The sequence below is a fragment of the Acetobacter sicerae genome (assembly GCF_011516765.1).
Taxonomy (GTDB): Bacteria; Pseudomonadota; Alphaproteobacteria; order Acetobacterales; family Acetobacteraceae; genus Acetobacter; species Acetobacter sicerae.
On record NZ_JAAABN010000020.1, the window covers coordinates 1 to 43,896 of the forward strand.

Genomic DNA, 43,896 nt, shown 5'->3' on the forward strand with positions numbered 1-43,896 from the left:
AATCCACATCAATCAACACATCACATAAACCACCGCGGGGTGGAGCAGCCCGGTAGCTCGTCAGGCTCATAACCTGAAGGTCATAGGTTCAAATCCTATCCCCGCAACCAACGATACTTGCGATACGAACGCATCGAGAACGCCACTGTCCGGATGGACCGTGGCGTTTTTCTTGTGCGCCGCGAACTGCAGGATCGCCGCTAGGTCGCCGCGCAGGATGATCGTCAGTTCGCCGTCGGTCGGCTGGAGCGTGATCTGCGAGACCAGTGTGCGCAGGCGCTCGGCAGCCTCGGTCTTCGTCTCTTCGGCCTGAAGGCTCTCATAAAGAGACGTGATCCGCTGCTGGTAGATCTCCGCCATGTTCGGATGGAGAAGGGGAGGCGGCTCCTCGGTATTGGCGACTTTCTGTTCCAGTTCCTCCTTGCGGGCTTCGAGCGTCGTCATTTTTTTCATGACCCGCTTGGATGCCTCAATGTCATCTGAGGCAAGGATAAGATTCAGAAGCTTATCCAGTTCTCTGTCGATGCGGGGAATTTCATTCCGCATTGCTGCGAGATCGGCACCCAGTTCCATGCGCAGTCGGTTCACCTCGCGGGTGAACTCGTTGCAGAACTCCTTGAACAGGTCCGGTTCCATCAGATGCGTGCGCAGCCCGCTCAGCACTGATGCTTCGAGGGCGTCGCGACGGATGTTGAGCCGATTGTCGCAGGTGCCCTTGTTGCGTGCTGTCGAGCAGCCGAGCAGATCTTTTGAGATCATGCTGTAACCACCACCACAGCAGCCGCAGCGGATCAGCCCGGCAAAGAGATGGCGGGGACGCCGTTGCGCGCTGAGGGCCTCGTTTCCCCGTGCCGGCTGGCTGAACGTCGTTTCGGCCTGGCGGGCCTTTACGGCATCCCACAGATCCTGTTCGACGATCCGTAATTCCGGCACCTCCTGGATCACCCATTCGGATTCAGGATTGAGGCGTGAGACGCGCTTGCCGCTATCCGGATCCTTCAGATAACGCAGCCGGTTCCAGACCAGGCGCCCGACATACATCTCGTTGTTGAGGATACCGGTGCCGCGTTCCCGATTGCCGTGAATGGTGGACGGTCCCCAATCACGTCCCTGCGGACCCGGAACGCCGTCCCGGTTCAATTCCATGGCGATCGTGCGGGACGACTTTCCCCGTGTGTAATCGGTGAAGATCCGTCTGACTGTGCGGGCCTCCTCCTCGTTGATGGTCCGGTCGCCCCGGATGCGCTCGCCTTTCGCATCGAACTGGCGCACGACATCATAGCCATAGGAATTGCCGCCGCCGGACTTGCCGTCCTCAATACGCCCGCGCAGCCCCCGCCGAACCTTCTCGGCCAGATCCTTGAGGAACAGGGCATTCATGGTGCCCTTGAGGCCGATATGCAGGTGGGTAACGTCGCCCTCGGAGAGGGTGATGATCCGCACGCCAGCGAACGTCATCCGTTTGAACAGGCCGGCGATATCTTCCTGGTCGCGCGACAGCCGGTCCATGGCTTCGGCCACGATGATCGTGAAGCGGCCGCGCGTAGCGTCCTGGATCAGTTCCTGAATACCTGGGCGGAGCAGGGAAGCACCGGAGATGGCACGGTCGGTGTAGCTGTCGATGATCGTCCAGCCCTGTTTCTCCGCATGAAGCCGGCAGAGGCGCAACTGATCCTCGATCGACGCATCGCGCTGGTTGTCGGATGAGTAGCGGGCGTAGAGCGCGACTTTCACAATCCCATCTCCTTAATCCTGGAGATCGCGTCGCCTCGCGGCCTCCACTTCAGCGTTGACGAAATCCCGTGCGGCCTGACGGGCCAGAAGCCGGACCAGACTGACCAGCCGAGGATCGGCTCCATTGCGTAATGGTGTCACGTTGGCCTCCGGGGCGTCGAGAACGAGCCGCACCTTGCCCGCTATCGTATCGCGTTGGCGTGCCATCTTCCCGTCCTTTCTGCATGGACCTGTGAGTGGTTCTGACAGCACTGTGGAGGTCGGACGGGATAGGCGTGAACAGAAAAATACGTGGAAACAGGGAGATGCGCCGTGCAGAGAGGGCTTGGGGATACGCGCGAACATTCGCGGCTATCATGGTCGGCACTATCACAAATCAGTGATTGAACGACTATAATGGTCGTATTTTATCGTGACGCGTGTCGACTCGCAGATCGACTGGAGCAGATGTAGCTTCCGTAAAGTCGTGTCCGTGCCATTCCGTGGATGCGGTTTGACCTCTCGTGGGGCCGGGAGAGAGGAAGAGGGACGTGGGGTTTTTCGTGACGGATTCAGGGGTGGGAGAGAGGCTTCCGCCCGTCCGTTACGGAGTGTCCTGCCATGGCGAGCGCCATCCAGAAAATCGCCCTCAATGCGTCCCGTGATATTCCTTTCAACAAGCTGGTGCTGTCGCAGTCCAATGTGCGGCGTGTGAAGTCCGGTCTGTCGATCGAGGAACTGGCCCGCGACATCGAACGCCGCGGCCTGCTGCAGAGCCTGAACGTCCGTCCCGTCCTGAATGGTGAGGGGGCGGAAACCGGTGCCTACGAGGTGCCTGCTGGAGGGCGCCGGTTCCGCGCCCTCGAACTGTTGGTGAAGCAGAAGAAACTGGCGAAAACCGCCCCGGTGCCTTGTGTCGTGCGTGAGGCAGGATCGGCCATTCTCGCCGAGGATGATTCCCTGGCCGAAAACGTCCAGCGCGTGGCCCTGCATCCGCTGGACCAGTTTCGGGCTTTCCGTGACATGCTGGAGAAGGGCATGTCCGAGGAAGAAATCGCGGCCGCGTTCTTCGTCGTGCCCACCGTGGTCAAACAGCGTCTGCGCCTGATGACCGTGTCCGACAAACTGCGCGAGATCTACGAGCAGGATGGCATGAAGCTCGACCAGCTCATGGCCTTTTCGATCAGCGATGACCACACCCGTCAGGAACAGGTCTGGGAGATTATTGCCCAGAGCCACAATCGCGAACCCTATCTGATCCGCCGCATGCTGACGGAGAAAACCGTGCGGGCGTCAGATCGCCGGGTGCGCTTTGTCGGGCTGGACGTCTATCTTGCCGCCGGCGGTCCCGTCATGCGTGACCTGTTCGAGGCAGACGACGGCGGCTGGCTGCAGGATCCGACCCTGCTCGATCAGTTGGTGATGGAAAAGCTGCAGGAGGCGGCCGAACAGGTCCGTGCCGAAGGCTGGAAATGGGTCGAGACGGCGCTATCCTTCCCCTGGGGGCACACACGGCACTTAGCGGAGATCGACGGTGTGCCAGTGGTGCTCTTGGAAGAAGAAGCCGCCCGCCTGACCGCGCTGCACAGCGAGCAGGAAACGATCGAGGCGGAATACGCGCAGGCCGATGAATTCCCCGAAGACGTTGATATCCGCCTGGGCGAGATCGAGCAGGCCATTGAGGCGCTGGAAGAACGCCCTGTGTCCTTCGATCCGGTGGACATGCAGCGAGCCGGCGTCTTTGTCAGTCTCGATACCGACGGCACGTTGCTGGTCGAACGGGGCTTCGTTCTGCCCGAGGATATGCCGGTGGAGCCCGAGGATGGTCACGATGAGTCCGAGGGATATGATGACACGGTCGTTCATCACGGCACGGGTGACGATGTCGAAGGAATTGGGATGGAAGATACCTTCGATACCGAGCCCGAAGAAGAAGACGGACTCAAGCCGCTTTCCGACCGCCTGCTGACCGAACTGACGGCCTGGCGCACGCTGGCCCTGCGCGATGCGTTTGCCGGCAATCCGCATATCGCGCTGACGGAACTGCTCCACACGCTGATGCGCGACCTGTACTGGCAGGTCTCGGGCGCGGACTGCCTGGAAGCCTATGTTCGGGAAATCTCCCTGCCGGTGCATTCCCCCGACATGCCGGGCAGCCTGCCGGCTCATGCGCTGCGCCAGCGCAACGAAGGTTGGAAGCACGATCTGCCGGAGGATGAGGACGCGTTGTGGCGCTGGATCGACGGACTGGATGACACCAGCCGTCTGGCCCTGCTGGCGCATTGCCTGTCTTTCGGGATCAACGCGTTGCATGAATCGTCCCATGGCCCGTCTCTGGCACGCAGCGTCAGGGAACGGCTGGCGCGAGCCGACCGCCTCGCCACTGCGCTTACGCTTGATCTGGTCGAAGCGGGCTGGCAGCCGACGGTGGAGAACTATCTGGGCCGCGTCACCAAGGCCCGTATTCTCGAAGCCGTGCGCGAGGCGCGGGGAAGTGAGGCAGCCGAGCGTATTGCACATCTGAAAAAGAACGACATGGCGCAGGCGGCCGAAAGGCTGCTTGAGGGCGCCGGCTGGCTGCCCGAGGCTCTGCGGACGGCGAACGTGCCGGAGCGAACTGAAAGGGAAGAAGGGGCGGCGCGTATGACCGATAGTCATGATGCGGTCGCAGCCGAGTGAGATCTGTCGATGAATATCATGGGCGGCTTCCGGTCTCCGGGAGCCGCCTTTTGTATTGGAGCGATATCGCGCCGGAGTGGAAGCCGGCAGTCGTTAGTGATGGGTCACCGGTTGCAGGTGACGGTCCGTTTCAAGGCTGAGGGCTACTGGCCATAAAGGCGTTTTGGTATAGAAATCCGGTCTGCTGAAGCCGGAGCCTGTTCGGTGCTCGTTGAGCAGTCCTGCCCAGCACAGCGGTCGCAGGACATGGACGTAAAGACTGGCGGTCAGCTTGAAATCCCGGCGACGGATATCATCTTCCTCGCCCCCGTAGAGAACCGAACACAGCCGCTCTTCGGTGACGGCAACCTGAGCTTCGATATTAATGACGTTGAGAAAGATGTCCCAGTTGCCGAGCAGTGGCTCTTCGCTTCGGGTGTATGGACTGTGGTCGATGACAAAGAGAAGATGAGTCGTCAACAGCATCCAGAGCCGGGCTGGCTCCGATTTGAGCTTTCTCGCCAGGTCGGTCAGCCGCAGGGTTCCCTTGAAATGCCTTGCGAGCTTCGCACTGAGCAGAACCTCATGCAGGATCACCAGCGGCGGGAAATCATGTTCATTGAGGACTTTATTGACGGCATAGAGGTCTTCAACCGTATAGCCGGGCCAGTCAAATGCCTCGGCGGCTCATGCGACAAAATAGCGTTTCAGCGCCTTGCTGGGCGTGAGGCCGATCGGGCCGTGTTCCTCGATATAGCCGATCGTCAGCAGCGCGGCCTTCAGTATGAGGGCATGCGACAGGGGGAGGTCGCCGTCGTTGGGTGAATGGAATGGCCGCATCGGGTAAACAATGAACCAGACTGGTGCGAGTTGCCAATCTGGATTTGTGACGTGGAGCTCATCTCAGCTCAGTCTCCGTCGTCGTAATGTCGGCTTACGCCTACATGTCGGTCGTAAAGAGAGTCGCTCAAGGTTTTGGTAAGCGGACATCCTGTGTCGGCGACGCAAGCCAGCCCGCCAGTTGCCGGACCATGGATCTCGCGACACGGCCCGCCCCCAGGAGGGTTGCGGATGCGGGACCGCACCAGGAGCCATACCCCAGCAGCCACAGGCGTGGCTCCCTGACAGCCTGCTGCCCGTTCACGTGGATCAGCCCGTCCGGCTCGATCACGTCGAGTGGTGCAAATGCAGAGAGCGCGGGACGGAAGCCTGTACACCAGATGATCGCGTCAATGGCTTCTTCCTGTCCGCCGGGCCAGACGACGCCCGTAGCCGTCATGCGCACGAACGGGCGCACCGCTTTGAGGACTCCCCGTTCCCGGGCGGCCCGTACGGGTGGCACCATGACGATATCGCCAAAGCCTCCTGTCGGCATGGCGCCGGCGTTGCCCAAAACACGTGCGGTCGCCCGTTCGAACAGAACCCGTCCGTCCACATCGTCGGGCAGGAATACCGGGTCATGCAGCGTCACCCACGTTGCGTTCGCGAGCAGTGACACTTCCGCCAGGATCTGCGCCCCGGAATTACCGCCACCGACCACGAGCACGCGCCGACCGGCAAAAGGTGCGGCGCTCTGATAGTGGCCGGAATGGATCTGCGTCCCGCCAAAGAATTCATGCCCCGCGACATCAGGAATGAACGGGGCCGACCATGTGCCGGTCGCACCGATGACGGCGCGGCTCAGAAAATCGCCCGCGTTTGTGCGGATATTCAGGAATTTCCCACCGGCCCGTTCCACGCGCCCGACCGTTACAGGACGGCGGATCGGCGGGGTGTAGCGCGCCTCGTACCGGCGCAGGTAGTCCAGCACCTCGTCACGGGTCGGATAGCTGCCATCCGGTGTGTCTGGCATCGGCCAGCCGGGCAGCGAACTGTAGGACGCCGGCGAGAACAGATGCAGGGAGTCCCAGCCATGCACCCACGCCCCTCCCGCCTGTGCGCCGTTGTCCAGAATGACATAGGTCAGCCCGGTCCGGCGCAGGAAATAAGAGGCGGCGAGTGCTGCCTGACCACCGCCCACGATCACGACATCGAACTGTTCCGCCATTTCCCGGCTCACAGCTTTTCAGGCAGGCGGTGTTCTGATCTGCGCTCGCTGTAGCGATCGACAAGGTAGTCGGCCCGGTCCCGCAGCAGCCAGGTGAACTTCATCAGTTCCTCCATGATATCCACCATCCGGTCATAAAGGGGAGACGGTTTCATCCGATCATCGTCACCGAACTGGGTATAGGCCATCGGCACGCTGGACTGATTGGGGATGGTGAACATCCGCATCCATCGGCCCAGCACCCGCAGGGCGTTGACGGAATTGAAGCTCTGCGAGCCGCCCGAAACCTGCATGACAGCCAGCGTGCGGCCCTGTGTGGGTCGGATCGAACCTTCCGTGAGGGGAAGCCAGTCGATCTGGTTCTTGAACACGGCGGTGATGGTGCCGTGGCGTTCGGGGCTGCACCAGACCTGGCCTTCCGACCAGATCGACAGTTCCCGTAACTCCTGCACCTTCGGGTGGGTGGTGGGCACGGAATCCGCAACCGGCAGGCCAGTCGGGTCGAACACCCGTGTCTCGGCCCCCAGTATCTTCAGGATGCGTTCGGCCTCCAGCACCAGCAGGCGGCTGAAGGACCGAGGACGCAGCGAGCCATACAGCAGCAGGATGCGTGGTGGGTGGTCAACCCGTGGTTGCGGTTCCAATCGTGTGAGATCGACCTGTTCGAGATACTCCGGGTGCAGGGCAGGCATTTCCGGCTTGGACATCGTTCCGTCAGATCCTTCGGTCTTGTCAGGGATGGCTGATCAGGGGCAGCCACAAGGCCAGTGCGGCAAGTGTCGCTAGCAGGACGGGTGGCGTGATCACCAGACCCACCGTCATGTATTGCCCCCAAGTGACCCGATGGTTTTTGGATGCCAGCACATGCAGCCACAGCAGTGTTGCGAGACTACCGATCGGCGTAAATTTCGGCCCGAGGTCACAGCCAATGACGTTGGCGTAAACCATCAGGTCGCGGGTCAGGGGCGTGATGTCATGGGCCTGCTGGATCGCCAGCGCGCCGACCAGAACGCTGGGCATGTTGTTCATAACCGACGACAGGACCGCCGCCAGAAAGCCGGTGCCAAGCGTGGCGATGAACGGACCCTGATGGCCAAGCCAGACCAGTGCGGTCGCAAGGTAGTCGGTCAGCCCGGCATTGCGCAGGCCATACACCACCAGATACATCCCCAGCGAGAAGATCACGATCTGCCACGGCGCGCCCCGGAGCACCCGGCGGATGGGAATGACCCTTCCATATCCAGCAACGGCCAGCAGGGTACTGGCAGCCAGGCAGGCCACGATACAAACCGGGATATGGAACGGGGCGGTCAGGAAATAAGCCGCCAGAACCAGGGCCAGCAGCGGAAAAGCCGCGCGGAACACAAGGTGGTCACGAATAGCCGTGACAGGTGCTGGCAGTTCAGAGACGGGATAGGTCTGGGGCACCTGCCGCCGGTAATAGAGCCACAGCACGGCAAGTGTCGCGCCAAGTGCTGCCAGATCGACCGGGACCATGATCGCGGCGTAGCGGTCGAAGGGAATGCCAAAGAAATTGGCGCTGACGATGTTCACCAGATTGGAAATCACCAGCGGCAGGCTGGTGGTATCCGCGACAAAGCCGGTCGCGATGATGAAGGCCAGCGCCGCGCCATGGTTCAGACGGAGTTGTGTGAGGATGGCAATGACGATGGGCGTGAGCAGCAGGGCCGCGCCGTCATTGGCGAAAACCGCGGCTATGGCCGCTCCCAGCAGCACGATCAGGGGAAACAACGTCCGGCCTCGCCCTTTGCCCCAGCGCACCACATGCAGGGCCGCCCAATGGAAGAACCCGGCCCCATCCAGAAGCAGCGAGATGATGATCAGCGCGACAAAGGTGAAGGTGGCGTCCCAGACGATGTGCCAGACGACAGGAATATCGTGCCAGTGGATGACATCGGTCGCCAGTGCCACGGCGGCACCGGCCATCGCACTCCAGCCGATGCCGAGACCCCGTGGCTGCCAGATGACGAAGACCAGCGTTGCAATGAAAATGGCAAGGGCCAGCATCAGACGATCCGTTTCCCGGCCTCATCCACGATCTTCTCGCCGTCCTCCTTGGCGAAAGCACCCTTCTGTGGCGTGGGTAGAATGTCCAGAACCACCTCGGAGGGACGGCAGAGTTTCACGCCAAGCGGTGTGACAACGATGGGCCGGTTGATCAGGATCGGGTGTGCGATCATGGCGTCGATCAGCGTATCATCGCTCAGGGCCGGGTTGTCGAGGCCGAGTTCGTGAAAGGGCGTGCCCTTTTCCCGCAGGATCGCGCGCACCGGAACCCCCATACGGGCGATCAGATCGACCAGTTCCGCGCGGCTGGGTGGCGTTTTCAGATATTCGATGATCCTGGGCTCCTCGCCGCTGTTGCGGATCAGTGCCAGCACGTTGCGCGACGTGCCGCAGGCCGGGTGGTGGTAGATCGTGATGGTCATGGACAGGATTCCGGGCTCGGGCAGCAGGAGGACAGGTTCGCGATCAGGGGCGCGCAGAGTTCGGGGCTGCCCGCACAGCAGTCCCTGACGAGGAAAAGCATCAGGTCGCGCAGGCGCGGAAGACAAGCACGATAGACGATCAGCCGGCTGTGGCGCTGCAAGGTCAGCAGGCCAGCCCGCGTCAGGGTAGCGAGATGGGCCGATATGGTGTTCTGCGGGACATCGAGGTGCCGCGCGACGTCCCCGGCGGGCAGCCCGTCCGGTTCGTGGCGCACCAGCAGGCGGAAGATCTCCAGCCGCGTGGACTGGGACAGGGCGTTGAGGGCCGAGAGTGCGGATTCTGTATCCATAAATCGACGATCACGGATATATGGGATGAAGTCAAGACCACCCAGGACATGCCTCGTTCAGAGCTTGGAACGCGGCGTCACACGCCGAACAGGCGGCCGATCCCGCCCGTGACGATCATTGCCACAATACCCCAGAACGTCACACGCAGTGCTGGGCGCAGAGGCGCTGCGCCGCCGGCAATCGCGCCAACGACCCCCAGAACAGCGAGAACCACGACGGACGTCAGGGACACGCCCCAGGACACCCACGCCACGGGCGTCAGAACCGCCGCCAGCACAGGCAGTAGTGCTCCGGATGAAAAGGCGGTTGCCGAGGCGAATGCCGCCTGTATGGGTCGTGCCGCCGTGGCTTCGGACAGACCCAGTTCATCCCTTGCATGGGCACCGAGCGCATCATGCTTCATGAGGGCAACGGCGACCTTGCGCGAGAGGTCTTTATCCAGCCCTCTCTTCTGATAAATCCCGGCCAGTTCGGTGACTTCGCCCTCCCAGTCCGTGACCAGTTCCTGTTTCTCGCGGGCGATGTCGGCGTGTTCGGAATCGGCCTGGGAACTGACCGAGACATACTCGCCCGCCGCCATGGACAGGGCGCCCGCGACAAGCGCGGACAGTCCCGCGACGAGAATGCTGCCGCGTGTCGCATGAGAACTGGCAACGCCGACGATGAGGCTGCCGGTCGACAGCGTTCCGTCATTGGCGCCGAGAACAGCCGCACGCAGCCATCCCAGTTTCTCGACGGCATGACGTTCGGCCAAAGGATGGAGACGCGACATAAGATGACCTGCTGCTTCTGGTGAATACAAATAAAGGTTAAGATGCATCATTTGCCGCGACAACAGATATTTCATTCTGATATTGCGAGTTATTTTCAATATTGTTTATGTTTTAGGAAAATCTGTTCTGTTCAGAATCCTGTCAGGTAAGCATGATACGGAAGTGGATTCAGGGTTCTTTTTTGCCGAGACGTATATGCCTTATTCAACGCCGGACATCACAGATAGCCTGCTGCGTTACGACAGGCCGACGATCATCCTTCACTGGATGACGGCCTTTCTGGTGCTGCTTCAGTTTGCTCTTGGCGAAACCTGGAACTGGCCAACAAAACCCGTCCATCATCTGATGGTGGTCGCGCATCTGACAGCCGGCATCCTGCTGACCGCAATTATGGTGTTCCGCATTGTCTGGCGTCTGACGAAAGGCCGGCATCTGTCGGACCTTCTCGTGCCTGTGGACCGGGTATTCGCCCTTGGAGCAGAGTACACGCTCTATGTGCTGCTTCTGGCGGAAATCTTGCTGGGCTATCTCTGGCGATGGGGTGCCGGGCAGACGATGAGTTTTTTCGGCCTCCTGATTCCATCCCCGTTCGCGCGGTTCCCGGCGGAAACCGTGACGTGGTTTCAGACGCTACATTACTGGAACGCCTGGTTGATTATGGGTCTTGCGACAGGCCATGGCGCGGCGGCGCTTTTTCATCAGTTCGTCCTGAAGGACAAAGTTCTCGGGCGCATGTTGCCGCAGTGTTTCTTGCTCCGTCAGTGAGGCGGTCAGTATCCTGTCTGATTGTATGACTGGGCACACCGTGATGCTGGGTCGCCAACAAGCCAGAAGTGATGATTTTTTTGTTGTCATCAGCAGCTCCACATGAATGCCGGTTCATGGGAATTGTCTCCTGTCGAACGGGAAAATAAGAAAGTATCGACCCAATGACGATCGTGCCGCGTGGCGTGGGACCAGAAAGACCGGGGTCGGCTCTTGAGGTGCTCCTCATCTTTCTCAGGCTGGGCGTCACCTGCTTCGGCGGGCCGATCGCGCATATCGGGTATTTCCGGGACGAATTCGTCGTCCGACGCCGGTGGCTCAATGAGCGCGCCTATGCCGATCTCGTCGGGCTGTGTCAGTTCCTGCCCGGTCCCGCGAGCAGCCAGGTGGGATTTTCCATTGGCCTGATGCGGGCCGGTTATGCAGGCGGTTTTGCGGCGTGGGCGGGGTTCACCCTGCCTTCGGCACTTATACTGGTCCTCTTCGCCTATGGCGCGAACGCGCTTGCCGGCCCGACTGGTGCAGGCCTTCTGCATGGACTGAAACTCGTCGCCGTCGCCATCGTCGCACAGGCCGTATGGGGCATGGCGCGCACGCTGTGTCCGGACCGGACGCGAGCTTCGATCGCGGTCACGGCCGCGCTCATCGTTCTGTTCGCCATCTCACCGCTTGCCCAGATCGCGGCCATCGTTCTCGGGGGCCTCGCCGGCTTGTGGCTTTGCCGCTCTGTGCAGACGTCAGATGGCGAGCATATTACAGTGCCCGTATCGCATCGTGCAGGGATCGTCGCACTGGCTCTCTTTCTGGCGTTGCTCTTCGGTCTGCCCGTTCTCGCCCGCCATGGCGCACCAGAGGGCGTTTCCCTGTTCGACGCCTTCTACCGGTCAGGCGCGCTCGTGTTCGGTGGCGGTCATGTCGTGCTGCCCTTGCTGCACGAGGCTTTCGTGACATCGGGCTGGGTCAGCGACGACACCTTTCTCGCCGGTTATGGCGCGGCACAGGCGGTTCCGGGGCCGCTTTTCACGTTCGCGGCCTATCTCGGCGCGGTCGTCGGGCAATCTCCCCACGGTGTTGCCGGTGCCGCTTTCGGTCTTTTCGGCATCTTTCTGCCGGGCATCCTGGTCCTGATCGGAGCTTTGCCCTTCTGGGACACCTTCCGCAGCCAGCGGGCCGTTCAGGCGACGATGCGCGGCGTCAACGCAGCGGTCGTGGGCCTGCTGGGGGCGGCGCTCTATACACCGGTCTGGACGAGCGCGGTCAGGTCGGCGGCGGATTTCGGGATCGTGCTGGTCGGTTTCGTCCTGCTGACCGTCTGGCGGGCGCCACCCCTGGTGGTAGTCGGTATCAGCGCGCTGGGAGGGGTCGTCATTGGGCAGGCAGCATAATGAAATGTTCAGTCAGCGACGTGCATCGACGCGTGATCGCCATACCGTTTTTCAACGCACACTTCAATAATGGCGCGTCGTTATAAGGGCCATGTTTCGGCCGTTTCCTGTGTAAGTCAGCCAGAAAACGGACAGGCAGTTTACCCCCCGTTGCCGTCGTGATTTCGGCGAGGCTGCGGCCTCGCCGTGTTGCGGAACGAGGGGCAGGGTGTCTCCGTGGTCGGATGGGATCCCGCGTGGGAAGTGGTGATCAGAGGAAGAGGGGGGCTTCGCCTTCTGTGCCGAATAACCGGCATCAGAGGAGAGTTTTCCATGACCACGACTACCATCCTGCCTCCTGCGTCCCGTGGTGCAGCGTCCGGCGGCTTCCGCGTTGATCCTTCGCGCGGGGAGCGTAGCGCCCGCGTATCATCCGAATGGTTTTCCCGTCCCGATGACGAGCGTTACCTGTCCCTGTCCGATCTGCACGCGGCCACACTTGCCCGTGCCGAGCGCGCCACGGCTCGCACGGTGGAAAGCCGCGGCATTCGCGTCGAGGCCTCGCGCGACAATGCCGAGCGCCTGACCCTGACCTTGCCGGGGCAGAATGAGCCGATCGCGCCCACGCACTGGTCGTTCGGCCAGATGTGCAGCCTGGTCGGCGCGCCATCGTCCTATCTGCGCAATCTTCCGGCTCCGCTGGCGGCGATCAACCTGCAGCACGGACTGCTGTCGCACCGCGCCGAACTGGTCAAAACGCTGGAAACCGAGGACAGCCGCGTCGAGCTACGGGCCGTGACCGGTCCCGATTACGGCCGCATCTGGGACCATGAACTGGTCGGCGCGGTGCGGAAAATTGCTGGTGACGGCACAGGTGATACCAACTGGAAGGTGCCCGGTGTGATCGACTGGGCCACCATGACCCATAACCCCTATGTGGACATTACGAAGGAAACCACGACGCTCTACGCATCGGATCGCGATGTGTTCCTGTTTCTCGTCGACGATACACACCCGATTGAGGCGGGACGCCTGCCCAATGGTGAGCCCGATCTCTATTTCCGGGGTTTCTATGCATGGAATTCAGAAGTCGGCAGCAAGAGCCTCGGCATTGCGTCCTTTTACCTGCGCGGAGTGTGTCAAAACCGCATGCTCTGGGGCGTGGAAAATTTCGAACAGATCACGATCCGGCATAGCAAGTTTGCAGCATCCCGTTTCGTGCATCAGGCGACACCAGCGCTACGGAATTTCGCCACGGCCAGCCCGGCCTCGTTCGTCTCCGGCATTCAGGCTTCGCGCAAGGCGCTGGTGGCCAGAACCGATGAGGACCGCGAAAGTTTCCTGCGTCGTCGCGGGTTCTCGAAGCCAGAGACGGCGAAGATCATCGAAACCGTGCTGCATGAGGAAGGGCGCAAGCCCGAGAGCGTGTTCGATTTCGTGCAGGGGATTACCGCACTGGCCCGCACCAGGGCCAATCAGGATACGCGGCTGGATCTGGAAGAGAAGGCCCGCAGGCTGATGGAACGGGCTTCCTGAAAGCCGACTGCACGCTTTTCCGCCAATACGTTTTTACGAGCCCGGCCACCGCGCCGGGCTTTTTCGTTTCGGGAGTTTTCCGATGGCTGATTTCTTCACGCATTTTTCCTGCGTTCTCGATGTGGGCACAGTGGACAATGCCGCAAAGGCGCTCGACCTCTACAATGAATTCATCGACGAACTGGCGGCGGAAGACCCGCCCTCTGACGGTTTTGTCCTGTCGATCGTGCCTGAATATGGTGGCACGAAACTCTGGATGCACGATGAGACAACCGGCGATCCGCATCAGGTGGTGGATTTCGTGCTACGCTGTGCGCGGGCATTCCGGCTGCGGGGGCGATGGGGGTTCCAGTGGGCCAATAGCTGTTCACGTCCCCGGATCGGCGCCTTCAGCGGAGGCGCGCATCTGCTTGACCTTGGCAGGCGCAAGACGATTTCATGGATGACCACCGATCGCTGGCTGGCGATCGCCCTGGACGGAGGCAATCCCGACACAGGAGGGCAGGGCGATGACCTTGCATGACGCGGGCGATCTGGCCCGCCGTCTGGCGGAGAACGCAGAGGCGGTGTGCCGTCGGTATCTGTCCGCTGGTCGTCGTCACGGCAATTACTGGCTGGTCGGTGACGTACGCAACACGCCCGGCCGGTCGCTGTTTGTCCGGCTGCACAACACCGCCAACGGCAGGGCGGGAAAATGGACGGACGCGCAGTCCGCTGAACATGGCGACCTGCTGGACGTGATCCGCGAAAGCCTCGGCCTGGTGGATTTCCGCGACGTGGCCGACGAGGCGCGCGCCTTTCTCAGCCTGCCGCGTCCCGATCCGGTACCGTCGTCACAGGACCGTCCGGCCCGTGAGCGTGGCTCTGCCAGTTCTTCTGAAGCCGCACATCGGCTCTGGGCCATGTCCGGGCCGATCGTGGGTACATCCGTAGAAGCGTATCTCCGTAGACGCGATATTACGCTTTTGCACGGAGCCGGCGCCCTGCGCTTCCATCCGCGCTGCTTTTACCGCCCGGACGAGGACAGTCCGACCGAGACCTGGCCCGCCATGATCGCCGCCGTCACCGATCTCGACGGCACTCTGACCGGTGTGCATCGCACCTGGCTGGCGGCGGAAGGGCGCGGCAAGGCGCCGGTCGATCATCCGCGTCGCGCCCTGGGCGGGCTGCTCGGCCATGCCGTGCGCTTTGGGGTGGCATCCGATGTGCTCGCCGCCGGGGAAGGCATCGAGACGGTGCTGTCGCTGCGGCAGGTTCTGCCCGATCTGCCATTGGCCGCATGCCTGTCCTCGGCGCATCTCGCCGCCCTGATCTTTCCGCCGCTGCTGCGCCGGCTCTACGTGCTGCGCGACGATGATCCGGCCGGGGATCAGGCGCTGGCGACGCTGCACGCCCGCGCGGATGACGCCGGGATCGAGGTGATCGGGCTGTCGCCACGGCTGGGCGATTTCAACGATGATCTCCGGGCGCTCGGACGCGGCGCACTGCGGGCGATCCTGCATCCGCAACTTGCGCCACCGGACGTGGCACGGTTTCTGGAGACTGCCGGCACATGAGCGGGCCGGAAAGAGGGGCGGGCGGTTTCCGTCTTCTATCGGCGGTCCTGTCGTGCCTCCCGTTCGGCAGGTTCGCGCCCCGGCCTTTCAAGTGGGGAGCGGGCGTCAGCCGGGCCGGGCCTTCAATGGCGTGAGCCAGCTATTTTCCGTCGCGCCCCTTTGGGGGCGCTTTACATCGCGAAGCAAAATAGCCGGCCCCCTGCCATCCTTCGCTGTGCTGCGGCCGCGCGCGAGCGCGCGGTTCCGGCCCGTCCCTGGTCTGCCGCTATCCGCCCCCGGAAAGGCCGCGAAGGGCGCGGCCGGAGACCTGGGAGGACCGCATCATGACCCGCACCGATGATTTTGAACCGCCGCACGCCGCTTCATCCACCGCCCATGTGCTGGCTGAACTTCAGATGTATGGCTACCGTCCCTTCGAGGACGAGCCTGATCCAAGGCCGCTGCCCGAAGCTCCGCGCATCGGGGGTGCTGTGGCCGACATCTTCGACGCCGTCGCCGCGACGCTGACTGACACACGGCTGGAACCGGACCTCGAAGCGCTGCTCTGGTCCACCGTGAACATCTTCCACCGCATGGTCGGCCAGGTCGAGCGTGAGCTTGACCGCAACGAGCAGGCGCAGAAACGCAGCCAGCAGGATCAGGATGGCAGCGAGATCCGCTCGGTGGAACTGGAGCGACTGATCGCCGAAGGGCTGACACTGATCGAACGCCGCAACGCCTACGAGATCTTCCGCGACGAGGCGCAGGAGCAGTTCGAGCGGCTGACCCTGAGCGCGTGGCGGCCGAAGACCGGCTCGCTGGTATCGCGGCGGACCATGACGGCCTCTATGATCGACAGCCGTGACTTTCTCAACGCCCGACGCCGCGCCGAGAGCGAATTGCTGGTCCCGCCCGGCCCCAAGGTCGTCGTGACCGGGGGGCTGGACTTCGACGACCATATCCTGATCTGGGACCGGCTGGACAAGGTCCGTGCCAAGCATCCCGACATGGTGCTGCTGCATGGTGGTTCGCCCAGGGGCGCGGAGTTCGTCGCGTCTCGCTGGGCTGATCACCGCGAGATCGTGCAGATCGCTTTCAAGCCGGACTGGACGAAGCATGCCAAGGCCGCGCCCTTCCGCCGCAACGACGCCATGCTCGATACCTTGCCGATTGGCGTCATCGTCTTTCCCGGAACCGGTATCCAGGAGAATTTGGCCGACAAGGCGAAGCGCCTCGGTATCCCGGTCCTGCGGTTCGGAGGCGGCGCGTGAGCGCCGTCTTCAGTCCGGATTACCCGTGACGGCGATCCGCGCGGAACGGGCATAGAAGGCCAGCTCGGTATCGCCGGGCGCCAGAAGGTCGAGCAGGCCCTTCATGTCCTGCATGTCCGAATAGGACTGAAACGGCCCTGGTTGCTGTTCAATGGCCAGCACTGCAATGGCGAGCGCCTTTTTGACCAGATGCAGTTCGCGTCCCGTGATGTCCGCCATGACGTTGTCTCCCTGAGCAGCCCCACGATGCACGTCCGCTTGGCGGACGTCAGTACGATTCTCGTTCCGTCGATACATCGTTTTCTCTATGATGCGGATTGCGCCGTGGTGGTGGTGGCAGGCGTGACCGTCAGATCATGTCATCTTTACGGGAGCCGCCACCATGGTGATCTTCGCACCGTTCCTGATCGTCGCCGGCATCGGATTTTTCTGCTGGCTCATGTTCACGCTCGCGGTCTTCGCCTTGCCGTTTGCTGGCGGGTTGTATGCCGGGCTCTGGGCGTTTCATACCGGTGCCGGAGTGATTGGCGCCCTGATCGTCGGCGTCGTGGCGGGGATAGCGACTTTCGTCGCCGGTCAGATCGCACTCGCCTGCGCGCCGTGGATCTGGCTGAGAGGGCTGATCGTCCTGCTCTATACCGTGCCCGCCATCATTGCCGGTTATAGCGCCACGCACGGTCTCGCCGAGATGATGATGCCGTCCGTCGTCTGGCAGCTCTTCTTTTCGGTCATCGGCGCCATTGCGGTCGGCATCACCGCGTTCGTCCGCTTTACCGGCATGGCCCCGCCCGAACCGGCCAACGGGAGCGTCGCGCGGGTCTGACCGCCTGCGCGGCAGCCGGCGGGCAGGCATGGATCAGGTACCTGCCTGTCTTTCCACGTCATCGAGAGGCGGGGAGCGATGGGCAGCGAAGCGCGGATGCGACGCGCTGTTCCAGATACGGTCCGCCTGTTGAAGCAAACGAACTGGCGCTCTGATTTCCCGCAGGCCGATCGCAACGGGGAAGCCGGGCATGTCCGGTGAGGCGCAGTCCCGGAACGGGCCGGTTCGGTGGGCTGGTATGGAGGGAGGATGACGCCGTCATTCTGGTTGCCGCCGGATCTCGTGCGCTGTGCCGGTCGCCATAGTCTCCGTGATGTGTGCTCTGTCGGGCCGCGCACGCATGCTGCCTCTCAAGATGGCTGATCTAGCCGAAGGCCGGCTACGCCTCGATCGGCTATGGCGCAACAACGGGCCATAATTTTCTTCCCCTGCCGGCTGCGCCGTCATTCCTCGCGCACCAAGAAAATTCTGTCCCGCCGTCCTCCGCTGCGCTTCGGCCCCAAGGGATGCGCCGCCGCTCGCCTCCGTCTGTCCGATCGCCATCGAGGCCGCAATGGTGCGGGCTCGATAACAGAGATCACGGAGAGTATCATGGCCACCATCGGCACCTTCAAGAAAGTCGGCAACGGGTATAACGGCGAGATCGTCACCCTCTCGCTCCAGACCCCCAACGTCCGTATCGCTCCCGAGACCACGCGCGCGAACGACAACGCCCCCAGCCACCGCGTCTTCGTAGGCAGGGTGGAGATCGGGGCGGCCTGGTCCCGGCGCTCCAACGAGGGGCGCGACTATCTGAGCCTCAAGCTCGACGATCCGAGCTTCAACGCCCCGATCTTCGCCAATCTCTTCGATGACGAGGACGGCGAGGGTTACAGCCTGATCTGGTCCCGCCCCAATGGTCGCCGCAACGGCGACTGAAGTGCCCGCGATCCCCGCCCGGCCGGTCCGGGCGGGGCCTTCGCATGACCGGTTGGAAACCAGCGGGCGTGCGCAGCAGTCGCGCTCCTCTCGATCTGCCGGGGTGCGGGCAAGAAAGGGGAACAGGGCTTCCCTCAGTCTTCCCATTATACCATGCCCGGCGTGAACCGCCTCAAGGACGCGCGGTCCCCCCAATTTTGCCCGGCGCACCCTACGGGCACACCGGACAAAATCGGCTCCCCCGGGCGCCGCTGGCGCGGTCGCCTGCGGCGATCCCTGACCCGGCTCCCGCGTGCATGAGGCGGAGTCCTGTCTTCGAGAAACGAAAGGAGCAGGACGATGACCACGCTACACGACCATATCCAGATGCTGCGCGCCGAACTGACCAGCTTTTACCTGAGCCACGGGGAGCGCCGACGGATCGAACGAGAACTGAAGCTGGCATGCGCGCAATTCGCGGCGGACCGATACGACGAGACCCCCCCCGCATAGAGCGGGGGGCTTTTCGTATGGTCGCCCGTGCCATCGGATATCCAGGCGCCGATTCCACTTTGCCATCCTCCTGAAAGAACGTTGTTGAATCTCTCTAACACGACTATTATAGTCGTATTACTGGTGTGCATGCCCCGCGTGTCGGATGTGATCATGGATGATCACTGGCCGACAGGTAAGGGCGGCACGGGCACTCCTGAACTGGACACAGGAGATGCTCGCTGAAAAAGCCCTCGTAGCACTGACCGCGCTCAAGCGCCTTGAATCCGAACGCGGTCTCGGCGTTCATGAGGGCACGACCGACCAGGTTCGCCGCGCGCTGGAAGCGGCGGGCATCCTGTTCATCGAGTCCGGACAAGGGCGTGGCGTCATGTTTCTTAACGAGACTTCCGGCATCGAAACGCGGCAGGCTAGGGTGCGTCGCGTTCGTTCTCCGACCTGATCGACTCCATCATGCAGAAGCCCCCGCTCGACCCGTCTGTCGCCGACAGCGCTCCGGAAGCGTCCTGTCTCACCGGCTACGACGAACAGCATCTGATTACCTATCTCCGCCTGCTGGATGCCGAGGCCGACGGCGCCGACTGGCGCGAGGTCGCCCGCATCGTGCTCCACCGCGACCCGGTGGTTGACCCCGAGGGCGTCCACCGCTGCTGGCACAGTCATCTGGCGCGGGCGCACTGGATGACCGAGCATGGCTACCAGCATCTGCTGCGCGGCGGCGCGCCCCACTGACACCCTGAATCGTTGCGTGACCTGCAAGACCTGTTGCAGGTGCGGGGCGTAGCGGGCAACGGGACGGTCTGGCATACTCTCGCGAGCAAGTACTTGCCCTGTTCCCACCCGTTACGCATCGGAGACGACGCCATGAGCCGCGCCAACTGGCGGTCGGCGGGCGCGTACGAGGGCCTGCGGTCGCTCGACGCTCCTGCCTTTGCCTTGCAGTTTGTCAGTCGCAATCGGGACTTTATCCGTGATCGTGCCGCCCTTCAGCGCGCCGCGCTCCGGGCCGCGCTGTCCACGTCAGACGCCGAAGCCTTCGCCCGGCGCTGGGGGTTGCGATTTCGAGAGTGTCCGCACGGCCCTCAATCCGCGTACCGCCCGCTGGACTGTTGCGGTATCGCCGGCCGTGATTGCGGTTGTCCGCCTGCCGACAGCACTGGCTGACGCGGCGTATCATCCGGTCTCCCTCGCTCGGGCAGAACTGCCGCCTGATATGGCGGGAGAAGTGCTGGTCGAGCAGGGGGAGATGATCCTGCGGCTGTACGTCTTGCCGCCTGACGGGGCTCAGCTCGGCGTGCTCCTGCCGCTCGACGCGCTGTTCGAGGTGCGTGTCCAGGCCGCCCTGCGGCTCTGGCGCGTGCTGATGGATCGGCGTCCCGGTCGTGATCCGGCCTGCCTGTCATCCGATCGCATCCGCAGGCTGATCCTGGCGCTCCGGACGCTCGATGGCCTGGACGACGGGGTGTCGCAGCGCGAGATCGCCGGCGTCCTGTTCGGTCGGGAGGTTTCCGCAGGGGACTGGCTCTCCCATGATCTGCATTTCCGCATGAAACGGCTGGTGCGTTTTGCGCGGGGACTGACTGACGGAGGATATCGGCGCCTGCTACTGCACCCGTTTCGGGGACGATAGTGGATGATGAATGTCTTGTAGGGCCGGAAGAACAGAACAAGGAGGCTGATAGTATCCATGGCCTCACTGCTGGCCGCTCCGGTGCTTTGTGTCGAGGAAAACCGAAAATGGTCCGCTATTGGAGACGCGTGACGGTTCGTTGAAAAGAAGAAGTGAGGCTTCAGATACATAAGGAGAAAATAGTCCATTCCTGAACATTATACGTCAAAAGATAACGTTGACACGAGCCATCGCATGTTTGCATCGGGAATGTTTCTGCAGGGGCAGTTATTTTGTAATCGAATACCGCAACCCAGATATGGAAAACCTGCCCGGAAAAATTGGCCTGACGGCGAATTTTTCCGGACATTTATTCGAAGTTTATCAGGTGGTCAGGAGCTTTTCACTGGTCAACCGCATGACGATGCCATGCCGGAGCGCATGCAAGCCCTCGATTTCAACTTCAATGTCGCGAGCCTTGAGTTTGGATACGATCTTCTCAATCATAGCCACCGAGGTCACGTCCCAGAAATGGGCGTTGTTCAGCCTGATGACGACCCGGCGCGCATTGGTCCTGAAGTCGATCTGATCGTGAAGAAGGTCAGACGAAGCAAAGAAAACCTGTCCCTCAACCTCGTAGATATCCGTACCCTCTTCTCTGATCTTTTTGACGTGCATCAAATGCGTCATAGACCAGGCAAAGAACACACCACTGAGCAGAACACCGACGAGCACACCTAGAGCCAGATCCGAGGATGCGACAGTCACGGCAACGGTTACGACCATGACGAGGCTTGAGAGCTTTGGAAAACGCGCAAGATCACGCAGGGATGACCACGAGAATGTGCTGATTGAGACCATGCACATAATGGCGACAAGGGCAGCCATTGGAATGCGGGCGACATAAGTATGCAGCATGACCATCAGAAACAGCAGGAAAGCGCCGGCAGTAAAGGTCGACAGACGTCCTTGGCCGCCGTACCGAAGATTGCCGACTGTCTGCCCTACCATACCGCACCCGGCGATGCCGCCGAACAGTCCTACAAACACATTCGAGACACCAAGACCTACGCATTCCATTCTGGGATCACCGTGCGTGTCGGTCTCATCATCCACGACACCTGCTGTCATTAGAGATTCAAGGAGGCCCACAGATGCCATCGCAAGGGCATAGGGAAACACAATTTTCAGTGTGGCCAGATTGAATGGTACGTGGGGGATCGTAAAAGCAGGAAGGCCTGTCGGCAGCGTGCCCAGATCAGAGACAGTGTGCACCGGCATTGGATACCACATCGTGATGCCTGTCAGAACTACGATACAGATCAGGGGCGACGGTATCAGGGTTGATATCCGTGGCATGAGATAGATGATGGCAAGCCCAAGGGCAATCAGTGCATACGTGTGCCACGTCACATGAAGCATTTGTGGTAACTGTGCCGAAAAGATCAGGATCGCGAGAGCATTCACAAAGCCGGTGCGGACCTCAGCCGATACGAAGCGCATAATGACCTGAAAGCCAAGCGCACCGAAAATGATCTGTAGTCCGCCAGCCAGTAATGTCGCGACGAGAAGGTATTGAAGCCCGTAGCTATGCACGAGGGCCGCGGCTACGAGGGCCACGGAACCCGCCGCCCCTGAGATCATTCCCGGGCGGCCACCGGTGATGGAAATGGCGACGCTAATGACAAATGACGCGAAAAGGGAGACGGCGGGAGAGACGCCGGCAACGTAGGAGAAAGCAATGACCTCGGGAATGAGGGCGAAGGTGCCGACCATTCCGGCCAGCACTTCGCGCAGCGGGTTATAAGCCCACTGCGACCGATAAGTCGCAAAGTTCATGGCGTTTTTTCGAAACCTCTCTAGGTAGTAAGCACGCTCAATAAGGTTTCGTCGTATTGTGGCCCGACGCGGCAATGGTGCTTGCAGGGTAGTCAGGTCGTGAGGTCGATGCAACCCGAGAAGACAGACCAGCCAACACAACGTTGACTGCTGCAATGGCGTGATCGTCTTGTGAGGACCGACATCCCAACGTCCCAGAACGTATGGACTGTAGACCGCTGCCCCACTGTTGAACCCGGCTTTCTTTCTCTGTTGGCTGAACCGGACGGCGACACGATGCAGTAAGCGGTCCAGGCCCCATGTCCTTGGCTACTGGGTCATGGGGCCCGGCATGGGCTAAGTTCGCAATTTGCTGAGAGCAGACCATATGGCATGGGTTATGGTTCAGAAACTGGCAGACTGGCTCGTGTCATCGCAGCATGATGTCCGCTTACCGAAACCTTCAGCAGAACTTTGTATGATTGGGACGAGGGCGAAAGCCGAAATCCAGTTGGTTCGGTCGCCCGGTTCGAGGCGGCCGCGTCGCCATCTCCCGCCAGTCAAGGACCGATCTCGCCCCCCGATGAGATCGGTCCTAGTCCCGGAAGACCTCGCTCCGCCACGCTGATCCCTGCTGGCCGCATCTGTCCCGCGGCCCCAGCCAGCGACCACGGAGCCACCTCATGTCCGCCAATTACAGCGATCTGCCGCCGCGCTATCTGCGCACGCCCGACGCCTCGCGCTTCGTCGGACTATCTATTCGCACACTGGAGAAACACCGGATCTACGGCACCGGACCGCGCTACTCGAAGCTCGGTGGCCGCGTGGTCTATCGGGTGGATGAGTTGCAGGCCTGGGTCGAGAGTGGTGCCCGCGCCCATACCTCGGACACCACTGCCGGCGTCGTGCCGGCGGCCGCGCGGCAAAGTCCGCTGATTCCGCCGACATCACGCGGGAGCCGTCGCTGATGCCTCCGCCCGGCAGGGCGCGCTCCGAGCGCGAGCAACTGGAACTCTTCCACGCTATCGCGGGAGATTTCGCTCCTCGTGACGCACAGGATCTGATGGCGTTTCCGTTCTTCAGCCTCGCCAAATCCCCCCGCATGGTCCCGATCGATTACCGGACCCCGGACGTCACCATCCGGGTCGAGGCGTCTGCCGAACATGGCATGGCCACGATCTGGGATGCTGACGTGCTGATCTGGGCCGCCAGCCATCTCGTTGCCGCGCGTGACGCCGGTCGGCGCACGTCGCGGCTGATGGTGGCCAGCCCGCGCGAGATCCTGACCTTCATCGGTCGGGGCGACAGCGCGCGGGACTATGAGCGGCTGGAAGCGGCCTTCGACCGGCTGCAATCCACCACGATCAAGACGTCGCTGCGGCAGACCGGCAAGGGGCAACTGCACCGCTTTTCCTGGATCAACGAATGGAAACGGCATACCGCGCGGGAAGGGCGCACCCGCGTGATCGAACTGATCCTGCCCGACTGGTTCTACCAGGCGGTTCTCGATGACGCGCTCGTGCTGACCATCGACCCGGCCTATTTTGGCCTCACCGGCGGTCTGGAGCGCTGGCTCTATCGCATCGTGCGCAAGCATGGCGGTCGCCAGCGTGCGGGCTGGGCCTTCGGCCTGCGCCATCTCTACGAAAAATCCGCCAGTCTTTCCCCCTATCGGCGCTTTGCCTTCGAACTGCGCGACATGGCGAAGCGGCAGCCCTTTGCCGGCTATCGGCTGTCGGTGCGTCCCGACCGCAACGGCAATGACACGCTGGCCTTTGCACCTGTCAAATTATCCACAGGCGTCTGTGGACAAGCTGTGAGTTCATCCGTGCTATCAGTTGTGGATTTATCCGTGCCATCACTGCCACGGCATCCGTGCTATCGTTTGCGGAAAACGCCGAATCATGACATTGAATCAATTGGTTACGACGCCCTTAACTTAGATTCTAACTTAAAAGAGTCTAACTTTAAGGATGTTGGCCCCCCTGCCGATCCGTGGAAAACCCCCGGAGAGGGGCCATGATCGTGGCTTTCCTCAACCAGAAGGGCGGCGTCGGCAAGACGACTCTGGCGCTGCATCTCGCCGGCCAATGGGCTCGGGAAGGCCAGCGCGTGACGGTCATCGACGCCGATCCGCAGGGTTCGGCGCTGGACTGGTCGGCGCAGCGCGCGCGGGAAGGACTGCCCCGGCTGTTCGGCGTGATCGGGCTGGCACGCGACACACTCCACCACGAGGCGCCCCAACTAGCTCAGGGGGTGGATCACGTCGTCATCGACGGTCCGCCTCGGGTGGCGGCATTATTGCGCTCCGCTCTGCTGGCTGCCGACCTGGTGCTGATTCCCGCGCAGCCTTCGCCGTTCGACGGATGGGCTTCGGCCGAGATGCTGCGGCTGCTGGAGGACGCGCGCTTCTTCCGTCCCGGCCTGCTGGCCCGCTTCGTGCTCAACCGCTGCGCCGCGCGCACGGTCATCGCCCGCGAAACCCGGCTGGCGCTGATGGGGCATGAGCCTGCCGCTCTAGCGGCGCGGATCGGCCAGCGGGTTGCTTTCGCCGACGCCGCGCGCACCGGCCGCCTGGTCTGCGACCTGCGCCCGCACGGGATTGCCGCCCGCGAAATCGCCGCCCTGACGGCCGAGATCGGGGGGCTGGTGCCATGACCCTCCTGACCGGCGACAGCGCGCTCCTGATGCCCTGGCACGGCCCCTACGACATGATCCTGGTCGACCCGCCCTATGGCGATACGTCGCTCGCCTGGGACCGGCGCGTGGCGGACTGGCCCGGCAAGGCACTCGCCGCCCTGAAACCGAGCGGCTCGCTCTGGGTCTTCGGCTCCCTGCGGAGCTTTCTCGCATCCAACGCGGCATTTCGGAATGCGGGCTGGAAATATGCTCAGGAACTGGTCTGGGAGAAGCAGAACGGTTCCAGCTTCCATGCCGATCGCTTCCGCCGCGTGCATGAACTGATCGTCCAGTTCTATCGCGACGATACGCCCTGGCGCGCCGTCTACAATGTTGTTCCCACCACGTCCGATGCGCGGGCGCGCACGGTAAGGCGGAGACACCGGCCGCCCCACATGGGCCGGATCGATGCCGGCCATTACGTGAGCGAGGATGGCGGCCCGCGCCTGATGCGCTCCGTGATTCCGGTCCGCAATGCGCATGGGCGCGCCATCCATCCCACCGAGAAGCCGGTGGCACTGCTGGAGATCCTGATCCGCACGAGCTGCCCACCAGGTGGCCTGGTGGGCGACTGGTTCGCCGGCTCGGGCGCGGCCGGTGTCGCCTGCCGGCTCGCCGGTCGGCGCTATGTCGGCTGCGAGATCGATCCAGTCATGGCGCAAAAGGCGCGCGACCGCATCGCCTCCGTGCTGCCGCTCGGCGAAGGAATTTCGCCATGACGGAACGTCGCACGCCGCCCGGCTTCGCGGCGCGTCCCGCCGATCCCGAACGCTGGGTCAGGGCGCCGGACAAGCCTTCGACCATCAACCGCTTTACCGCCCGGCTGACCATCGACGTCACGCCGGCGCTGCGCGCGCGGCTCAAGGTCGCGGCGTTCCAGCGCGGCATCACGGTCGCCGACATGCTGCGCGCGCTGCTGGCCCGCGAGTTCCCCGATACTGCTGGAGATGTGCCATGACCGACACCCTCGCTCATGTCGAACTGACCTGGATCGAGAAGCGCATCGAGCACTGGATCCGCTTCGGCTCTGTCGCCCATGAGCAGATTCTCGATCGTCGTCGGCGGATACTGAGCTTTCCGCCGGACACCGTATTCGCCTTCCTGCGCTGGGCAGCGAACGATTACGGCACGGTGGTGTCCTGCATCGACATCGTGCGCGTCACCCGTCCCGGCGAGCCGTATCAGACGGTGCCGTTCGTGCGCCCCGGCGGGGAGAGCCTGTTGCGCCAGAGCGGTTGGCCGAAGGTCCGTCTGGTGCTCGAAGCTGTCGATCGTATCGAAGCTATCGGCATCGACCCCGTCGACGTGGCGCCCGAGCATTGGCGGCATCTGCACAATCGGATGCTCTCCGGGCAGGCGGCACGCTCCTACACGCGCGACCGCCATCAGGCCTGGCTGCGCCGGAGGGCGGTGTCATGACGCGCCTTGGTTGGTTCTTCACCACGTATTTCGCAATACTCGGTGTTGGCACGTCAGTGGCGATTCATCCGGCGCCCCGGCTGATCTGGAATGCCACCGCCAGTACACCGGTCGGATTGTATCGCCTGCAATCGGTAAGCACCCTGCATGTCGACGACCTGATCGCGATCCGACCACCGGCCGACATTGCCACGATGCTGGCGCACGGCGGCTATCTGCCCCTCGGTGTGCCGCTGCTCAAGCCGGTTGCCGCACTGCCGGGGCAATTGGTCTGCCGGATCGGTACTGCTGTTTCGGTCGACGGCAAGGCGCTTGGCGAGGCACTCGCCTACGATCATCGCGGTCGTCCGCTGCCGATCTGGCAAGGCTGTCGGCACGTCCTGCCCGGCCAGATTTTCGTCATGAACGCAGCAGTCCCGACCAGTCTTGACGGTCGCTATTTCGGCATCCTGCCGGTCGCTGCGGTGCTCGGCCGCGCGCAGCCGCTGTGGCTCGTGCCGTCACCGATGTCTCCCACCCCCAAGCAGAAACGAGGCTGACATGGCCCAGATCGGAACTTTTACACGCACGGCTGACGGCTTCGCCGGTCGGCTGCGCACGCTCGCCCTCGACGTCGAACTAACGATCGTGCCGGCGACATCGTCGGACGCCGAGCATGCGCCCGATTATCGCGTCCATCTCGGTGACGCCGATGCCGGACCAGAGGTCGGCGCGGCCTGGAAACGCACCGGCGAGAAGGCGGGCACCTATCTCTCGCTGGTTCTCGACGACCCCATGCTGGCGCAGCCGATCCGCGCCAATCTGTTCCAGTCCGATCGTCAGGGGCGTGCCTTCCATCTGGTCTGGAGCCGCCCGGTGAAGCGTGATGACCGGCGGTAAGGCGGCGCTCCGTCTGCTCGGTGTCGTGCTTCCGGCCGTCGTTTCATTGACGGTGCCGACGCATAATGCGGTTGCCGATCCCTACGCCGACATGATCGCGGAAGCCGCCACGCGCGCGCAGATTCCGGCCTCATGGATTGCTGCCGTGCTGCACGCGGAGAGCAGGGGCGATGCGCATGCCGTGTCGTCGGCGGGTGCGATGGGGCTCATGCAGGTGATGCCCGGAACATGGGCCAGCCTGCGTACGTCGCTCGGCCTCGGCGACGATCCGTTCGACCCGCGTGACAACATTCTGGCTGGTGCGACCTATCTGCGCTGGATGCGGGATCGCTATGGCGAAGCCGGATTTCTGGCTGCTTATAATGCCGGTCCCGCGCGCTATGACGAGCATCTCGCAACCGGCCGACCACTGCCTGCCGAGACGCGGGATTACGTTGCATCGGTCAGCGCGCGGCTGGCTCTTCCGCCTGCCGATGACATCGTGATCGGTGCTTCGGAGACACCGTCCTGGCAGAGATCTTCACTCTTTCCGGCGTCATTCCTGCGCACAGGAAATGCCCCTCGGCATGGCGAGAGCGCGCATGATCCGGTGCATGCCGATGACGCTCGCCCGACAGACTGGACGGCACTCGCACCGCAGTCGGTCGGGCTGTTCATCGCCTCAGGGCATGGGGAAGCACGTCGATGACCCCCGTTCCGGTCCATCGGGCGTTGGCGGGCCATGGGTGCCTTTGGGAGGGGGCGCTGGGGGGAGGCTGGCAACGGAGGGAAGGACGGCAAGGTAAAAGCAGCGCCCGTTCGGGGCTGCATGTGGTTGGTTTGATTGGGGAATTTGTCCTCTCACCACGCACCGCCTGCGGCGGCCCGTGCCATTTTCCTAATCTTTTCAACGATCCGGGCGCCGTCAGGCGTAAATCGATGCGGAGAGCCGGCCATGGCGACGCGCGATGACAGTCTGACTGTCCGGCCCGGACGCATCCAGCATGGCAATCAGGGCGCACGACCGAAATCCTTCGTCGGTGAGGTCATGCGGGCCGCGAAGAAGGCCGGTCATACCGGCACCCGGTTCGGTGCGAAGGGCAGGGGAGGCGGCGGTGGTTCCCGTTTCGGACGCGGCCGACGCGCGGCGCTGTCCATGCGGCTGCGCAGCAATGCCCGTCGGGTCGTGGTCAAGGCGCGCGTTGTTCGTCAGCAGGGCACGCGCTTTCGTTCCGCACCGCTCTCCCGGCACATCGCCTACCTCAGGCGCGAGGGCGTCACCCGTGACGGTGCCAGGGCCCATCTGTTCGATGCCGGGTCCGACGAAGCGGACAGCAAGGCCTTCGCGGAACGTTGTGAAGACGACCGGCACCATTTCCGCTTCATCGTCTCGCCCGAGGACGCAGCGCGGATGGAGGATCTGCGGGGCTTCGCGCGCGAACTGATGCAGGACATGGAGCGCGACCTGGGCACAAAGCTGGACTGGGTCGGGGTGGATCACTGGAACACGGACAATCCGCATGTCCATATCCTGGTGCGTGGGGCGGCCGATGACGGCAAGGATCTGGTGATCAGTCGTGCCTATATCAGCCAGGGCGTGCGCGACCGCGCCGCCGAACGGGTGACGCTGGAACTGGGTCCGCGCAGCGAGCTGGAAATCCGCACCGCCCTGGAGAGCGAGATTGCCGCCGACCGCTGGACCAGCCTCGATCGCGCGTTGCAGGATCTCAGCGACGAGGGCGGAGGTATCGTCGATCTGCGGCCGGGAGCGGGTGCCGAAGACCCGGAACTGCGGCGCCTGCTGGTCGGCCGGGCGACCAAGCTGGAGGGGCTTGGCCTCGCCGAACGGGTCGGGGTGGCACGCTGGACCCTCAAGCCGGGGCTGGAGGCGACCCTGCGCGATCTTTCCATCCGGGGCGACATCATCAAAACCATGCACCGCGCTATGTCCGGCCGCGGGGCGGAACCCGATGTCGCGGGTTTCGCGATCCATGGCGAGACGCTGGCCGATCCCGTTCTTGGTCGGCTGGTCGAGCGCGGACTGGATGATGAACTCAAGGGCTCCGGTTACGTGGTGATCGCCGGCACCGATGGGCGGACGCATCATGTCCGCTTCCCTGATCTGGACCTGACCGGCGATGCCAGGATCGGCGCGATTGTCGAGACCCGGAGTTGGGAAGACACGAAGGGCATGCAGCGTCTGTCGTTGGCGACGCGTTCGGACTTCACGCTGGCCGAGCAGGTGACGGCACCCGGTGCAACCTGGCTCGATCGCCAGTTACTCGCCAAAGAGCCGGCACTAGCCAATGGGGGCTTCGGCGCGGAGGTCCGCGCGGCGATGGCGCAACGAATTGATCATCTCGCCTCCGAGGGGCTGGTCCGGCGGCAGGGCGAGCGTGTGGTGTTTGCACCCGACCTGATCGGTACCCTGCGCCAGCGCGATCTCGATCAGGCGGTCGCCAGATTGGCAGCGCAGACCGGGTTGGAACACCGGCCCGCGAAGGAAGGCGAGATCGTCTCGGGGGTCTATCGCCAGCGGGTGGCCCTGTCCTCGGGGCGGTTCGCCATGGTCGATGACGGGCTGGGCTTCCAGCTCGTGCCGTGGCGTCCGGCGCTGGAGCAGAAGCTCGGGCGGCAGATCTCCGGCACTATGTCGCCGGGCGGCGGTGTCGACTGGAATTTCGGGCGTAAGCGCGGGCTCGGGATTTGATGTCGGCTGGCTCGCCTGCGGGTTTTCGGCTGACAAAGCGGGTGCTTCATAAGTATGATAAAATATGCTCGCTTGGGAGGAGCCGCCTTATGTCCACAATCGAACGTATGACCATCACCGTGCCGTCCGAGATGGCGGCGACTCTGCGCCAGTCCGTCGATGGCGGCGAATATGCCTCGACCAGCGAGGTGGTGCGGGAGGCATTGCGCGAATGGATGCGCCGGCGCGATACCGACCGCCGCGATCTCGACACCTTGCGCGAGGCGATCAGGATGGGCGACGAGAGCGGGTCGAGCATCCCGGCCGAGACCGTCTTCGCCGAATTGCGTGACGTGATCGCTCGCCGTCGCGCGCAGGGATGAAACGGCTCGGCTTCGCTCCGGCAGCGCGTGCCGACCTTCTGGAGATTGCGCTCTATATCGCCGAAGACAATCCCGATCGGGCCATGAGTTTCGTTGCCGAGCTAGAAGCGAAGGCCGCCGTTGCGGCTGAGCATCCGGGGAGCTTTCCGGCGCGCGATGAGATCAGTCCCGGATTGAGGGTCATTGTTCACGGCCGCTACCTGCTGTTCTACCGTGAACTGGCCGACGAGGTACGCATCGTCCGTGTGCTTCATGGCGCACGGGATCTGCCGCAGGTGTTCGACTCATAAAATCAGGGGTTTCCCATAGGATCGCGCGCAGCCGTCGCCAGTGACAATGAACTTCGCCGCCATCACGACGATCAGAACGTGGAGGCGATCATCAGGCGGAGGCATTTTTACCGTACCGGGTTCTTCTCCACATGCGACGACAAGGCGATCGGAGTTTCTCAGCATGACAGGGCGAAATAAGGTGCCATCGACCTGTTATCCGGCCACTCGCCAAGATGAGCGCACGCTTGTCGAGTTGCTGGAACAGGGCGAGCGAAGCGGCGTCAGCAGGCGCACGATTCTCGATATTCTTGCCGCCGTGCAGGCGGACAGGCAGGCCGTCCGTTTATTGTCCGCGCCTATCCGGCGGCCCGAGACGTCATAATTAGATCTTGAACGCTGGCGAAGCGAGCCGTTTGGTCGGTTCCTGTCATGAACCAGACCAAGATCCTCTGGGGCTCGGTGTGTGCGGTAAGCACCGTGATCCTCGCCTTCTCCTGGGCCGCGACGCAGTGGACTGCATGGCGGCTCGGCTTCCAGACGCAGCTTGGTGCTCCGTGGTTCACGCTGCTCGGCTGGCCGGTCTATTATCCGCCGGAGTTCTTCTGGTGGTGGTTCGCCTACGACGCATACGCTCCGGACATCTTCACCATCGGCGGTTACATTGCGGGCTCAGGTGGGATTGTTGCTGTGATCGTCGCGATCACGATGTCCGTGTGGCGTGCCCGCGAGAAGAAACGCGCCACCACTTATGGTTCAGCGCATTGGGCCGACCCGCGCGAGATCCGGCGCGCCGGATTGCTCGCGCCCGATGGCGTGGTGCTAGGCCGTTCGGCTGATACCTATCTCCGCCATGACGGGCCGGAGCATGTGCTGTGCTTTGCGCCCACCCGCTCGGGCAAGGGGGTGGGACTGGTGGTGCCGACGCTGCTGACCTGGCCGGGCTCCGTCATCGTCCATGACATCAAGGGCGAGAACTGGACGCTGACCGCCGGCTGGCGCTCCCGCTTTGGTCGGGTGCTGCTGTTCGATCCGACCAACCCTGCCAGCGCCGCCTACAATCCGCTGCTGGAGGTCCGGCGCGGCGAGCGGGAAGTCCGCGACGTGCAGAACATCGCCGACGTGCTGGTCGATCCCGAGGGCGCCCTTGAGAAGCGGAACCACTGGGAAAAGACCAGCCACGCCCTGCTGGTCGGCACCATTCTGCATGTCCTCTATGCCGAGGAAGACAAGACCCTGGCCGGGGTGGCCAATTTCCTCTCCGACCCGAAACGGGCGATCGAGACCACACTGCGCGCCATGATGACCACGCCCCATCTCGGGGCGAAGGGCGTGCATCCGGTAGTCGCCAGTTCGGCGAGAGAACTGCTCAACAAGAGCGACAATGAGCGCTCGGGCGTGCTGTCCACCGCCATGTCGTTCCTTGGCCTCTATCGCGATCCGGTCGTGGCGCATGTGACGCGCCGCTGCGACTGGCGGATCCGCGACCTTGTCGCCGGCACCCATCCGGCAACGTTGTATCTGGTGGTGCCGCCCTCGGATATCAGCCGCACCAAGCCGCTGGTGCGGCTGGTGCTGAATCAGATCGGCCGCCGGTTGACCGAGGAACTGGAGGCGAAGCGGCGCCATCGCCTGCTATTGATGCTCGACGAGTTTCCGGCGCTGGGGCGGCTGGATTTCTTCGAGAGCGCGCTGGCCTTCATGGCGGGCTACGGCATCAAGAGCTTCCTGATCGGCCAGAGCCTGAACCAGATCGAGAAAGCCTATGGCCAGAATAATTCGATCCTCGACAACTGCCATGTCCGGGTCAGCTTCGCGACCAACGATGAACGAACCGCCAAACGGGTTTCGGACGCGCTCGGCACCGCGACCGAGATCCGCGACGCAAAAAACTATGCCGGGCATCGTCTGTCGCCGTGGCTCGGGCATCTGATGGTGACGCGCCATGAGACGGCACGGCCCTTGCTCACGCCCGGCGAGATCATGCAGCTTCCCCCTGACGAGGAACTGGTGCTGGTGTCTGGTTGCCCGCCGATCCGGGGACGCAAGGCGCGCTATTTCGAGGATGCCGAACTGGCCGCGCGCATTCTCCCGCCACCCCGATTCGAGCCGCCGCCGTCTCCAGAGGGAACGCCGCCCCTCGGACCGCAGCCGTCGGGCGACTGGGCCGACGTGGTGCAGCCGGCGACACAGGATAACGGAGACGACGACCCGGCCAATGCGGGCATCCGTCGTGAGCCGGAACTGCCGGAACAGGAAGAGGTGGTGCAGGCGCCGAGGAAGCCGGTCCATGAATTCGACCCACCCGAGGATGAGCCCGAAGATGACGCGACGCGGGGGCAAATCCTGCGACACGCGGAGCGGGCTCTCGCGCGGCAGGTGTCGCTCGATCCCGGCGACAGGATGGGGCTATGACCAGGATGCGGATCAAACACACGATCCGGCTACCCGCCGATCTCAGTGTCAGGCTAGCCGATTACGCCGCCCGGAAGAAGGTATCGCAGGCGCTGATCGTGGAGACGGCGCTGGCGTCCTTCCTGTCACCAGACGGGCCCGAACGGCTGGAAGCGGCGCTCGCCCGGCGGCTCGACCGGATGACGCGGCAGTTGGAGCGCATGGAGCGACGGGTGACGATCGCCAACGAGTCTCTGGCCGTGTTCGTCCGGTTCTGGCTGACCAGTACGCCGCCGTTGCCGGATGCGGCCCTTGCCGCAGCGCAGAGCAAGGGGCGGGAGCGGTATGACGGGTTCATTGAGGCAGTCGGGCGCAGGCTCGCCAGAGGGAAGACGCTGGACGACGAGGTGAGGCTGGACGTGGGGCTAGGTGAGCAGGGGCAGGATGCCCCTGACCCGAAAGACAATCTTGTAACGTGATGTCTGGGTTGGGGGGGGAAGCGGAAAGTCTGTTGTCTGGTGGTGAGATAAGAAAAGTAGTCATTCAGATCAGTCGGTTGCGTTCATCGAACCGTCAGTGGCTGTTGGGTTTAAATCAAATGGCCTCCGTAGACGCAGCGTGGTTCACTGTGAAAGGTCCTTCCTAGCGCCATCCTTGGGATTTTTCGTAATCGGTAATCGCCTCCCGGATGCCTGCCAAAAGATCCGCAATACACCCTTGTAAATTCACCATTCTGGTTTCAAGAACGTCAGGCAAAGTCGGCGGATTGAGAAAATCATCACCGCGTTCCGTGTTGATCCCGAGATTTTCGCCACCACCAAACAACACAAACCCATTATTTCTGATGTTGATCGATCCTGCATCCAGCGCAGCTTTGTGAGCAATGATATCGCGCGTGGATCGGCCCTTCTGATCACCAATGACGAAGGAGAAATGGGGCATATATCTTTTCAAAATAGGGGCCAGGACCGCTGATACGGTAGTCGGATGGGACTTCAGGATATTTTTCGCAAACCGATTGAACGAATCCTGAGATTCATTGAAATACGTCGACAAGCCATAGGATAGATAATCGAGCGCCCTTCGGTATGACAGGACGAACGATCTATACTCGAAATCGATTTTCGCAGTATTTCCTATGCACATTGTCGATCCAAGGGGAATCTGACTTGAAATATTTCTGTCCGCGAGTTCTTTGCGTAAGCGAGTATCCATATCCCGGATCAAGTCTAGTCTATAATAGCACTCTGCCATGGCCCGTTCACAATATTCGACGCCATTCGAAAAGCGTCCATATTTCTTAATTTCGTCGCTCTTGGACAAGCGCCATTGCTCGATAAAATATGGCTTTGTATTGAGCCAATTTCTAAAATCGACAAATGGCGATCGTAGTCCGGGGGCCATCTCGTAACCGGAGATTGCATTGATCGCATGCATCGTGTCGACGATCTTGTCCCCGAGGTAAGGTCGCAATTGGTTAAGGTCAAACCTTTGATCAGCGGTAGTTGATTCATTCGTTGACATGTTGGTCCTTTCAATTGCGATACGCGCCTGTTGTAGGACAACAAGCTTGATTAGCCGCTGACGAGATATCGACCAACCCTGATCGATCTGAACGGACTATGGAAGACAGGAGGCATTCAAGGCTAGCGTCGCTGACATTTGCTTTCTGGATGATCATCAACAGAATCTGAAGGTCGCGACTGTCTCCAACCCAACCGATTGAGATAAGCATGCGAATGTCAGTTCTCGGGAAACCGTGTCAAGGGCCTGAATTTCCGAGATAAGGCGTAAGAGCCCTTTTGGAAATTCACGGATGAGCGTTTCGGCGTAGCATGAGGCTTCCCATGGCGATGTGGATCATGGCCTCTGCGACGTCGATCCGCTGTTCGTAGTCCTTCACAAGGCGACGCCAGCGGATCATCCAACCGAAGGTCCGTTCCACAACCCACCGACGCGGCAGGATTTCAAACCCTTTTGCTGTCTCTGACCGCCGGATGATCTCGACTGTGAAGTCGAGAAAAGTGGCCTTATCCATCAACTGGAGGCGGTCATAGGCTCCATCGGCAAACAGGTGCTTCACCCAAGGCCAGCGTTTACGAATGGCATCAAGGATCATCTGTCCTCCTGCACTGTCCGAAATATCGGCTGTTGTCAGCTGAACCAGGAGAAGGCGGCCATCCGTATCAACTGCGATGTGACGTTTCCGACCGACGATCTTCTTGCCTGCGTCATAACCACGTGTCTTTGCGTGGGGTGCCTTGATACTCTGGCTATCAATGACACCACCCGATGGACTGGTTTCGCGTCCTGCCGCTTCACGATCAAGCATCAGACAGACATCATGAATGGTCTGGAACAGGAAACGGCGCATGTTCTGAAAAGCATAGATTGGCCCGATTGGCCAGTTTATGATGTTTTGAAAGCATAAATGGGCCGGCTGCTCGTGATCACTTCAGCATAAGTTGGCTGCAGAAGGCAGCTTGTCACAGCTGCATGGTTGGGTCGCCGCCTCCCGGCGCTACATATAGGCGGGTGCTTTAGGGCTACTTTTCGGCTGGCGGTTTTGTCGACTGCTCGGGAAGCCTCGTGTGGGGTTGATCGAAAAATTCACGTTGCATTTCAAGAAACCGGTACTTCGGTTCTTCCACCCGCTTGCGATAAGCCGGCGAAAGACACCACACCAGCACCACGGCGAGGACACATACGAGCAAGGCAATGACGATGAAGGCAAACATGCAGCGGTCCCTCGATCAGGTAACGATGGTGACATTCGCCATCAGGGCTTGTTCACTGGCGCCGCGGCTTTCAGCGAACCCTGTTCGGCTGCCTGCCCGTATAGCGAGCGCACATAAGCGGCCAGCGCTTGGCGGTCCGGTTCGCTGAGCGTTGGAAAAGCAAGCATGGCCGTTCCGGGAACACCCACGCGGAGTACGCGGTCAATCTCGCTCACGTCGGGCTGGAGATGCCGGAAGTTGTAGGGCCGCGGTTTGAACGCAAGCGATGCCGGACCGTCGCCACCGCCGCCGACGCCGTGACATGCCGTGCAGTTTTGCGCATACAGTTCTACACCCCGCGAGACGCCGCCGGGCTCGGACGTTGCCGGTTCTGCGGCCGCATGTAGTGTCGACACGAAGGCCCCAAGGTCAGCGACCTGCTGTGCGGTCAGGTCTCGCCAGGCCGGCATCGAGCTACCAACGACTCCATCATGCAAAATGCCGGCAAAAGCGCCTTCGCTGTAACGGAACACGGTGAGGTTGGTAGGGTGTGGCAGCAACGATGCGCTAGCCACCGACGCGCCATTGCCCAGCGCACCGTGGCAGCCTGCACAATTCTGTGCGAACAGCGTTGCCCCCCGATTGGCGACCCCTGTTGGAGAAAGCGTCCGTGGCAGTTCCCTGCCAGGACTCGCCAAATGCGCGCGTGCGCCATTCGCGTCCAGCGATGCATCGCTGTCAGGCTGCATGCCCGGCATGGCTTCATTGGGCGCATCGTGCGCGGCGCTCCCCGCCTGCATGCGTGCGCGGCCCAAGGTTTTCATATAGGCCAGCAGATCCTTGGCCACGTCGGTTGGCTGGTTGGGGCTGCCTTTGAACATCCAGGCAAAGCCGGGCATCACCGAGCCCGGAACGATGAGCCGTGGATTGTAGAGGTGGGTCAACTGCCAGTCGTCGCTGCGGACTCCGGATTCACGCGCGAGGTCGGGCCCGATTCGTCGGGTGCCCCACAGCTGCGGCGACTCGAACTTGGTTTCCCATGGTGTGGTCGGCGGTCCCCAGCGACGCACGTCCTCGGGCGTGCTGCGCACCTGCTCGCTATGGCAGTACGCGCAGCCCTGGGTGCCATAGGTAATACGGCCTCTGGTCTCGGCCGGCGTGAAGGGAGCCAGCGTCAACGGCGCATGATCATGGATCGATTTCTCCAGCCGTAAACCAGGCAGGATCCCGAGCGCCACGACAGACAATACGAAGAAGCCGATGCCTGCCACAAAAAGAATCATCTGGGCGGCGCCAAACCAGCGTTTGCGCGGCAGCAGGCTCATGCTGGCACCCGCGCCGCGGCGGTAACACGTGGGCCGCTCAGCATGGCAGCAATCAGGAAACCGAAGCCGGCCAGAATAGGGACGGCCGAAACAACGCGCCACCACCAATACGGCATCGATGCACGCACCGAATCCATCCACGGCACGTGCTCGCCCCACAGCTCGCCCTGCACCAGTCCAGCCATCGTCAGGTCGGCGACCATCAGCGTCAGTCCACCCAGAATCAGCCAGAACGCGGCATTGGCACGACCATTGTGATAGCGCGCGCCGGGCGTGCGCTGCCACGCATGCAGCAGGGCACCGATAGCAATGAAGCTGGCAAAGCCGAGCATCGCCAGATGCGAGTGGCCGATTACCCAGTCACTGAAATGAATCAGCCGCTGCACAGGCATTGCGGCCTGTCCCGCACCCTGGATGCTCACCAGCAGGTAAAACACCACGCCCACCGTCACAAAACGCAGAGGTACGTCGCGCATCGCCATGGCGCCGGATCCGCGCAGCGACATCAGCTGATTGAACACCACCATGATGACGTCGACGCCCAGCAGCATCGAAGCAGCAATCGCTGCGCGCTGGGTATCCATCGGAATGGCCGAGTACACGTAGTGATGTGTGCCATTGAGAGGGTAGACAAAAAACAGCACCCAGAACCCGAGCATCGACAGAAAGTGGCTGTAGACCGGCTTGCCGGTCACGGCGGGGATGACGTAATACGACATGGACAGGATAAAAGGCGTCACCAGCAGGCCGACCGCGTCGTGGATCCACAAGCCGCTGAACGCCGCTCCCACGGCGCCGGGAGTGAACTCGGGAATCAGGCTGCCCATCGGAAACGACAGCAGGGTAAACACGCCGCCACCCAGCGCATACCACGCCGAAATGTACAGTCGATCGCGCTCAGGCCCGCGCACGATCGGCCAAAGAAACTGGACCCCGAGCAACACCAGGCACAGTTCCGTCATCGCATTGATGAGCAGCGGAAACTCGGTCCATTCCAGTGGTTTGATCGCCAAGAGCCAGTGCGGCAGGTTCGCCTCGACTAGCGCCCAGCCCGGCAGCACCATGCCGAAATTCCACAGCACGAACAGCGTCCAGCCCAGGCCTCGGCTGGTCACCGCACGTCCCGACAATCGCGGCGTGGCGAAATACAGAAAAGCCAGAAACGCGTTACCCAGCCAGCCGAACATGATGCCCTGCGTATGGTTGTAACGCAGCAGACCCCAGGTCGCCCACGGTTCGCTACCAAGAAAATTCGGCAGCACGAACTTGATCGCGACGACGGTGCCGAAGACCGCTGACAGGATCAGCGTAGTCAGGGCCGCAAGCCCATGCGCACGCAGCAGCCCGTGTTCGGTGCCGGCCAACGTCCCGGTGATCGGCAGATCGAGTTCGCTGTCGCCGTGTGTATCTATCGCCACACTGCTCATGGATTGGGCGCGCCTTTCATGGTCGTACCGCCGGATGGCACCGATGCGCTGCCGAGCACATGACCGTTGACCGTCTTGCCGTACATCGAACTGGCCGAATCATGAAACTTGGCGCGGGTTGCCTCCACGGTTCCCAGATAGCGCGGATCCTGTGGACGATCCTGACTATTCATATAGGTCGCCACGTCCCAGGCGTCCTGATCAGAGAGGGTGTTACCGCGACTGAGCGGCATGTTCGCCTTGATGAAGGCTGCTGCGTTCTTGATGCTGCCCATGCCGGCGCCCCAGTTGAACGACCCTGGCCCCCACAGGGCAGGAAATGCCATGCTGCCATCGGCGGCGATCTGACCGCCTCCGTCCTTGGCATGGCAAAGCGCGCATTTGGCCTCGTAGACGGTCTGCCCGCGGGCGTAGTCGGCAGGCAGCGGAGGTTTGTCGAGTTTCGGATAGCCACGGCCGGGAAGCTTGTCATCCACCGGCGCGCCTTTCGCCAGCCAGTAGGCGTAGGTCTCCAATGCCACGAGTGTCTTGTCACCCAACGGCGGCGCCTTCCCGTTCATGCTGAACTTGAAGCAGCCCTGCAGGCGTTCTTCGAATGTATTGACGTGACCATTCTTGGCTCGGTAAGCAGGATACGCCACGTACGCGGCCCACATCGGCGCCGCGCCGGCCTTACGGCCAGCGTCCAGGTGACAGCTGCTGCAGTGCAGCTGATTGCCGACAAACTCGGGCGCGTTCTCTTTCGGGTGCTCGAAAATCTGTTCGCCCAGGCTCACCATCTTGCCGAAATCGTCCTTTGGCATGGATGCCTCCGAAGGCGGCGCAAAGGGCTTCTTCTCGGGCTTCGGCGCCGCCGGTTTGGCAACGACGACCGCGACCGGCTTTGGTTCGTCGGCCTCGTGGTAACCCGAAATGAAAATGGTGCCACCGGCGATAGCCAGTACACCGACAACGGCGGCGATAACGTAAGAGGTTTTCATGGCTTTTCCCCGGGTGTGGCAGGTGTCTGCTCACTGAAGTAATCGGCCACGGCCTGGACTTCGGCATCGGACAGTTTTTTCGCGATGCCGCCCATCAGGCCCAGCGGACCGGCATCGCGTGTACCCTTGCGCCACGCCTGTAGCTGGTTCACCAGATACAACGATGACTGCCCGGCGAGTGCTGGGAAGTTCGCGCCCACGCCCACGCCGCCCTGACCATGGCACGAGCTGCAAGCGGGCACGCCATCGGACCAGCGCCCGCGGTTAGCCAGCTGCTCGCCTATGCTGGAAGCAGTATTACCTGCAGTCCCGGAAGCAAGCGGCGTGACCTTGGTCGGAACCGGCAATTGCGTGTAATACGCTGCCAGTGATGCCATCTCGTCGGCCGACAGAGCTTTGGCGATAGGCGTCATCATGGCGTTTTGCCGCTGTCCGCTGGCGAAATCGGTCAGCTGGTTCTGCAAGTACTCAGGCGGCAAACCGACTAGCCGGGGGAAGCCTGCCACCGCGTTGCCTTCGCCCATAACGCCGTGGCAGCTCGCACAGGGCGGAGCGCCATGGCCGTTGCCAGCATTTGCAATTTGCGCGCCCTGAGTCATGTTAGCCGCCGCGACGCTGCTAGTCATCAGAAGGACGAGAATCAGCAGGCAGGCGCGCAGTTCAATGGGCAGGCGCATGATCGCTCCAGCCATAGCGGGCAAAGATTTTATATCCTTCGGGGCTTTTCAGAAACGCCACGAAACCGGTGGTCGCCGCATCCTTCTGGCCCTTGGCCGTCAGCGCTACGCCGCAGTCGCGGTAAATGGCGTGGTCGGCATCCAGCGGTACGACGTCGGCAATGCCCGGATTGGCCTTGGCCCAGATTGCATAGATGATCCACGCATCTACGCTCGCATCCTGCGTCCAGCGCGCCTTCGCTTTGGCGCTGTTCGGCGCGTAGAAAACAATGTTGTGACGCAACGCCTGCAACGTGCGGATGTCGCCGTCACGTCCGGCGATGTCTTCCCACATGCCGACCTGACCGGCACCGTTGACCACCATGACGCGCATACCCGGCTTGAGCAGGTCAGTGAAGCCACCGACATGCCGCGGGTTGCCGGGACGAACCAGAATAGCCGCTGGTCGCAGATACAGTGATTCGATGGTCCCGTCGAGCATCGCGCCACCGAACTGCGTGACGAAGTCACTCATCATCGCTTCCGAGCCGCTGTAGATCAGGTCGCCATCCTTTTTGAAATCGTCGGCCCAGGCGTCGGTGGGGCCAGCCGTGACGATGACCTCCACGCCGTGCGCATCGCCATAGGCTTTGGCAGCGGCTTTCATGGCAGGCGCCGGACCACCCGGGCCATAGATGTGGATGACTTCCGCCGCATGGGCGCTGCCCAGTGATACAGCGAAACAGAAGACTGCAGCGATGGCCCGTTTGATCATGCCGTGTACCCCTACGTTAATGCAGCGTCAACACCCGAATTATTTTTTGCCGCCGCCCGCGTAGGCCTTGAAGCCATAGCGTTCGAAGATGGCCAGCCCTTCGGGTGAGCGGACAAACTGCAGCCACTCACGGCCGGCTTCCTTATGCGCCGCGTCTTTCACCACCGCACCGCCGTAGATCGCCGTGCTGTTTTCTGATGCCGGAATATCCACGTGCGAAATGGGATGCCCGGCCTGCTCCTGGAATATCGCTTCCGATTGCCAGGTCACGCCGGCTTCGGCCCTTCCCTGCATGATCCACAGCGGCGTCTGACGATGGTGGATGTGCGTCAGCACGGTACTGCCGTCCTTCCGCTTCGTTTCGTAGACCATGGTTGCCAGCGATGGACCGCCCGCCTTGGTCAGCGCATCGGTGATCTGGCGAGAAATGCCCTCGAACTCCGGGTTCGGCATGGCCAGCTTGATATTAGGCTTGGCCAGATCAGCCAGCTTGGTAATGTGCTCGGGGTTGCCCTTTGCAACCATGATGGTGAGCGTGTTGGTGACGTAGGGCACAGCCGGCGCGTCGAGCGTGCCGTCGGCGACAAACTGCTGAACCTTCTTCAGACCTGCCAGATAGACATCCGGCTTGACCGTCCAGGTCATGTTACCGACAGTAACCGTGCCGCCGGCCTTCAGCTGTTTCATCAGCAAACCGGGGGGAATGGTCTCCCAGTAGATACGGCCCTTGAACTCGGGATGCAGTTTTTCGAACGCCTGCACTAGCGGCGCCATCGCAAAAAAATAGTTGCCACCGACGTACAGCGCAAGTTTGGGGTTAACCGGGTCACCGTGGAAATCGGCGAGATTGTCCGCATCAGGCACGGTAAAGTCGAAGCCGCGATCCGTGGCGTCGTCGTTGGCGCCGTTCTGCCAGGGCGGCGACAACGCCTCGTTGAAACGTTGCGAAGAAGCGTCCTGCGCCATGGATGGACTGGCGAGCGAGGTAAACAGTGCGCACAACAGACCGGCAGCCAGAGTCGACTGTTTCAACATGATGTATCTCCAAAGAAACGCATTCGAATTGGACAAGGAAATGGCGGACCGATCCTTACATCGGCATCAGGTCGTAACCCTCGTGCTCCAGCGTGGTAATCGTGGTCAGCCCGGACAGCGCGGTGGTGACCGACTTGTCCACATCTGCGTAAGTGAACTGATGCTCTGCGACGGCCTGGCCACAGACCGCCACATCCACGCCAGCCTTGCGCAGCGAGGCAATCAACGGCAGGTTGGGATTGGCACTGCCGAACTTGGCCCGATACGCTTCGTCACTCAGGGCCAGCGACGTCGCTTCGCCATAAGCAATGGCCACAAATTTCAGGTGCGAAACCGGCACGCCTGATGCGACATACAGATTGACGGTGCGGGCCACGTGATCCAGCGACGGATTCACGTCGGCCGGCGTCTTTGAGCCCTTGGTCAGCGAAAACACGATCTTGTAGGTCGCATCTTTTTCGGGCTTGTAGGCCGCGTTGGGCAGCATGTGCATCTTGCCGTAACTCTGGATGGTCGGCGTGGTCCAGAAACCTGGGTCTGAAAAGTTATGCTGGGCAAACGCAGTGGAGGCGGCAAGTGCGAGATTGACAAGGACGAAGATCTTGGCAAAACGGCGCATGGTCGATAATCCTGTTGGTGGGTGAGTAGGATGCCCCAATCTGAAATGCAACTAATCTGAAATGCAACTCGAATGCAAGTTACTGCGTAGTGCCATATCATTTTGATATGAATGACGTTCATCGCTTATTCTCTTTTGCGCGATAATTGCGGCTGACAACCTCATTAAGGTCGCCAGGCACGCCTTCATTTCCCAGCCGGCGCTTTTGTAGCAAAGACCTACTTGGCGTAGTGTTGCTCGAACGGCTATTTGCGGCATACCGATGACGCATTCGGGAGATATGATGCGCAACTACGCCACCCGCTTATTCGCCATGGAGCGCACCGCTTAGGCGGCCGAACGCGGAATTGTCGACGTGGGTAGGCCAGCCTATAATCAGGCCCAGAAACACTATAGGCACCTATATCCTGCTGGTGATTCTCGCCATCTATCGGTTACGCCTTTTTGCTAGCGCGATCGCGCTGTTTGGCGCGACGCACCGGGCACTGTCAATAAGAGAAAAAGCATTTGGGTAAACTCGGGGCCAGAACGCGCCGGTTAGACGACTCCAAGGCCGTGAACGCGAGGGTGCTTGGGCTCCACGCCGCCCATATTTCATCGTTGACGCGTTACGTGGAGGCACAGTCCCGGCCAGGAGAATCCTTGCCTTACTTTGACCCCCTCGACGGCGGCGTCCATGCCTCCATGCTCGTTCTCCTTGAACGGCCCGCTCGGCATCCGATGCGACCGCGGTTTGTGTCTCGGGACAATCCTGGTCCGGCTCAGCAGAATCTCAAACGGTTTTTGCTGGAGGCCAACGTGCCGCGCAAGATGACGGTGCTTTGGAACCTGATCCCCTGGCTTCCGCCGGACGATCATCCGGTCAGCTCGGTTCGCCGGGCAGACATTGCTGCGGGATTGGCCGCACTGCCCGTTTTGCTTGGGCTGTTGCCCGCTCTGCGGGTCGTCGTACTAGCGGGCCGCACCGCGTCTGGCGCCATACCCACCGTCCACCAATGGCGCCCGGAAATCCCCATCTTGACGATGCCGCATCCTAGCCCTTTGTCGGTCAACCAGCATCCCGAGGTCGCCCGACGCATCGTGAGCGCGCTGCGCCAGGCCCGTCGCCTCACCCGTCAATCAGCCGCCGTTGCTTTTAATGAGGCGATGCACGGTGAAACAAACAGGTCGCCCCGATAAGCCCCGGCCACGGTACGACCCGCGACGATGATCCAAAGCAACGCAAGCATGGCGCCAAGGCATGTCCCGACGATGTTGAAAAAACTCAGATGGAGCAGGGCCCCCAGCTTCAGCGTGGCAACGGTGTAGACCCCCAGTGGAAAGGTAAAGCCCCACCAGCCCAAGTTGAATGGCATGGAAGCCCGCATGTAGCGCACCGTGATGAGCATCGCCATGAGCATCCACCACAAGCCGAGCCCCCATAGCAGTAAGCCGGTAGAGGCCATCGTGTGGATGGTACGCTAAACAACGTTTGGCATGAACAATAAAGGAACGATCAGGCGGCACGAGCCTGTTTCGACAGATTGAGCGTCTTGCGGCCCGCAGAAG

50 protein-coding genes, 1 tRNA gene and 3 pseudogenes are annotated in these 43,896 nt (G+C 61.9%); 31 read left to right on the forward strand and 23 right to left on the reverse strand.

Annotated elements, in window-relative coordinates; translation table 11 throughout:
• The first annotated feature begins 33 nt into the window (after nucleotides 1-33).
• Nucleotides 34-110: transfer RNA gene (locus tag GVI59_RS15385), tRNA-Met, on the forward strand.
• Here the strand turns inward: GVI59_RS15385 and GVI59_RS15390 are convergent.
• Nucleotides 67-1,734 (reverse strand): recombinase family protein, encoded by a 1,668-nt coding sequence (locus GVI59_RS15390; protein ID WP_048846579.1) that lies wholly within the window; start codon nucleotides 1,732-1,734, stop codon nucleotides 67-69. The two genes, GVI59_RS15385 and GVI59_RS15390, sit on opposite strands and share 44 nt — an antisense overlap.
• Nucleotides 1,735-1,746: 12 nt before the next feature.
• Nucleotides 1,747-1,941, reverse strand: coding sequence for a hypothetical protein (locus GVI59_RS15395; RefSeq protein ID WP_048846582.1), 195 nt, complete (start codon nucleotides 1,939-1,941; stop codon nucleotides 1,747-1,749).
• Between the two features lie 393 nt (nucleotides 1,942-2,334).
• Here GVI59_RS15395 and GVI59_RS15400 point away from each other — a divergent pair, with 393 nt between their 5' ends.
• On the forward strand, nucleotides 2,335-4,392 hold the full coding sequence (locus tag GVI59_RS15400; RefSeq protein ID WP_048846583.1) for a ParB/RepB/Spo0J family partition protein: 2,058 nt from the start codon (nucleotides 2,335-2,337) through the stop codon (nucleotides 4,390-4,392).
• Between the two features lie 93 nt (nucleotides 4,393-4,485).
• On the opposite strand, the pseudogene GVI59_RS15405 reads toward GVI59_RS15400, so the two are convergent.
• The 7 genes and pseudogenes from GVI59_RS15405 to GVI59_RS15435 form a co-directional block, all read right to left on the reverse strand.
• Nucleotides 4,486-5,211, reverse strand: a pseudogene (locus tag GVI59_RS15405) (hypothetical protein).
• Nucleotides 5,212-5,338: 127 nt separating this feature from the next.
• Nucleotides 5,339-6,418, reverse strand: a complete 1,080-nt coding sequence (locus tag GVI59_RS15410; RefSeq protein ID WP_173575025.1) for an ArsO family NAD(P)H-dependent flavin-containing monooxygenase — start codon at nucleotides 6,416-6,418, stop codon at nucleotides 5,339-5,341.
• Between the two features lie 8 nt (nucleotides 6,419-6,426).
• Nucleotides 6,427-7,125, reverse strand: a complete 699-nt coding sequence (arsH, locus tag GVI59_RS15415; RefSeq protein WP_173575026.1) for an arsenical resistance protein ArsH — start codon at nucleotides 7,123-7,125, stop codon at nucleotides 6,427-6,429.
• Nucleotides 7,126-7,150: 25 nt separating this feature from the next.
• Entirely contained in the window at nucleotides 7,151-8,446 is a 1,296-nt protein-coding gene (locus GVI59_RS15420) for an arsenic transporter (RefSeq protein ID WP_277876415.1), read from the reverse strand.
• Nucleotides 8,446-8,868, reverse strand: coding sequence for an arsenate reductase (glutaredoxin) (gene arsC, locus GVI59_RS15425; protein WP_173575027.1), 423 nt, complete (start codon nucleotides 8,866-8,868; stop codon nucleotides 8,446-8,448). Before arsC ends, GVI59_RS15420 begins: the two co-directional genes overlap by 1 nt.
• On the reverse strand, nucleotides 8,865-9,218 hold the full coding sequence (locus GVI59_RS15430; RefSeq protein WP_173575028.1) for an ArsR/SmtB family transcription factor: 354 nt from the start codon (nucleotides 9,216-9,218) through the stop codon (nucleotides 8,865-8,867). The genes arsC and GVI59_RS15430 overlap by 4 nt, the downstream gene beginning before the upstream one ends.
• 77 nt (nucleotides 9,219-9,295) lie before the next feature.
• Nucleotides 9,296-9,991 carry a VIT1/CCC1 transporter family protein gene (locus tag GVI59_RS15435; RefSeq protein WP_035379753.1) on the reverse strand — a complete coding sequence of 232 codons (696 nt, stop codon included), beginning with the start codon at nucleotides 9,989-9,991 and terminating at the stop codon, nucleotides 9,296-9,298.
• 196 nt (nucleotides 9,992-10,187) lie between these two features.
• Between GVI59_RS15435 and GVI59_RS15440 the strand changes: the two genes are divergently transcribed.
• From GVI59_RS15440 to GVI59_RS15465, 6 genes are all read left to right on the forward strand, one after another.
• Nucleotides 10,188-10,757, forward strand: a complete 570-nt coding sequence (locus tag GVI59_RS15440) for a cytochrome b (RefSeq protein WP_040511740.1) — start codon at nucleotides 10,188-10,190, stop codon at nucleotides 10,755-10,757.
• Nucleotides 10,758-10,921: 164 nt separating this feature from the next.
• On the forward strand, nucleotides 10,922-12,142 hold the full coding sequence (gene chrA / locus GVI59_RS15445) for a chromate efflux transporter (protein ID WP_003618732.1): 1,221 nt from the start codon (nucleotides 10,922-10,924) through the stop codon (nucleotides 12,140-12,142).
• Nucleotides 12,143-12,454: 312 nt separating this feature from the next.
• Nucleotides 12,455-13,657 (forward strand): DUF932 domain-containing protein, encoded by a 1,203-nt coding sequence (locus GVI59_RS15450; protein WP_173575029.1) that lies wholly within the window; start codon nucleotides 12,455-12,457, stop codon nucleotides 13,655-13,657.
• An 82-nt stretch (nucleotides 13,658-13,739) separates the two neighbouring features.
• Nucleotides 13,740-14,180, forward strand: coding sequence for a hypothetical protein (locus GVI59_RS15455; RefSeq protein WP_003618738.1), 441 nt, complete (start codon nucleotides 13,740-13,742; stop codon nucleotides 14,178-14,180).
• Nucleotides 14,167-15,213 carry a DUF7146 domain-containing protein gene (locus GVI59_RS15460; RefSeq protein WP_003618742.1) on the forward strand — a complete coding sequence of 349 codons (1,047 nt, stop codon included), beginning with the start codon at nucleotides 14,167-14,169 and terminating at the stop codon, nucleotides 15,211-15,213. The genes GVI59_RS15455 and GVI59_RS15460 overlap by 14 nt, the downstream gene beginning before the upstream one ends.
• Before the next feature lie 323 nt (nucleotides 15,214-15,536).
• Complete coding sequence (locus GVI59_RS15465) at nucleotides 15,537-16,463, forward strand: DUF2493 domain-containing protein (protein ID WP_048858928.1); 927 nt, start codon at nucleotides 15,537-15,539, stop codon at nucleotides 16,461-16,463.
• Between the two features lie 9 nt (nucleotides 16,464-16,472).
• On the opposite strand, the gene GVI59_RS15470 is transcribed toward GVI59_RS15465, so the two are convergent.
• A complete protein-coding gene (locus GVI59_RS15470; RefSeq protein WP_003618751.1) occupies nucleotides 16,473-16,682 on the reverse strand; it encodes a hypothetical protein in 210 nt (69 codons plus the stop codon).
• A gap of 163 nt (nucleotides 16,683-16,845) precedes the next feature.
• Between GVI59_RS15470 and GVI59_RS15475 the strand changes: the two genes are divergently transcribed.
• On the forward strand, nucleotides 16,846-17,286 hold the full coding sequence (locus tag GVI59_RS15475; protein WP_003618753.1) for a hypothetical protein: 441 nt from the start codon (nucleotides 16,846-16,848) through the stop codon (nucleotides 17,284-17,286).
• A gap of 33 nt (nucleotides 17,287-17,319) precedes the next feature.
• Here GVI59_RS15475 and GVI59_RS18865 read toward each other — a convergent pair whose 3' ends face one another.
• Nucleotides 17,320-17,478 (reverse strand): hypothetical protein, encoded by a 159-nt coding sequence (locus tag GVI59_RS18865; RefSeq protein ID WP_206752373.1) that lies wholly within the window; start codon nucleotides 17,476-17,478, stop codon nucleotides 17,320-17,322.
• A 399-nt stretch (nucleotides 17,479-17,877) separates the two neighbouring features.
• On the opposite strand from GVI59_RS18865, the gene GVI59_RS15480 reads away from it, so the two are divergent.
• The 6 genes and pseudogenes from GVI59_RS15480 (at nucleotide 17,878) to GVI59_RS19405 (ending at nucleotide 20,326) form a co-directional block, all read left to right on the forward strand.
• Nucleotides 17,878-18,204, forward strand: coding sequence for a DUF736 domain-containing protein (locus GVI59_RS15480; RefSeq protein ID WP_034931914.1), 327 nt, complete (start codon nucleotides 17,878-17,880; stop codon nucleotides 18,202-18,204).
• A 339-nt stretch (nucleotides 18,205-18,543) separates the two neighbouring features.
• Nucleotides 18,544-18,696, forward strand: a complete 153-nt coding sequence (locus GVI59_RS15485; protein ID WP_170213666.1) for a hypothetical protein — start codon at nucleotides 18,544-18,546, stop codon at nucleotides 18,694-18,696.
• A gap of 157 nt (nucleotides 18,697-18,853) precedes the next feature.
• Nucleotides 18,854-19,138: a helix-turn-helix domain-containing protein gene (locus GVI59_RS15490; protein WP_026200050.1), complete on the forward strand. Its 285-nt coding sequence runs from the start codon at nucleotides 18,854-18,856 to the stop codon at nucleotides 19,136-19,138.
• 11 nt (nucleotides 19,139-19,149) lie between these two features.
• Nucleotides 19,150-19,428, forward strand: coding sequence for a DNA -binding domain-containing protein (locus GVI59_RS15495; protein WP_010669065.1), 279 nt, complete (start codon nucleotides 19,150-19,152; stop codon nucleotides 19,426-19,428).
• A 132-nt stretch (nucleotides 19,429-19,560) separates the two neighbouring features.
• A pseudogene (locus GVI59_RS19400) lies at nucleotides 19,561-19,701 on the forward strand (transcriptional regulator domain-containing protein); the annotation flags it as partial.
• A complete protein-coding gene (locus GVI59_RS19405) occupies nucleotides 19,667-20,326 on the forward strand; it encodes a DUF2285 domain-containing protein (RefSeq protein WP_261766023.1) in 660 nt (219 codons plus the stop codon). The pseudogene GVI59_RS19400 and the gene GVI59_RS19405, both read left to right, overlap by 35 nt.
• Before the next feature lie 363 nt (nucleotides 20,327-20,689).
• On the opposite strand, the gene GVI59_RS15505 is transcribed toward GVI59_RS19405, so the two are convergent.
• On the reverse strand, nucleotides 20,690-22,144 hold the full coding sequence (locus tag GVI59_RS15505; RefSeq protein WP_003618757.1) for a SulP family inorganic anion transporter: 1,455 nt from the start codon (nucleotides 22,142-22,144) through the stop codon (nucleotides 20,690-20,692).
• Between the two features lie 662 nt (nucleotides 22,145-22,806).
• Here GVI59_RS15505 and GVI59_RS15510 point away from each other — a divergent pair.
• From GVI59_RS15510 to GVI59_RS15580, 15 genes are all read left to right on the forward strand, one after another.
• On the forward strand, nucleotides 22,807-23,091 hold the full coding sequence (locus tag GVI59_RS15510) for a helix-turn-helix transcriptional regulator (RefSeq protein WP_003618758.1): 285 nt from the start codon (nucleotides 22,807-22,809) through the stop codon (nucleotides 23,089-23,091).
• Nucleotides 23,091-24,146: a replication initiator protein A gene (locus GVI59_RS15515; RefSeq protein WP_048858929.1), complete on the forward strand. Its 1,056-nt coding sequence runs from the start codon at nucleotides 23,091-23,093 to the stop codon at nucleotides 24,144-24,146. Before GVI59_RS15510 ends, GVI59_RS15515 begins: the two co-directional genes overlap by 1 nt.
• Nucleotides 24,143-24,781 (forward strand): ParA family partition ATPase, encoded by a 639-nt coding sequence (gene parA / locus GVI59_RS15520; RefSeq protein ID WP_003618761.1) that lies wholly within the window; start codon nucleotides 24,143-24,145, stop codon nucleotides 24,779-24,781. Before GVI59_RS15515 ends, parA begins: the two co-directional genes overlap by 4 nt.
• Nucleotides 24,778-25,521 carry a DNA-methyltransferase gene (locus GVI59_RS15525; protein WP_003618763.1) on the forward strand — a complete coding sequence of 248 codons (744 nt, stop codon included), beginning with the start codon at nucleotides 24,778-24,780 and terminating at the stop codon, nucleotides 25,519-25,521. The genes parA and GVI59_RS15525 overlap by 4 nt, the downstream gene beginning before the upstream one ends.
• Nucleotides 25,518-25,760 (forward strand): ribbon-helix-helix protein, encoded by a 243-nt coding sequence (locus GVI59_RS15530; protein ID WP_003618765.1) that lies wholly within the window; start codon nucleotides 25,518-25,520, stop codon nucleotides 25,758-25,760. Before GVI59_RS15525 ends, GVI59_RS15530 begins: the two co-directional genes overlap by 4 nt.
• Nucleotides 25,757-26,221 carry a DUF2840 domain-containing protein gene (locus GVI59_RS15535; protein ID WP_048858930.1) on the forward strand — a complete coding sequence of 155 codons (465 nt, stop codon included), beginning with the start codon at nucleotides 25,757-25,759 and terminating at the stop codon, nucleotides 26,219-26,221. The genes GVI59_RS15530 and GVI59_RS15535 overlap by 4 nt, the downstream gene beginning before the upstream one ends.
• Nucleotides 26,218-26,760: a S26 family signal peptidase gene (locus GVI59_RS15540; RefSeq protein WP_003618770.1), complete on the forward strand. Its 543-nt coding sequence runs from the start codon at nucleotides 26,218-26,220 to the stop codon at nucleotides 26,758-26,760. The genes GVI59_RS15535 and GVI59_RS15540 overlap by 4 nt, the downstream gene beginning before the upstream one ends.
• A gap of 1 nt (nucleotide 26,761) precedes the next feature.
• Nucleotides 26,762-27,100, forward strand: coding sequence for a DUF736 domain-containing protein (locus tag GVI59_RS15545; RefSeq protein ID WP_003618772.1), 339 nt, complete (start codon nucleotides 26,762-26,764; stop codon nucleotides 27,098-27,100).
• The gene (locus GVI59_RS15550) at nucleotides 27,087-27,788 is read left to right on the forward strand and encodes a lytic transglycosylase domain-containing protein (protein ID WP_003618774.1); all 702 of its coding nucleotides are present in this window, start codon (nucleotides 27,087-27,089) and stop codon (nucleotides 27,786-27,788) included. Before GVI59_RS15545 ends, GVI59_RS15550 begins: the two co-directional genes overlap by 14 nt.
• A gap of 246 nt (nucleotides 27,789-28,034) precedes the next feature.
• Complete coding sequence (locus GVI59_RS15555) at nucleotides 28,035-29,789, forward strand: relaxase/mobilization nuclease domain-containing protein (protein WP_146892851.1); 1,755 nt, start codon at nucleotides 28,035-28,037, stop codon at nucleotides 29,787-29,789.
• A gap of 89 nt (nucleotides 29,790-29,878) precedes the next feature.
• Complete coding sequence (locus GVI59_RS15560) at nucleotides 29,879-30,151, forward strand: ribbon-helix-helix domain-containing protein (protein WP_173571175.1); 273 nt, start codon at nucleotides 29,879-29,881, stop codon at nucleotides 30,149-30,151.
• Nucleotides 30,148-30,441 (forward strand): type II toxin-antitoxin system RelE/ParE family toxin, encoded by a 294-nt coding sequence (locus tag GVI59_RS15565; protein ID WP_146892847.1) that lies wholly within the window; start codon nucleotides 30,148-30,150, stop codon nucleotides 30,439-30,441. Before GVI59_RS15560 ends, GVI59_RS15565 begins: the two co-directional genes overlap by 4 nt.
• A gap of 163 nt (nucleotides 30,442-30,604) precedes the next feature.
• A complete protein-coding gene (locus GVI59_RS15570; protein WP_146892845.1) occupies nucleotides 30,605-30,805 on the forward strand; it encodes a hypothetical protein in 201 nt (66 codons plus the stop codon).
• 47 nt (nucleotides 30,806-30,852) lie between these two features.
• A complete protein-coding gene (locus GVI59_RS15575; protein WP_146892843.1) occupies nucleotides 30,853-32,835 on the forward strand; it encodes a conjugal transfer protein TraG in 1,983 nt (660 codons plus the stop codon).
• A 5-nt stretch (nucleotides 32,836-32,840) separates the two neighbouring features.
• Complete coding sequence (locus tag GVI59_RS15580) at nucleotides 32,841-33,293, forward strand: CopG family transcriptional regulator (RefSeq protein WP_173571179.1); 453 nt, start codon at nucleotides 32,841-32,843, stop codon at nucleotides 33,291-33,293.
• Between the two features lie 163 nt (nucleotides 33,294-33,456).
• On the opposite strand, the gene GVI59_RS15585 is transcribed toward GVI59_RS15580, so the two are convergent.
• From GVI59_RS15585 to GVI59_RS15630, 10 genes and pseudogenes are all read right to left on the reverse strand, one after another.
• On the reverse strand, nucleotides 33,457-34,338 hold the full coding sequence (locus GVI59_RS15585) for a hypothetical protein (protein WP_173575030.1): 882 nt from the start codon (nucleotides 34,336-34,338) through the stop codon (nucleotides 33,457-33,459).
• Between the two features lie 286 nt (nucleotides 34,339-34,624).
• Nucleotides 34,625-35,185 (reverse strand): annotated as a pseudogene (locus GVI59_RS15590) (IS5-like element IS12528 family transposase); the annotation flags it as partial.
• A gap of 175 nt (nucleotides 35,186-35,360) precedes the next feature.
• Nucleotides 35,361-35,552 (reverse strand): hypothetical protein, encoded by a 192-nt coding sequence (locus tag GVI59_RS15595; protein WP_010516191.1) that lies wholly within the window; start codon nucleotides 35,550-35,552, stop codon nucleotides 35,361-35,363.
• A gap of 41 nt (nucleotides 35,553-35,593) precedes the next feature.
• The gene (locus GVI59_RS15600; RefSeq protein ID WP_173575031.1) at nucleotides 35,594-36,856 is read right to left on the reverse strand and encodes a cbb3-type cytochrome c oxidase subunit II; all 1,263 of its coding nucleotides are present in this window, start codon (nucleotides 36,854-36,856) and stop codon (nucleotides 35,594-35,596) included.
• Nucleotides 36,853-38,283: a cbb3-type cytochrome c oxidase subunit I gene (locus tag GVI59_RS15605; RefSeq protein ID WP_062446546.1), complete on the reverse strand. Its 1,431-nt coding sequence runs from the start codon at nucleotides 38,281-38,283 to the stop codon at nucleotides 36,853-36,855. The genes GVI59_RS15600 and GVI59_RS15605 overlap by 4 nt, the downstream gene beginning before the upstream one ends.
• The gene (locus GVI59_RS15610; RefSeq protein ID WP_010516197.1) at nucleotides 38,280-39,263 is read right to left on the reverse strand and encodes a c-type cytochrome; all 984 of its coding nucleotides are present in this window, start codon (nucleotides 39,261-39,263) and stop codon (nucleotides 38,280-38,282) included. The genes GVI59_RS15605 and GVI59_RS15610 overlap by 4 nt, the downstream gene beginning before the upstream one ends.
• Nucleotides 39,260-39,940 (reverse strand): c-type cytochrome, encoded by a 681-nt coding sequence (locus GVI59_RS15615; RefSeq protein WP_198133931.1) that lies wholly within the window; start codon nucleotides 39,938-39,940, stop codon nucleotides 39,260-39,262. Before GVI59_RS15615 ends, GVI59_RS15610 begins: the two co-directional genes overlap by 4 nt.
• The gene (locus GVI59_RS15620) at nucleotides 39,924-40,694 is read right to left on the reverse strand and encodes a substrate-binding domain-containing protein (RefSeq protein ID WP_010516201.1); all 771 of its coding nucleotides are present in this window, start codon (nucleotides 40,692-40,694) and stop codon (nucleotides 39,924-39,926) included. The genes GVI59_RS15615 and GVI59_RS15620 overlap by 17 nt, the downstream gene beginning before the upstream one ends.
• 39 nt (nucleotides 40,695-40,733) lie before the next feature.
• Complete coding sequence (locus GVI59_RS15625; RefSeq protein WP_010516202.1) at nucleotides 40,734-41,729, reverse strand: substrate-binding domain-containing protein; 996 nt, start codon at nucleotides 41,727-41,729, stop codon at nucleotides 40,734-40,736.
• A 55-nt stretch (nucleotides 41,730-41,784) separates the two neighbouring features.
• Nucleotides 41,785-42,348, reverse strand: a complete 564-nt coding sequence (locus GVI59_RS15630; protein ID WP_010516204.1) for a DsrE family protein — start codon at nucleotides 42,346-42,348, stop codon at nucleotides 41,785-41,787.
• A 720-nt stretch (nucleotides 42,349-43,068) separates the two neighbouring features.
• Between GVI59_RS15630 and GVI59_RS19470 the strand changes: the two genes are divergently transcribed.
• On the forward strand, nucleotides 43,069-43,527 hold the full coding sequence (locus GVI59_RS19470) for a uracil-DNA glycosylase family protein (protein ID WP_370544252.1): 459 nt from the start codon (nucleotides 43,069-43,071) through the stop codon (nucleotides 43,525-43,527).
• Here GVI59_RS19470 and GVI59_RS15640 read toward each other — a convergent pair.
• On the reverse strand, nucleotides 43,464-43,793 hold the full coding sequence (locus tag GVI59_RS15640) for an SLAC1 family transporter (protein WP_062446550.1): 330 nt from the start codon (nucleotides 43,791-43,793) through the stop codon (nucleotides 43,464-43,466). The genes GVI59_RS19470 and GVI59_RS15640 overlap by 64 nt on opposite strands.
• Nucleotides 43,794-43,896 lie beyond the last annotated feature (103 nt).

What these genes read in the sequence shown, in the direction of transcription:
- GVI59_RS15395 (WP_048846582.1), bottom strand. Translation starts at nt 1,941, where the DNA reads ATGGCACGCCAACGCGATACGATAGCGGGCAAGGTGCGGCTCGTTCTC.
- GVI59_RS15400 (WP_048846583.1), top strand. Translation starts at nt 2,335, where the DNA reads ATGGCGAGCGCCATCCAGAAAATCGCCCTCAATGCGTCCCGTGATATT.
- GVI59_RS15410 (WP_173575025.1), bottom strand. Translation starts at nt 6,418, where the DNA reads ATGGCGGAACAGTTCGATGTCGTGATCGTGGGCGGTGGTCAGGCAGCA.
- arsH (WP_173575026.1), bottom strand. Translation starts at nt 7,125, where the DNA reads ATGTCCAAGCCGGAAATGCCTGCCCTGCACCCGGAGTATCTCGAACAG.
- GVI59_RS15420 (WP_277876415.1), bottom strand. Translation starts at nt 8,446, where the DNA reads ATGCTGGCCCTTGCCATTTTCATTGCAACGCTGGTCTTCGTCATCTGG.
- arsC (WP_173575027.1), bottom strand. Translation starts at nt 8,868, where the DNA reads ATGACCATCACGATCTACCACCACCCGGCCTGCGGCACGTCGCGCAAC.
- GVI59_RS15430 (WP_173575028.1), bottom strand. Translation starts at nt 9,218, where the DNA reads ATGGATACAGAATCCGCACTCTCGGCCCTCAACGCCCTGTCCCAGTCC.
- GVI59_RS15435 (WP_035379753.1), bottom strand. Translation starts at nt 9,991, where the DNA reads ATGTCGCGTCTCCATCCTTTGGCCGAACGTCATGCCGTCGAGAAACTG.
- GVI59_RS15440 (WP_040511740.1), top strand. Translation starts at nt 10,188, where the DNA reads ATGCCTTATTCAACGCCGGACATCACAGATAGCCTGCTGCGTTACGAC.
- chrA (WP_003618732.1), top strand. Translation starts at nt 10,922, where the DNA reads ATGACGATCGTGCCGCGTGGCGTGGGACCAGAAAGACCGGGGTCGGCT.
- GVI59_RS15450 (WP_173575029.1), top strand. Translation starts at nt 12,455, where the DNA reads ATGACCACGACTACCATCCTGCCTCCTGCGTCCCGTGGTGCAGCGTCC.
- GVI59_RS15455 (WP_003618738.1), top strand. Translation starts at nt 13,740, where the DNA reads ATGGCTGATTTCTTCACGCATTTTTCCTGCGTTCTCGATGTGGGCACA.
- GVI59_RS15460 (WP_003618742.1), top strand. Translation starts at nt 14,167, where the DNA reads ATGACCTTGCATGACGCGGGCGATCTGGCCCGCCGTCTGGCGGAGAAC.
- GVI59_RS15465 (WP_048858928.1), top strand. Translation starts at nt 15,537, where the DNA reads ATGACCCGCACCGATGATTTTGAACCGCCGCACGCCGCTTCATCCACC.
- GVI59_RS15470 (WP_003618751.1), bottom strand. Translation starts at nt 16,682, where the DNA reads ATGGCGGACATCACGGGACGCGAACTGCATCTGGTCAAAAAGGCGCTC.
- GVI59_RS15475 (WP_003618753.1), top strand. Translation starts at nt 16,846, where the DNA reads ATGGTGATCTTCGCACCGTTCCTGATCGTCGCCGGCATCGGATTTTTC.
- GVI59_RS18865 (WP_206752373.1), bottom strand. Translation starts at nt 17,478, where the DNA reads ATGCCCGGCTTCCCCGTTGCGATCGGCCTGCGGGAAATCAGAGCGCCA.
- GVI59_RS15480 (WP_034931914.1), top strand. Translation starts at nt 17,878, where the DNA reads ATGGCCACCATCGGCACCTTCAAGAAAGTCGGCAACGGGTATAACGGC.
- GVI59_RS15485 (WP_170213666.1), top strand. Translation starts at nt 18,544, where the DNA reads ATGACCACGCTACACGACCATATCCAGATGCTGCGCGCCGAACTGACC.
- GVI59_RS15490 (WP_026200050.1), top strand. Translation starts at nt 18,854, where the DNA reads ATGATCACTGGCCGACAGGTAAGGGCGGCACGGGCACTCCTGAACTGG.
- GVI59_RS15495 (WP_010669065.1), top strand. Translation starts at nt 19,150, where the DNA reads ATGCAGAAGCCCCCGCTCGACCCGTCTGTCGCCGACAGCGCTCCGGAA.
- GVI59_RS15505 (WP_003618757.1), bottom strand. Translation starts at nt 22,144, where the DNA reads ATGAACTTTGCGACTTATCGGTCGCAGTGGGCTTATAACCCGCTGCGC.
- GVI59_RS15510 (WP_003618758.1), top strand. Translation starts at nt 22,807, where the DNA reads ATGTCCGCCAATTACAGCGATCTGCCGCCGCGCTATCTGCGCACGCCC.
- GVI59_RS15515 (WP_048858929.1), top strand. Translation starts at nt 23,091, where the DNA reads ATGCCTCCGCCCGGCAGGGCGCGCTCCGAGCGCGAGCAACTGGAACTC.
- parA (WP_003618761.1), top strand. Translation starts at nt 24,143, where the DNA reads ATGATCGTGGCTTTCCTCAACCAGAAGGGCGGCGTCGGCAAGACGACT.
- GVI59_RS15525 (WP_003618763.1), top strand. Translation starts at nt 24,778, where the DNA reads ATGACCCTCCTGACCGGCGACAGCGCGCTCCTGATGCCCTGGCACGGC.
- GVI59_RS15530 (WP_003618765.1), top strand. Translation starts at nt 25,518, where the DNA reads ATGACGGAACGTCGCACGCCGCCCGGCTTCGCGGCGCGTCCCGCCGAT.
- GVI59_RS15535 (WP_048858930.1), top strand. Translation starts at nt 25,757, where the DNA reads ATGACCGACACCCTCGCTCATGTCGAACTGACCTGGATCGAGAAGCGC.
- GVI59_RS15540 (WP_003618770.1), top strand. Translation starts at nt 26,218, where the DNA reads ATGACGCGCCTTGGTTGGTTCTTCACCACGTATTTCGCAATACTCGGT.
- GVI59_RS15545 (WP_003618772.1), top strand. Translation starts at nt 26,762, where the DNA reads ATGGCCCAGATCGGAACTTTTACACGCACGGCTGACGGCTTCGCCGGT.
- GVI59_RS15550 (WP_003618774.1), top strand. Translation starts at nt 27,087, where the DNA reads ATGACCGGCGGTAAGGCGGCGCTCCGTCTGCTCGGTGTCGTGCTTCCG.
- GVI59_RS15555 (WP_146892851.1), top strand. Translation starts at nt 28,035, where the DNA reads ATGGCGACGCGCGATGACAGTCTGACTGTCCGGCCCGGACGCATCCAG.
- GVI59_RS15560 (WP_173571175.1), top strand. Translation starts at nt 29,879, where the DNA reads ATGTCCACAATCGAACGTATGACCATCACCGTGCCGTCCGAGATGGCG.
- GVI59_RS15565 (WP_146892847.1), top strand. Translation starts at nt 30,148, where the DNA reads ATGAAACGGCTCGGCTTCGCTCCGGCAGCGCGTGCCGACCTTCTGGAG.
- GVI59_RS15570 (WP_146892845.1), top strand. Translation starts at nt 30,605, where the DNA reads ATGACAGGGCGAAATAAGGTGCCATCGACCTGTTATCCGGCCACTCGC.
- GVI59_RS15575 (WP_146892843.1), top strand. Translation starts at nt 30,853, where the DNA reads ATGAACCAGACCAAGATCCTCTGGGGCTCGGTGTGTGCGGTAAGCACC.
- GVI59_RS15580 (WP_173571179.1), top strand. Translation starts at nt 32,841, where the DNA reads ATGCGGATCAAACACACGATCCGGCTACCCGCCGATCTCAGTGTCAGG.
- GVI59_RS15585 (WP_173575030.1), bottom strand. Translation starts at nt 34,338, where the DNA reads ATGTCAACGAATGAATCAACTACCGCTGATCAAAGGTTTGACCTTAAC.
- GVI59_RS15595 (WP_010516191.1), bottom strand. Translation starts at nt 35,552, where the DNA reads ATGTTTGCCTTCATCGTCATTGCCTTGCTCGTATGTGTCCTCGCCGTG.
- GVI59_RS15600 (WP_173575031.1), bottom strand. Translation starts at nt 36,856, where the DNA reads ATGAGCCTGCTGCCGCGCAAACGCTGGTTTGGCGCCGCCCAGATGATT.
- GVI59_RS15605 (WP_062446546.1), bottom strand. Translation starts at nt 38,283, where the DNA reads ATGAGCAGTGTGGCGATAGATACACACGGCGACAGCGAACTCGATCTG.
- GVI59_RS15610 (WP_010516197.1), bottom strand. Translation starts at nt 39,263, where the DNA reads ATGAAAACCTCTTACGTTATCGCCGCCGTTGTCGGTGTACTGGCTATC.
- GVI59_RS15615 (WP_198133931.1), bottom strand. Translation starts at nt 39,940, where the DNA reads ATGCGCCTGCCCATTGAACTGCGCGCCTGCCTGCTGATTCTCGTCCTT.
- GVI59_RS15620 (WP_010516201.1), bottom strand. Translation starts at nt 40,694, where the DNA reads ATGATCAAACGGGCCATCGCTGCAGTCTTCTGTTTCGCTGTATCACTG.
- GVI59_RS15625 (WP_010516202.1), bottom strand. Translation starts at nt 41,729, where the DNA reads ATGTTGAAACAGTCGACTCTGGCTGCCGGTCTGTTGTGCGCACTGTTT.
- GVI59_RS15630 (WP_010516204.1), bottom strand. Translation starts at nt 42,348, where the DNA reads ATGCGCCGTTTTGCCAAGATCTTCGTCCTTGTCAATCTCGCACTTGCC.
- GVI59_RS19470 (WP_370544252.1), top strand. Translation starts at nt 43,069, where the DNA reads ATGCGACCGCGGTTTGTGTCTCGGGACAATCCTGGTCCGGCTCAGCAG.
- GVI59_RS15640 (WP_062446550.1), bottom strand. Translation starts at nt 43,793, where the DNA reads ATGGCCTCTACCGGCTTACTGCTATGGGGGCTCGGCTTGTGGTGGATG.